This is a genomic window from Paracoccus methylarcula (genome assembly GCF_003007735.2).
GTDB classification, from domain to species: domain Bacteria; phylum Pseudomonadota; class Alphaproteobacteria; order Rhodobacterales; family Rhodobacteraceae; genus Paracoccus; species Paracoccus methylarcula.
Map to the genome: position 1 here is coordinate 396,755 of NZ_PXNQ02000002.1, position 57,671 is coordinate 454,425.

The 57,671-nt window shown below is 62.4% G+C and carries 47 protein-coding genes, 3 tRNA genes and 3 pseudogenes (2 of these 53 running past the window's edge); 25 read left to right on the forward strand and 28 right to left on the reverse strand.

The window, feature by feature from the left end; translation table 11 throughout:
* A protein-coding gene (locus tag A7A09_RS05065) for a hypothetical protein (protein ID WP_106690354.1) crosses the window boundary here: on the forward strand, positions 1-37 show its final stretch. 173 nt of this gene lie to the left of the window's left edge; only the last 37 of its 210 coding nucleotides appear in the window; the start codon falls outside the window, past its left edge; its stop codon occupies positions 35-37.
* On the opposite strand, the gene A7A09_RS05070 is transcribed toward A7A09_RS05065, so the two are convergent.
* The 6 genes and pseudogenes from A7A09_RS05070 to A7A09_RS05095 form a co-directional block, all read right to left on the reverse strand.
* Positions 3-584: a hypothetical protein gene (locus A7A09_RS05070; RefSeq protein ID WP_106690355.1), complete on the reverse strand. Its 582-nt coding sequence runs from the start codon at positions 582-584 to the stop codon at positions 3-5. The two genes, A7A09_RS05065 and A7A09_RS05070, sit on opposite strands and share 35 nt — an antisense overlap.
* Positions 585-587: 3 nt before the next feature.
* Positions 588-2,584 (reverse strand): annotated as a pseudogene (locus tag A7A09_RS05075) (acetyl-CoA carboxylase biotin carboxylase subunit).
* A gap of 105 nt (positions 2,585-2,689) precedes the next feature.
* Entirely contained in the window at positions 2,690-2,911 is a 222-nt protein-coding gene (locus A7A09_RS05080) for a hypothetical protein (RefSeq protein WP_106690356.1), read from the reverse strand.
* 75 nt (positions 2,912-2,986) lie between these two features.
* Positions 2,987-3,226: a YMGG-like glycine zipper-containing protein gene (locus A7A09_RS05085; RefSeq protein WP_106690357.1), complete on the reverse strand. Its 240-nt coding sequence runs from the start codon at positions 3,224-3,226 to the stop codon at positions 2,987-2,989.
* A 605-nt stretch (positions 3,227-3,831) separates the two neighbouring features.
* Positions 3,832-3,966: a hypothetical protein gene (locus tag A7A09_RS21795; RefSeq protein WP_281277398.1), complete on the reverse strand. Its 135-nt coding sequence runs from the start codon at positions 3,964-3,966 to the stop codon at positions 3,832-3,834.
* A 205-nt stretch (positions 3,967-4,171) separates the two neighbouring features.
* Positions 4,172-5,704, reverse strand: coding sequence for an acyl-CoA carboxylase subunit beta (locus A7A09_RS05095; RefSeq protein WP_106690358.1), 1,533 nt, complete (start codon positions 5,702-5,704; stop codon positions 4,172-4,174).
* A 780-nt stretch (positions 5,705-6,484) separates the two neighbouring features.
* On the opposite strand from A7A09_RS05095, the gene A7A09_RS05100 reads away from it, so the two are divergent.
* The 7 genes from A7A09_RS05100 to A7A09_RS05130 all read left to right on the forward strand — a co-directional run bounded on the left by A7A09_RS05100 (position 6,485) and on the right by A7A09_RS05130 (position 13,740).
* Positions 6,485-7,513 carry a substrate-binding domain-containing protein gene (locus tag A7A09_RS05100; RefSeq protein ID WP_106690359.1) on the forward strand — a complete coding sequence of 343 codons (1,029 nt, stop codon included), beginning with the start codon at positions 6,485-6,487 and terminating at the stop codon, positions 7,511-7,513.
* A 158-nt stretch (positions 7,514-7,671) separates the two neighbouring features.
* Complete coding sequence (locus tag A7A09_RS05105; RefSeq protein WP_106690360.1) at positions 7,672-8,940, forward strand: ABC transporter substrate-binding protein; 1,269 nt, start codon at positions 7,672-7,674, stop codon at positions 8,938-8,940.
* 90 nt (positions 8,941-9,030) lie between these two features.
* On the forward strand, positions 9,031-9,993 hold the full coding sequence (locus A7A09_RS05110) for a carbohydrate ABC transporter permease (protein WP_106690361.1): 963 nt from the start codon (positions 9,031-9,033) through the stop codon (positions 9,991-9,993).
* Positions 9,990-10,820, forward strand: coding sequence for a carbohydrate ABC transporter permease (locus A7A09_RS05115; RefSeq protein WP_106690362.1), 831 nt, complete (start codon positions 9,990-9,992; stop codon positions 10,818-10,820). Before A7A09_RS05110 ends, A7A09_RS05115 begins: the two co-directional genes overlap by 4 nt.
* A 4-nt stretch (positions 10,821-10,824) precedes the next feature.
* On the forward strand, positions 10,825-11,832 hold the full coding sequence (locus A7A09_RS05120; RefSeq protein WP_106690363.1) for an ABC transporter ATP-binding protein: 1,008 nt from the start codon (positions 10,825-10,827) through the stop codon (positions 11,830-11,832).
* Between the two features lie 67 nt (positions 11,833-11,899).
* Positions 11,900-12,685 (forward strand): ThuA domain-containing protein, encoded by a 786-nt coding sequence (locus A7A09_RS05125; protein ID WP_106690364.1) that lies wholly within the window; start codon positions 11,900-11,902, stop codon positions 12,683-12,685.
* Positions 12,685-13,740, forward strand: a complete 1,056-nt coding sequence (locus A7A09_RS05130; RefSeq protein ID WP_211341042.1) for a Gfo/Idh/MocA family protein — start codon at positions 12,685-12,687, stop codon at positions 13,738-13,740. The genes A7A09_RS05125 and A7A09_RS05130 overlap by 1 nt, the downstream gene beginning before the upstream one ends.
* Positions 13,741-14,239: 499 nt before the next feature.
* Here A7A09_RS05130 and A7A09_RS05135 read toward each other — a convergent pair.
* Together A7A09_RS05135 and A7A09_RS05140 are read right to left on the reverse strand one after the other, a co-directional pair.
* Positions 14,240-14,315, reverse strand: a tRNA-Val gene (locus tag A7A09_RS05135).
* A gap of 29 nt (positions 14,316-14,344) precedes the next feature.
* Positions 14,345-14,896 (reverse strand): histidine phosphatase family protein, encoded by a 552-nt coding sequence (locus A7A09_RS05140; protein ID WP_106690365.1) that lies wholly within the window; start codon positions 14,894-14,896, stop codon positions 14,345-14,347.
* A gap of 455 nt (positions 14,897-15,351) precedes the next feature.
* Here A7A09_RS05140 and A7A09_RS05145 point away from each other — a divergent pair, with 455 nt between their 5' ends.
* Complete coding sequence (locus A7A09_RS05145; protein WP_148043612.1) at positions 15,352-16,257, forward strand: hypothetical protein; 906 nt, start codon at positions 15,352-15,354, stop codon at positions 16,255-16,257.
* Positions 16,258-16,917: 660 nt separating this feature from the next.
* Here the strand turns inward: A7A09_RS05145 and A7A09_RS22000 are convergent.
* The 4 genes from A7A09_RS22000 to A7A09_RS05160 all read right to left on the reverse strand — a co-directional run bounded on the left by A7A09_RS22000 (position 16,918) and on the right by A7A09_RS05160 (position 21,677).
* Positions 16,918-17,397, reverse strand: coding sequence for a SpoVR family protein (locus tag A7A09_RS22000; RefSeq protein WP_366465474.1), 480 nt, complete (start codon positions 17,395-17,397; stop codon positions 16,918-16,920).
* 136 nt (positions 17,398-17,533) lie between these two features.
* On the reverse strand, positions 17,534-18,421 hold the full coding sequence (locus A7A09_RS22005; protein WP_366465476.1) for a SpoVR family protein: 888 nt from the start codon (positions 18,419-18,421) through the stop codon (positions 17,534-17,536).
* Positions 18,414-19,730, reverse strand: a complete 1,317-nt coding sequence (locus tag A7A09_RS05155) for a YeaH/YhbH family protein (RefSeq protein WP_106690367.1) — start codon at positions 19,728-19,730, stop codon at positions 18,414-18,416. Before A7A09_RS05155 ends, A7A09_RS22005 begins: the two co-directional genes overlap by 8 nt.
* A gap of 12 nt (positions 19,731-19,742) precedes the next feature.
* Positions 19,743-21,677: a PrkA family serine protein kinase gene (locus A7A09_RS05160; RefSeq protein WP_106690368.1), complete on the reverse strand. Its 1,935-nt coding sequence runs from the start codon at positions 21,675-21,677 to the stop codon at positions 19,743-19,745.
* 597 nt (positions 21,678-22,274) lie between these two features.
* Between A7A09_RS05160 and A7A09_RS05165 the strand changes: the two genes are divergently transcribed.
* Positions 22,275-22,574 carry a hypothetical protein gene (locus tag A7A09_RS05165; protein WP_106690369.1) on the forward strand — a complete coding sequence of 100 codons (300 nt, stop codon included), beginning with the start codon at positions 22,275-22,277 and terminating at the stop codon, positions 22,572-22,574.
* A gap of 218 nt (positions 22,575-22,792) precedes the next feature.
* Here the strand turns inward: A7A09_RS05165 and A7A09_RS05170 are convergent, their stop codons facing one another.
* Positions 22,793-24,169, reverse strand: coding sequence for a hypothetical protein (locus tag A7A09_RS05170; protein ID WP_245999141.1), 1,377 nt, complete (start codon positions 24,167-24,169; stop codon positions 22,793-22,795).
* A 416-nt stretch (positions 24,170-24,585) separates the two neighbouring features.
* Here A7A09_RS05170 and A7A09_RS05175 point away from each other — a divergent pair, with 416 nt between their 5' ends.
* Positions 24,586-25,389, forward strand: a complete 804-nt coding sequence (locus A7A09_RS05175; RefSeq protein WP_170167019.1) for a tetratricopeptide repeat protein — start codon at positions 24,586-24,588, stop codon at positions 25,387-25,389.
* 125 nt (positions 25,390-25,514) lie between these two features.
* Positions 25,515-25,934, forward strand: coding sequence for a hypothetical protein (locus tag A7A09_RS05180; RefSeq protein ID WP_106690371.1), 420 nt, complete (start codon positions 25,515-25,517; stop codon positions 25,932-25,934).
* A gap of 45 nt (positions 25,935-25,979) precedes the next feature.
* Here the strand turns inward: A7A09_RS05180 and A7A09_RS05185 are convergent, their stop codons facing one another.
* Complete coding sequence (locus tag A7A09_RS05185; protein ID WP_211341043.1) at positions 25,980-28,013, reverse strand: DUF4139 domain-containing protein; 2,034 nt, start codon at positions 28,011-28,013, stop codon at positions 25,980-25,982.
* A 254-nt stretch (positions 28,014-28,267) separates the two neighbouring features.
* The gene (locus A7A09_RS05190; protein ID WP_106690372.1) at positions 28,268-28,783 is read right to left on the reverse strand and encodes a hypothetical protein; all 516 of its coding nucleotides are present in this window, start codon (positions 28,781-28,783) and stop codon (positions 28,268-28,270) included.
* Positions 28,784-28,951: 168 nt separating this feature from the next.
* Between A7A09_RS05190 and A7A09_RS05195 the strand changes: the two genes are divergently transcribed.
* From A7A09_RS05195 to A7A09_RS05215, 5 genes are all read left to right on the forward strand, one after another.
* Positions 28,952-29,800 (forward strand): hypothetical protein, encoded by an 849-nt coding sequence (locus tag A7A09_RS05195; protein ID WP_106690373.1) that lies wholly within the window; start codon positions 28,952-28,954, stop codon positions 29,798-29,800.
* A 96-nt stretch (positions 29,801-29,896) separates the two neighbouring features.
* Entirely contained in the window at positions 29,897-30,913 is a 1,017-nt protein-coding gene (gene alr / locus A7A09_RS05200; protein WP_106690459.1) for an alanine racemase, read from the forward strand.
* 125 nt (positions 30,914-31,038) lie between these two features.
* Positions 31,039-32,115 carry a PhoH family protein gene (locus tag A7A09_RS05205; protein ID WP_106690374.1) on the forward strand — a complete coding sequence of 359 codons (1,077 nt, stop codon included), beginning with the start codon at positions 31,039-31,041 and terminating at the stop codon, positions 32,113-32,115.
* Positions 32,108-32,605 (forward strand): rRNA maturation RNase YbeY, encoded by a 498-nt coding sequence (gene ybeY, locus A7A09_RS05210; protein ID WP_245999142.1) that lies wholly within the window; start codon positions 32,108-32,110, stop codon positions 32,603-32,605. The genes A7A09_RS05205 and ybeY overlap by 8 nt, the downstream gene beginning before the upstream one ends.
* On the forward strand, positions 32,602-33,549 hold the full coding sequence (locus A7A09_RS05215; protein WP_106690375.1) for a CBS domain-containing protein: 948 nt from the start codon (positions 32,602-32,604) through the stop codon (positions 33,547-33,549). The genes ybeY and A7A09_RS05215 overlap by 4 nt, the downstream gene beginning before the upstream one ends.
* A gap of 174 nt (positions 33,550-33,723) precedes the next feature.
* Here the strand turns inward: A7A09_RS05215 and A7A09_RS05220 are convergent, their stop codons facing one another.
* The 7 genes and pseudogenes from A7A09_RS05220 to A7A09_RS05245 all read right to left on the reverse strand — a co-directional run bounded on the left by A7A09_RS05220 (position 33,724) and on the right by A7A09_RS05245 (position 40,681).
* Positions 33,724-35,148 (reverse strand): M20 family metallopeptidase, encoded by a 1,425-nt coding sequence (locus A7A09_RS05220; RefSeq protein WP_106690376.1) that lies wholly within the window; start codon positions 35,146-35,148, stop codon positions 33,724-33,726.
* A gap of 19 nt (positions 35,149-35,167) precedes the next feature.
* The gene (locus A7A09_RS22010) at positions 35,168-35,455 is read right to left on the reverse strand and encodes an oligopeptide/dipeptide ABC transporter ATP-binding protein (RefSeq protein WP_366465496.1); all 288 of its coding nucleotides are present in this window, start codon (positions 35,453-35,455) and stop codon (positions 35,168-35,170) included.
* A 195-nt stretch (positions 35,456-35,650) separates the two neighbouring features.
* Positions 35,651-36,168: pseudogene (locus A7A09_RS22015) on the reverse strand (ATP-binding cassette domain-containing protein); the annotation flags it as partial.
* The gene (locus A7A09_RS05230) at positions 36,165-37,142 is read right to left on the reverse strand and encodes an ABC transporter ATP-binding protein (RefSeq protein WP_106690377.1); all 978 of its coding nucleotides are present in this window, start codon (positions 37,140-37,142) and stop codon (positions 36,165-36,167) included. The pseudogene A7A09_RS22015 and the gene A7A09_RS05230, both read right to left, overlap by 4 nt.
* On the reverse strand, positions 37,139-38,056 hold the full coding sequence (locus tag A7A09_RS05235) for an ABC transporter permease (RefSeq protein ID WP_245999145.1): 918 nt from the start codon (positions 38,054-38,056) through the stop codon (positions 37,139-37,141). Before A7A09_RS05235 ends, A7A09_RS05230 begins: the two co-directional genes overlap by 4 nt.
* Complete coding sequence (locus A7A09_RS05240; protein WP_106690379.1) at positions 38,053-39,030, reverse strand: ABC transporter permease; 978 nt, start codon at positions 39,028-39,030, stop codon at positions 38,053-38,055. Before A7A09_RS05240 ends, A7A09_RS05235 begins: the two co-directional genes overlap by 4 nt.
* A 52-nt stretch (positions 39,031-39,082) precedes the next feature.
* On the reverse strand, positions 39,083-40,681 hold the full coding sequence (locus A7A09_RS05245; RefSeq protein ID WP_106690380.1) for an ABC transporter substrate-binding protein: 1,599 nt from the start codon (positions 40,679-40,681) through the stop codon (positions 39,083-39,085).
* A 134-nt stretch (positions 40,682-40,815) separates the two neighbouring features.
* Here A7A09_RS05245 and A7A09_RS05250 point away from each other — a divergent pair, with 134 nt between their 5' ends.
* On the forward strand, positions 40,816-41,739 hold the full coding sequence (locus tag A7A09_RS05250; protein WP_170167020.1) for a LysR substrate-binding domain-containing protein: 924 nt from the start codon (positions 40,816-40,818) through the stop codon (positions 41,737-41,739).
* A gap of 165 nt (positions 41,740-41,904) precedes the next feature.
* Here A7A09_RS05250 and A7A09_RS05255 read toward each other — a convergent pair.
* The 3 genes from A7A09_RS05255 to A7A09_RS05265 all read right to left on the reverse strand — a co-directional run bounded on the left by A7A09_RS05255 (position 41,905) and on the right by A7A09_RS05265 (position 46,032).
* Positions 41,905-41,979 (reverse strand) — tRNA-Val (locus A7A09_RS05255).
* A 120-nt stretch (positions 41,980-42,099) separates the two neighbouring features.
* Positions 42,100-44,520, reverse strand: coding sequence for an endopeptidase La (gene lon / locus A7A09_RS05260; RefSeq protein ID WP_106690382.1), 2,421 nt, complete (start codon positions 44,518-44,520; stop codon positions 42,100-42,102).
* A gap of 159 nt (positions 44,521-44,679) precedes the next feature.
* Positions 44,680-46,032 carry an ATP-binding protein gene (locus A7A09_RS05265; protein WP_106690383.1) on the reverse strand — a complete coding sequence of 451 codons (1,353 nt, stop codon included), beginning with the start codon at positions 46,030-46,032 and terminating at the stop codon, positions 44,680-44,682.
* A gap of 34 nt (positions 46,033-46,066) precedes the next feature.
* On the opposite strand from A7A09_RS05265, the gene A7A09_RS05270 reads away from it, so the two are divergent.
* Both A7A09_RS05270 and A7A09_RS05275 read left to right on the forward strand, forming a co-directional pair.
* Positions 46,067-46,930, forward strand: coding sequence for an MBL fold metallo-hydrolase (locus tag A7A09_RS05270; protein WP_106690384.1), 864 nt, complete (start codon positions 46,067-46,069; stop codon positions 46,928-46,930).
* A gap of 59 nt (positions 46,931-46,989) precedes the next feature.
* Positions 46,990-47,064: transfer RNA gene (locus A7A09_RS05275), tRNA-Asn, on the forward strand.
* A 139-nt stretch (positions 47,065-47,203) separates the two neighbouring features.
* Here the strand turns inward: A7A09_RS05275 and A7A09_RS05280 are convergent.
* Together A7A09_RS05280 and A7A09_RS05285 are read right to left on the reverse strand one after the other, a co-directional pair.
* On the reverse strand, positions 47,204-47,980 hold the full coding sequence (locus A7A09_RS05280) for an alpha/beta hydrolase (RefSeq protein WP_106690385.1): 777 nt from the start codon (positions 47,978-47,980) through the stop codon (positions 47,204-47,206).
* Positions 47,977-48,576, reverse strand: coding sequence for a 2-hydroxychromene-2-carboxylate isomerase (locus tag A7A09_RS05285; protein ID WP_106690386.1), 600 nt, complete (start codon positions 48,574-48,576; stop codon positions 47,977-47,979). The genes A7A09_RS05280 and A7A09_RS05285 overlap by 4 nt, the downstream gene beginning before the upstream one ends.
* An 86-nt stretch (positions 48,577-48,662) precedes the next feature.
* On the opposite strand from A7A09_RS05285, the gene A7A09_RS05290 reads away from it, so the two are divergent.
* Positions 48,663-49,682 carry a ribose-phosphate pyrophosphokinase gene (locus A7A09_RS05290; protein WP_106690387.1) on the forward strand — a complete coding sequence of 340 codons (1,020 nt, stop codon included), beginning with the start codon at positions 48,663-48,665 and terminating at the stop codon, positions 49,680-49,682.
* A 79-nt stretch (positions 49,683-49,761) separates the two neighbouring features.
* Here A7A09_RS05290 and purD read toward each other — a convergent pair whose 3' ends face one another.
* Positions 49,762-51,030 (reverse strand): phosphoribosylamine--glycine ligase, encoded by a 1,269-nt coding sequence (gene purD, locus A7A09_RS05295; protein ID WP_106690388.1) that lies wholly within the window; start codon positions 51,028-51,030, stop codon positions 49,762-49,764.
* A gap of 62 nt (positions 51,031-51,092) precedes the next feature.
* Here purD and xseA point away from each other — a divergent pair.
* The 4 genes and pseudogenes from xseA to A7A09_RS05315 all read left to right on the forward strand — a co-directional run.
* Positions 51,093-52,651, forward strand: a pseudogene (gene xseA, locus A7A09_RS05300) (exodeoxyribonuclease VII large subunit).
* A gap of 205 nt (positions 52,652-52,856) precedes the next feature.
* Positions 52,857-54,149, forward strand: a complete 1,293-nt coding sequence (locus A7A09_RS05305; RefSeq protein ID WP_245999146.1) for an efflux RND transporter periplasmic adaptor subunit — start codon at positions 52,857-52,859, stop codon at positions 54,147-54,149.
* Positions 54,150-54,174: 25 nt separating this feature from the next.
* Positions 54,175-57,309, forward strand: coding sequence for an efflux RND transporter permease subunit (locus tag A7A09_RS05310; RefSeq protein ID WP_106690390.1), 3,135 nt, complete (start codon positions 54,175-54,177; stop codon positions 57,307-57,309).
* A gap of 63 nt (positions 57,310-57,372) precedes the next feature.
* Positions 57,373-57,671 carry the start of a LysR family transcriptional regulator gene (locus tag A7A09_RS05315; RefSeq protein ID WP_106690461.1) on the forward strand. The gene runs 604 nt beyond the window's last position, so 299 of the gene's 903 nt are visible here — the first part of the coding sequence; it begins with the start codon at positions 57,373-57,375; its stop codon lies off the right edge, out of view.

Here is a 57,671-nt window from a genome sequence, read left to right on the forward strand (position 1 = left end):
CATCACTGGTCGCTCCGGTCCGCGCTCGTTCTATTGACCGGCACCGCCTTGCCTTGCAGGCTTGCGGCAAGCGCGTTCACGGCCTCGCGGCCGGTTTCCAGCGTTTCGCTTTCAATCGCGACATAATCCAGGAACATGCTCGTGGCGCGGTCGGGATCACCCGTGATCAGGCGCAGCACGTCCTGGCCAAGCGCCGTCCGCACCGTCAGCAAGCGGTAATAGCGCACCACCGGGTCTATGGTCGCCTCGGGCAGCATATGCGCATCCCCGACCACGGCACGGAAAATCCTGTCATTCGCGTCATGCGGCAGAATTGGTGCATAGCCCTCGGACAGCATGCGCTGCATCGCGTGCTCATAGGGGGAATCCTTCATCTGCCGTTCCAGCACCACGACATGAGCCCGGATCTCGGCCAGAAGCGCGCGCTGCATGTCGTTGATCCGCTCGCGCCGCAACACCAGATCCCGGCGACGTGACAGGGCATGGGTCCAGAACCAGCCCATCGCCACGACGCCACCACCGACGATGGCAGTGACAAGGGCCGCAACGACCCGTTCGTTCCATATGAGCGGCTGCCAGTCCAAGGGCTATTCGAACTCCATGATGACGTCATCGACCTTGAGGCTTTGCCCGGCCTCGGCATCGACGGATTTGACCACGCCTTTCCTCTCGGCGCGAAGGATGTTTTCCATCTTCATCGCCTCGACGGTGGCCAGGGCCTGACCCTCCTGCACCTCGTCTCCGGCGGCCACGTTGATCTTCACCACCAGCCCCGGCATCGGGCAGAGCAGGAATTTCGACGTGTCCGGCGCGATCTTTTCGGGCATCAGCCGGGCCAGTTCGGCGGCGCGGGGACGGCGCACATGGACGCGCAGATCGGCGCCGCGCGTACGTAGCCGGAAACCCGCCGCGATCTTGTCCACCTTCATCACCAGGGGACGGCCATCGACCTGCATCCGGGCCAGGGACTGCCCCGGCCTCCAGTCGCTTTCCACCCGCAGGTCGCGCCTTCGGCATGGACCGTCGCGCCCTCGCGGTCGGCGCTGATCTTCACCGGCAGGTCGCGATCCCCGACAAAGACCACCCAGTTCTCGCCGACATGGCGTTCGTGATTGTTGAGCCGCCCGCTGATCCGGGCGCGGCGGATCTCACCCACGCGATGCATCGCGGCCGCCGCAGCCGCGATACGGATAATATCGCCATCCGATGGCTGAACGCCCTGGAAACCGTCGGGATATTCCTCGGCGATGAAGGCGGTGGTCATCTCGCCCGCGACGAATTTCGGGTGATCCATCACCGCCGACAGGAAGGGCAGGTTATGGCCGATCCCCTCGACCTCGAATTCGTCCAGCGCTACCCGCATCGCCTCGATGGCCTCTTGGCGAGAGGGCGCCCAGCTGCAGAGCTTGGCGATCATCGGGTCGTAGAACATGCTGATCTCGCCGCCCTCGAACACGCCGGTATCGTTGCGCACGACATGGGCCGCATCCGCGACCTCGGCAGGGGGCCGATAGCGGGTCAGGCGGCCGATGGAGGGCAGGAAACCGCGATAGGGATCCTCGGCATAAAGCCGCGACTCGAGCGCCCATCCGTTGATCTTCAGATCTGATTGCCCAAAGGGCAGCGCCTCGCCGGCGGCCACGCGGATCATCTGTTCGACTAGGTCGACGCCGGTGATCAGCTCGGTCACGGGATGCTCGACCTGCAAGCGGGTGTTCATTTCGAGGAAGTAGAAATTCCGCTCGCCATCGACGATGAATTCAACCGTTCCTGCACTGGTATAGTCAACCGCCTTGGCCAGCGCGCAGGCCTGTTCGCCCATCGCCTTGCGCGTCGCTTCGTCCAGGAAGGGAGAGGGGGCCTCTTCGATTACTTTCTGGTTGCGGCGCTGGATCGAGCATTCGCGCTCGTGCAGGTAGACGCAATTGCCCTGGCTGTCTGCCAGCACCTGGATCTCGATATGCCGGGGCTGGGTCACGAATTTCTCGATGAAGATGCGGTCGTCGCCGAAACTGTTGGCCGCCTCGTTCTTCGAGGACTGGAACCCCTCGCGCGCCTCGGCATCGTTCCAGGCGATGCGCATGCCCTTGCCGCCGCCACCCGCGCTGGCCTTGATCATCACCGGATAGCCGATCTCACCCGAGATCTTCACGGCCTCATCGGCATCCGCGATCAGCCCCATATAGCCGGGCACGGTGCTGACCCCGGCCTCGGCGGCCAGCTTCTTCGAGGTGATCTTGTCGCCCATCGCCTCGATGGCCTTGGCCGGGGGGCCGATGAAGGCCACGCCCTCGGCCTCCAGCGCCTCGGCGAATTTCATGTTCTCGGACAGGAAGCCATAACCGGGATGCACCGCCTCGGCGCCGGTCTGGCGGATGGCGTCCATGATCCGGTCGATCACGATATAGGACTGGTTCGCCGGGGCCGGGCCGATATGAATGGCCTCATCGGCCATCTTCACATGCAGCGCATCGCGGTCGGCATCGGAATAGACCGCAACCGTGGCGATCCCCATCTTGCGGGCCGTCTTGATGACGCGGCAGGCGATTTCGCCCCGATTGGCGATCAGGATCTTCTTGAACATTGCTTATCCTTGGCCGGAAGACATGAAAAAACCGCCCGCAGCCGAATGGCCACGGACGGTTTCAATGAGATCGTGCCGCGGGAATCCCGCAGCGCGGTCAGAACGTTATTCGCAAAGCCGCACGTCGTCGCAGAGCGCGCCACCGGCCGCGCCAATGGCTGCGGCCTTGTAGATGTCGCTTTCCTTGCGGCCACCGACCTTGGCGATGGTTGCGCCGGCGGCTGCACCCAATACGCCGCGGTCGATGTCGGTCGGCCTGATGTTCTGCGTGCACCCTGCCACGAAAGTCGCGCCAAGTGCGGCTGCCAGAGCGATTGTCTTGCCCATATCAGATATCCTGTCCTGTTATTGCTACGGTCATAACGCGGACCGAGCCGTTTTGGTTCACGGTATCTGTGGGACTTAGTAGCGGCGTTGGCAAACGCCCGCGTCGTCGCAAAGCGCACCGGCTGCACCACCGAGAGCGGCGCCGGTCGCGATATCTTCGTCGAGTGCCTTGGCGATGACGGCACCGGCAACCGCGCCACCGGCAGCACGCTGCGTATCGGGCGAAAGGCCGGTCTGGTAGTTGGGATCGCAGGCGGCCAGCCCCAGAAGAACGAGAGAGGCACCGGCGAGGCGGGTAAACAGTGAAGTCTGCATGGGTTCGTATTGCCTGTATTTGAGGCCTCGTTGAGAGGCGGTTGGTAGATCGGACGCGCAACTATCACATAGTACTCACGCCTGTCCAACGGGCTTATGGGTGGAAAAGTTCCGCTTGGCAGCAATTCGCGCATCAGCGGTCCTCCGCCGATCCATCGTCCCAATCGTCCTCGCCAAGCGCCGGCAGCGAAGATCTCGGGGAAGGAGGCCTCGGCACAGGACATGTCCACCCGCAGCAATTGTTCGTAATCGGTCGGGTCCAATTCGCCCTCGGGCAGAACCTCGCGCCCAAGCAGCCATGACAGGCGGCCGGCATCCAGGTTGCCGCGTTCGAAAGGCGCGTCGCCGAAATGTTCGATCAGTGCGGCGAGGAAGCCCGCATCGGCGCGTCGGTCCGCAGGCTTGCGGTCGCGATAACGTTCGCGGCGCGTCAGCGGGGTCGCGCCCTTCTTGTTCTCGCGCCGGATGGTGAACTGGTAATCCGTGCCGGGAAGGCGGCCCGGGAAACCGCGATGCTTCAGCATGTTGCGCCCTTTCGCGTGAAAATCGGGCGCGGAGGGCGCGGGCGACCGGGCCGCCCGCGCAGATTCATCGGATGATCGGCCTCAGCCGAATTTACCGTTGGGGAATTGCGGCTCGGTCGTGACCGGATCGACCTGCGGCACATAAACGGGCTCCTGACGCTGGCATGCGGCAAAGGCCGATACCAGGACAAGGCCGAGAATGATCTTCTTCGACATGGATTAACTCTCCTGTAATGCGGGCGGCATTGCGCCCGACTGCTCGGGTTTGTGCCGGCCTCGTTGCGGGCCGGACAGTTATCCATGATAGCCTGTCGATAGGCATGCAGACAGCCGGTCATATATGGCCTCGGCAGAACTCTGCTGGGCTGTGGCGCGGCTGCATCATTCACATGCTTGTGCATTGGCATTGGATCCCGGCGGGTTACAGGGGAATGTTGTCGTGTTTCTTCCACGGGTTCGACAGCTTCTTGCCGCGCAGCGAGGCGAAGGCACGGGCGACCCGGCGACGGGTGGAATGGGGCTGGATCACCTCGTCGATAAAGCCCTTCTCGGCGGCGACGAAGGGATTGGCGAAGCGGTCCTCGTAATCCTTGGTCCGCGTCGCGATCTTGTCGGCATCGCCCAATTCGCTGCGATAGAGGATCTCGACCGCGCCTTTTGCGCCCATCACCGCGATCTCGGCCGTGGGCCAGGCATAGTTGAAATCGCCGCGCAGATGTTTCGAGGCCATGACGTCATAGGCGCCGCCATAGGCCTTGCGGGTGATGACCGTGACCTTCGGCACCGTCGCCTCGCCATAGGCGAAGAGCAGCTTGGCCCCGTGCTTGATGACGCCGCCATATTCCTGGCCCGTCCCCGGCAGAAAGCCCGGCACATCGACGAAGGTCAGGATCGGGATCTCGAAAGCGTCGCAGAAGCGCACGAAACGCGCCGCCTTGCGGCTGCTGTCGATATCAAGGCAGCCTGCCAGCACCATCGGCTGGTTGGCGACCACGCCCACGGTCCGCCCCTCGATGCGGATGAAGCCGGTAATGATATTGCCCGCGAAATCCTTCTGGATCTCGTAGAAATCGCCCTCATCCGCGACCTTCGCAATCAGTTCCTTCATGTCATAGGGCTGGTTCGGGTTGTCGGGGATCAGCGTGTCGAGGCTTTCCTCGATCCGGGCGGGATCGTCGAAGAAGGGGCGCTCGGGCACGCCATCGCGGTTCGAGAGCGGCAGGAAATCGAAGAGGCGGCGGATTTCCGAGATCGCCTCGACATCATCCTCGAATGCGCCATCGGCGACCGAGCTTTTCCTGGTATGGGTCGAGGCGCCGCCAAGCTGTTCCGCCGTCACCACCTCGTTCGTCACCGTCTTGACCACGTCGGGGCCGGTCACGAACATGTAGGAGGTATCCTTCACCATGAAGATGAAATCGGTCATCGCCGGGCTGTAGACCGCGCCGCCCGCGCAGGGACCCATGATCACGCTGATCTGCGGGATCACGCCCGAGGCCATGATATTGCGCTGGAACACATCGGCATAACCGGCAAGGCTGGCCACGCCTTCCTGGATACGGGCACCGCCCGAATCGTTCAGCCCGATCACCGGCGCGCCGTTCTGCATGGCCATATCCATGATCTTGCAGATCTTCTGCGCATGGGTTTCCGACAGCGAGCCGCCGAATACGGTGAAATCCTGGCTGAACACATAGACCATGCGGCCATTGATCGTGCCCCATCCGGTCACCACCCCGTCGCCATAGGGCCGGTCGGTCTCCATCCCGAAATCGGTCGAGCGATGCGCGACGAACATGTCGAATTCCTCGAAGCTGCCCTCGTCGAGCAGCAGCTCGATCCGCTCGCGCGCCGTCAGCTTGCCGCGAGCATGCTGTGCATCGATACGGCGCTGGCCGCCGCCAAGACGGGCCTCGTTGCGGCGGCGCTCGAGCTCTTGCAGAATATCCTTCATGGGCCGGGCCTTTCGGTTGGGTTAAGGGAAAATAGCTTGCGCTGCGGGCGCAGGAAAGGAAAATACGGGAAATTTGCAAACTATGCGGTCGCTGGTCGCCGCAAACTGCAAAAGTGCTAAATCACGCAGATTGTTCCGCGCCCCGTCATCCGGGACGGAGGCATTTCAATCGGCGCCAATCGGCCCAATCGAGTTCCATTCTCGCGCCTTCGAGATGTGAGAACGGCGCCTGCCGACTCAACTCAATAATAATTGCTTGATTCCAGATAACTTATTCTCCACCGAACATGGTGTCGTCATTCTTGAAAGAGGCGGCGCATTTTGGAGGGAGCGGTCTGAACAAGACGCATCGATTGCGCGTTCAGCCGGGATACAGGCCTCCGATACGTCGCCTGCGCGTGTGTCAAGCGTAACAAGCGTCTTCCCGGCTTTCTTCGCGGTCTTGAGAGACTCACCCATCAATGCTTCGGCCCCTCTACACTGCACGCCCGGAAAAGTTCGCTTCACGTCACTTGACGGATATATCATGTTTGGGAGTATCCTCGAAATCCGCCTTTCAACAACTGGCCGCTCACCTGCGCAGATTGCGGGAGCAGTGTAACATGACGCTCGATACACTCGCCGGAAGAACAGGTTTGGGCGGCAGCCCCTTCCACTATTCCAGCCGCCTTGAGTTCCCTTATATGGATGCGGCAAGAGAATGATCGTTCAATTGGACATTCAGGCCGATCTTGGCGATAAGTTCGAAAACGTTTCGGATAGAGCGCGGGAGCAGCTGTCATGTCAACGCTGAAGGATGTCGCGAAGAAGGCCGGGCTTTCGGTGACCCAGGTCAGCCGCGCACTCAACAATCATTCCGATGTCAGCGCCCGGACGCGCGAGCATGTCCATGCCGTCGCGCGCGCGTTGGGGTATCAGCCCAATATTTCGGCGCGCAAGCTCGTGTCGGGGCGTTCCGGCATGGTGGGGCTGGTTGTGCCCTGGTCTCCCGACCTGTCTTCGGATGGGCTGTTCATGGAGGTGGTCGCCGGGCTGTCCACGCATTTTTCAGCGCGTGAGATGCAATTCGTCCTGCATATCGCGCAGAAAGGAGAGCCGATCCTGCCGGTTTATCGGCGGTTGATCGGGAATGGCGCATTGGATGGCTTCGTCCTGGTCGATCCCGAGGACGGTGACGAGAGGGCGGCGTTCCTGACCGAACTCGATGTGCCATTCGTGGTGCATGGCCGGATTGGCGAGAATCCGGAACATCCTTATTTCGACATTGATAATGAAGGTATTTTTTATGAACTGACCGATCATCTCCTGTCTCTTGGCCATCGGCGGATTGCCCTGCTGAACGGGGTCGAGGGGCGCACCTATGTCGGTGCGCGGCGGCGCGGTTATATGCGGGCCCTGGCCGGGGCGGGGGGCGGCGCCGACAAGGCAATCACCCGCAACAGCGAAATGACCGAGGCGTTCGGGCTGGTTTCGACGGTCGATCTGTTCTCGCCGGGGGGCGATACGCCGACGGCGATCATCTGTGGCAATGTGCGGATCGCCAAGGGGGTATATCAGGCGCTGCAGGCCCTGGGGTTGACGATCCCGGACGATGTGTCGGTCGTCGCACATGACGACCGCTTGGCAAATCTGCAGACCGCGGCCTTTTATCCGGCGCTGAGCGTGACCGATGCGCCCTTGCGTGACAGTTGGAAGCCCTTGGCCGGGTGCCTCGCCGACGCGATTGCCGGAGCGCCGCTGCCGAAGTTGCAGTTGATCGGCTCGCATCAGACCCTATTTCGTCAATCCACCGCCGTCCCGCGAAGCTGAAGATCCTCCTCTCATAACGAATCGTTGACAGCGTGAGAATGTTTTCGCTAACAAATCCGAAACGTTTCGGATCGCGATCAGAGGAAGAATCATCGCGGCGAAACGCAACAGGGAGTGAAGCGGGCCATATCGGCGCTGCAATCAGGGAGGAGAAGATCATGAAAATACGGATGGTGAAGTCCGGCTTGTCGATATGCGCGCTATGCGTGGCCGCGGGGATGTCGCCTGCCGGCGCCGAAGAGCTTTTCTATGTCAGCGGGGCGGTCGGGAATGCCCTCGAGAATTTCAGGGAGACGGTGAAGCCCTGGGAAGAGGCGACCGGGCATACCGTGACGCTGGTGCCCATGCCCGCTTCGAGTTCGGATCAGTTCGCGCAATATCGCCTGTGGCTGGCTGCCGGGACGACCGACGTGGATCTGTATCAGACCGATGTCATCTGGGCGCCGCAACTGGCCGATCATTTCGTCGATCTGTCCGATGCCGCCAAGGACCTGATCCCGCAGCATTTCCCCTCGGTTATCGAAAGCCAGACCGTTGATGGCAAACTGGTCGCGCTGCCACTCTTTACTGACGCGCCGGCGCTGTATTACCGCGCCGACCTGCTGGAGAAATACGGCAAGGAAGTTCCCGCGACATGGGAAGAGCTGACCCTGACCGCACAGGAAATCCAGGATGCCGAGCGGGCCGAGGGCGCGGCGGATCTGTGGGGATATGTCTGGCAGGGCAATGCCTATGAAGGTCTGACCTGCAATGCGCTGGAATGGATCAAATCCGCCGGTGGTGGGCAGATCGTCGAGGCGGACGGCACCATCTCGGTCAATAACGACGCGGCGGCACAGGCGCTGGAGATGGCGGCTGGCTGGATCGGCACGATCAGCCCCGAGGGCGTGCTGGCCTATCAGGAAGAAGAGGCGCGCGGCGTCTGGCAGACCGGCAACGCGGTTTTCATGCGCAACTGGCCCTATGCCTTCAACCTGTCGAATGGTGATGACAGCGCGGTGAAGGGAAAATTCGACGTGGCGCCGCTGCCTTCGGGCGGAGACGGCTCTGCCGCGACGCTCGGCGGCTGGAATGTCGCGGTTTCGAAATATTCGACCAAGCAGGAGGCGGCGATCAGCCTTGCGCTATATCTGTCTGGACCCGAAGGGCAGAAGAGCACGACGCTGAAAAACAGCAACCTGCCGACCATCACCGCGCTTTACGACGATCCCGACATCGCCGAGCAGGTGCCCTTTGTCCCACGCTGGAAAGAGGTGTTCGAACAGGCGGTCCCGCGCCCTTCGGCGGCAACCAAGGGAAAATACAACGAGGTTTCGGCAAAATTCTGGTCGGCGGTCCATGAAACCCTGTCCGGGACGGGCAGTGCCGCCGAGAATCTCGAATTGCTGGAACTGGATCTCAGCGACATCCAGGGTTCGGGCTGGTGATCTGACCGCCTGACGGCCCCACCGACTGGGCCGGGCGTTTACCACGCCCGTCCCCATCGGCCCGATGGGCCATGACGAGGAGATATTCCAATGACCGACCTTACCCTGGGCCGCGCCGCGGGCCCCAGTCTGAAGCAACGCAGGCAAAGGGCGGCCTTCTGGTTCCTGGCGCCCATGCTGATCGCGTTGTTCTGCGTCGCCGCATGGCCACTCTTGCGCACCATCTGGTTCTCGATGACCGATGCCAGCCTGTCGAGCATGTATGAAGCCGAATGGATCGGCTTCGACAACTACCTATCCGTCCGAACCCTGTCCTCGGGACGCGTGGTGTTTCGCGGGACGCTGGTCGATCCGCATTGGTGGAACGCCGTCTGGAACACCGTGCGCTTCGCGCTGATCTCGGTCGGGTTCGAGACCGCTTTCGGCCTGATCGTGGCGCTGGTGATGAATGCCGAGTTCAAGGGCAGGGGGCTGGTGCGCGCCGCGATCCTGATCCCCTGGGCAATCCCGACCATCGTTTCGGCCAAGATGTGGGGCTGGATGCTGAACGACCAGTTCGGGATCATCAACGATATCCTCCTGGGTGTCGGCCTGATCGACCAGAAGATCGCCTGGACCGCCAGCGTCGACACAGCCATGACCGCGGTGCTGATCGTGGATATCTGGAAGACCACGCCCTTCATGGCGCTGTTGATCCTGGCCGGGCTTCAGATGGTGCCCCGCGACATCTACGAGGCGGCGCGGCTGGACGGGGTTCATCCGGTCAAGGTGTTCTTCCGCATCACCCTGCCGCTGATCAAGCCCGCGCTGATGGTTGCCGTCATCTTCCGGATGCTGGACGCGCTGCGGATCTTTGATCTGGTCTATGTGCTGACGCCGAACTCGGCGGCGACCAAGACCATGTCGGTCATCAGCCGCGAGAACATGATCGATTTCGACAAATTCGCCTATGGGGCCGCGCAATCGACGCTGCTCTTTGCCATCATCGCCGTTTTCGTCAGCCTCTATATCTGGCTGGGGCGCGTCGATCTGTCGGGGGATAGCCAGAGATGACCCGCAACCTGCCTTCCCGCATCGCGTTCTATGCATTGGTCGCCGTGATCGTGCTGTTCGCGGTATTCCCGTTCTACTACGCCATCGTCACCAGCTTCTCGACCGGCACGGCGCTGTTCCAGGTGAGTTACTGGCCGAAAGTGTTCGATCTTGCCAATTACAAGGCCGTTCTGGGCAGCCGGAATTTTCCGCGCTCGATCCTGAACTCGGTCTTCATCGCCGGTTGCACGGTGGGTTTCGCGCTGTTCCTGGCGGTGACCGCCTCTTATGCGCTGGCCCGCGTGCGGTTCCGGGGCAGGGGCCTGCTGCTGATGACCATCCTTGCCGTGTCGATGTTTCCACAGATTGCCGTTCTGGCGGGGCTGTTCGAACTTGTCCGGTTCCTTGGCATCTTCAACACCCCCTGGGCGATGATCCTGTCCTATACCATCTTCACGCTGCCCTTCACGGTCTGGGTGCTGACAACCTTCATGCGGGATCTGCCGGTCGAGATCGAAGAGGCCGCCATCGTGGATGGCGCCAACCCTTGGGTCATCATCACCCGCGTCTTCCTGCCGCTGCTCTGGCCGGCGCTGGTCACGACCGGGCTTCTGGCCTTCATCGGGGCGTGGAACGAATTCCTGTTCGCACTGACCTTCACCAGCTCGGAATCCATGCGGACCGTTCCGGTGGCCATCGCGCTGCTTACGGGCGCGTCCCAGCAGGAAATCCCCTGGGGTCCGATCCTCGCGGCCTCGGTCATCGTGACCGTGCCGCTGATCGTCCTCGTCCTCATCTTCCAACGCAAGATCGTCGCGGGCCTGACCGCAGGCGGAGTGAAAGGCTGAAACCATGGCCAAGATCGAACTGAAGAACGTCACCAAATCCTATGGCGCCGTCGAGGTGATCAAGGGCATCGACCTGGAAATCCGCAAGGGCGAGTTCATGGTCTTTGTCGGCCCCTCCGGTTGCGGCAAATCGACCCTGCTGCGCCTTGTCTCGGGGCTGGAAGAAATCACCTCGGGTGACCTGCTTTTCGACGACCAGAAGGTGAACCATCTCGTCCCGTCCGACCGGGGCATCGCGATGGTGTTCCAAAGCTATGCGCTGTATCCGCATATGAAGGTCTATGACAACATGGCCTTCGGCATGAAGCTGGCACGGGCGGACAAGGCCGAAACCGACAGGCGCGTGCGCGAGGCCGCAGGGCTTTTGCAGATCGAGCATCTGCTCGACCGGCTGCCCAAGCAGCTTTCGGGCGGCCAGCGTCAGCGCGTTGCCATCGGTCGCGCCATCGTGCGCGATCCGAGGGTGTTCCTGTTCGACGAGCCGTTGTCGAACCTTGACGCCGCGCTGCGCGTGCAGACCCGACTGGAGATCGCCAAGCTGCATCACGCGATGCGGGACACGACGATGATCTATGTCACCCATGACCAGGTCGAGGCGATGACGTTGGCCGACCGTATCGCCGTGCTGCGCGATGGCAAGCTGGAACAGGTGGGCACCCCGGCCGAGCTTTACGAAAACCCGAACTCGACTTTCGTGGCGGGCTTTATCGGCAGCCCGAAGATGAACTTCCTGACCGGCAGCTTTGCGGATGCCAAGGGCTGCGCGACGCTTGGCGCGCGCCCCGAACATATCGAATTGACGCCGGATGGCAGCGGCGAGTGGCAGGGCGAAGTCGTTCACGCCGAGGATCTGGGTTCGGACAATTACCTGTTCGTCGAGATCGGCGCGGACGAGCCCTTGGTCGTCCGCCAGCCCGGCAAGCTGGCGATCCCCTATGGCAGCCAGGTGTCGCTGCAACCGCAGGCACAGCACCTGCATCGCTTCGGCGCGGACGGCCAGCCGCTCCGCTGACATTGCCGTCAACAATACCAGTCAAACCCCGCGCGCGCAGTCGGCGGAGCAATTCGAGGAGAGCAAGATGAATATCCGCGTTACCGTCTGGAACGAGAATGTCCATGAGCGGAAAAACCAGATCGTCGCATCGGTCTATCCCGAAGGGATACACGGTACGATCGCCGAAGGTTTGAACGCAGACCCCGCGATCACGGCGGCGACCGCCACGCTGCAAGAGCCCGAGCATGGGCTGACGGAAGAAAAGCTGGTGCAGACCGACGTGTTGTTCTGGTGGGCGCATTGCGCTCATGGAGAGGTCGCTGACGAAGTGGTCGAACGGATCTGCAATGCCGTCTGGTCGGGCATGGGGATGGTTTTCCTGCATTCGGCGCATTTCTCCAAGCCCTTCAAGCGGCTGATGGGCAGCCCCTGCAACCTGACCTGGCGCGAGGCGGGCGAGCGGGAACGGCTGTGGATCACCTCGCGGGGCCATCCGATCACCGCCGGGCTGCCGAACCATTTCGAACTGGAAAACGAGGAAATGTATGGCGAACCCTTCGGCGTGCCCGAGCCGCTGGAGACGGTCTTCCTCAGCTGGTTCTCGGGCGGCGAGGCGTTCCGTTCGGGTCTGACCTACAGGCGCGGGGCCGGGAATATCTTCTATTTCCGGCCGGGCCACGAAACCTACCCGACCTATCACGACGCCAATGTCCAGCGTGTGCTGATCAATGCGGCGAAATGGGCGCATAACCCGGCGCCGCGGCTTTCCGATCCCAATATCGCGCCGAATGTTCCCGTGACCGAGGCGCTCGAACCCATCGAGGAGCGCGGCCCCCGGCTGCATCAACATGGCGAGGAAGGGTTCCGCTGATGAGCAAGATCCGGCTCTTGATCCTTGGCACCGGCGGCATGGCGCGGAACCATGCCGAAGGTTTCGCCGAACTCCCGGATGTCGAGATCGTCGCGGGCGTGGATACCCGCGCCGATCAACTGGCCGCTTTCTGCGGGGAATACGGTATCCCGCAGGCTTTCGGCTCGCTTGACGAAGCGCTTTTGTGGGGCCAGTTCGACGCGGCGACGAATGTCACCCCCGATGCCGCGCATTACCCGACAACCATGCCGCTGTTGGCGGCGGGCAAGCATGTGCTCTGTGAAAAACCCCTGGCGACCGATGCCGCCCAGGCTCGGGAAATGGCCGAGGCTGCCGCAAGGGCGGGCGTGGTAAACATGGTCAACCTGTCTTACCGCAACGTGCCCGCCCTGCAGCAGGCTGCACGCATGGTCGGCGCGGGCGAAATCGGCACGGTGAGGCATTTCGAGGCATCCTATCTGCAAAGCTGGCTGACCCAGCCTGCCTGGGGCGATTGGCGCAGCGAAAGCCAATGGCTGTGGCGGTTGTCCACCGCGCATGGCTCCAAGGGGGTTCTGGGCGATGTCGGGATCCATATCCTTGATTTCGCGACCTTCATCGCCGCGCAGAATGCCCGCGAAGTGTCCTGCCGCCTGGCCACTTTCGACAAGGCATCGGGTGGGCGGATCGGGGATTATACCCTCGATGCGAACGACTCGGTGACGATGCAGCTTCTGCTGGAGAATGGTGGGCTGGGAACGGTGGCGGCGACACGCTTTGCCAGCGGCCATCTGAACGACCTGCGGCTGCGTATATATGGCGATACGGGCGGGCTGGAGGTCAGTTTCGAGCGCCAGCAAAGCCGCTTGCGCGCCTGCCTTGCCCCCGATCTGCAAAGCGCGGAATGGCACGAGATCGATTGCCCGCCGGTGGTGCCGATCTATCGGCGTTTCGTCGATGCGATCCGGGGGGAGGGGGCAGTTGATCCCGACTTCGCCCGGGGTGCCGCATTGCAGCGCCTGCTGGATCGGGCTGAGGAGTCGGCTTGTCAGGGCGGGCTCAGCCTCGCCGTCTGAAGGGCCGGTGGCGGCGCCCTTCCTCCCGGCGCCGCCACGCAAGCATAAAGGTTTTACCAGGAATGGTATCGAGGCAAGCGCGCCTCCTATCAGTCTTTCGGGCGGCCGGAGGGTAGGAGGGCGATCATTGCGGTGGATGTGGACACCGCGACTGCCATCACCCAGCTGACGGCAGATATGATTCGACGTCGAAGGTCTCGCCACGCCAGATCACCCGGATTTCGGCACATTGCTGGGCCGCCACGCCATTGTTGAAATCGAACCGGATGACGAGATGCGGCCTTTTCACGGCATTGTGACATAAGCGAGATGGACCGAAGCCGGAGAAAACGGGCAACGCATGTCATGCAACATGCGCTAGCGTGGCATGCGAATGCTTGGATCGTCACGTTTCTGGGCATGGTCGAAGCGCACTTCATCGCTGTAGGTCCAATGAACCCGCACATTCTGAAAATTGTAGCTTAAACTGTTCTATTTGGCTGAATTTATTAAAGTATTTTGGTGGGCGGTGAGGGATTCGAACCCCCGACATCTTCGGTGTAAACGAAGCGCTCTACCAACTGAGCTAACCGCCCCCGGCGGTGCTTTTAACCTGTTGCGGCGATCAGCGCCAGACCTCGTGAGCCGCTTTTCGAACGACATGGACTGCCCCCTGTTCAACAGGCAGATCTGCCAGCCTCGACCGTGGCAGGCCAAGCGCGAGAATACGCAGCATTCGAAGCGTGATCCCATGTGTCACGATCAGGGCCGGGCCGGTCAGATCGTCCAGAAAGCTTTGGCAACGGACCGACAATTGCGTGAAATTCTCTCCGCCGGGTGAGCGGTCGTACCAATCGAGAGGTGAGCCGGCGAAACATTCAGGATGGGCGGGCCGCAACTCCTCGACCCTATGCCCGGTGAATTCGCCGACATCGATCTCGCAGAGCCGGGAATCGACCCTGAATTCCTTGCCGGCAAACACGACATCCGCAGTCCGGAGGGCGCGGCCCTGCGGGCTGGAAATTCGCTCTGCCGTGACGTCACCGATCAGTTCGGATTGCCGCGCGGCCTGCGCCATGCCCAGTTCCGTCAAAGGAGAATCCGATCGACCCTGCATCCGTCCCGCAAGGTTCCATTCGGTTTGCCCATGGCGCATCAGGTAAAGGTCGGGATACATCCGGCTTCCTCCTTGAAACGGCGTGTCGCTGGACATCGGGGCAGGGTTCACCCCGGGCATGGGTGACGGCATATGGCCGCCAGACCGAAACTCCTGCGGATCTGCGTCTGCCGGCGAACAAGAGCGTGCCTTGATTTACCCATTTTCGCCATATCCGCAACCTGCTAAAGACGCTATCGAGGATCGACTATTTCAGCAACCTGCTAGAGGTTCGCGCCGTCGAAATCACCGGCAACCGTATCGGCGATGCCTCCATCCTGCCGGGGTTCCTCACTCGGATTGTGGCAAATTGGGGACGGTTCAGTGCCACCGCTGACGGCATCCACGATAGCTATGCAGACAGCAGGACAGTTGTTGCGATGCGTTATTAGTATTAATCCGACGTCCAGATGAATGACACACGTTGACCATTCGAATCTAAGCGGGCTATGAAGCTTGAGAAACAAGGGGTGATAATGGCTGGGATCAAGATCCATATCGGTCATGGAAAGACTGGATCAAGCTACCTGCAGGCCGCGCTGGCTGCTTCGGAAGCGGAGCTTTCCCTAGCAGGATATTGCTATCCCCTGCACGAACAGACCAAGCAAAAAGCCTTGAGAGGCGAAACTACTTCCGGGAATGTCAGAGATGACAAACTAGCAGAGTTTCTAACTAAAAACTCGTGCCCCCCCGATCATAAATTACTGGTCTCCAATGAGGGGCTGTTCCTCAGGTTTGCCTCTGGAGAGGGAATAAATACTGTATTAGAGAAATTCTCGCCACCGGATGTGTCCATCCTCTTGATGGTTAGAAACCCGCTGGAAAACGCGGCATCATCCTATCTGCAGGCGGTCCAGAAACGGACATTTAGTGGCCATTTCGAGTCGGCCCTCAGATCATTCAATCAGCCTGCGAATGTGGCTAGGGTAATCCGGAATTGCCGAAATGCAGGCATCGATCTGGAAGTTAAGAACTATTCTCGGCACCGGCATGAGATTCTGAAGGTGGTCAGCCATTGGTTAGGAGTCGATCTCAATCGTCCGAAGCAAGAAACCATCAATCGTTCCCTTACATCCACCGAGGCCGAAATCCAACGCCGACTTAACAAGATGGCGCGAGATCCAAAAGTTTTGGCCATGACGGACCGCATAATAGAAGAGCTTCCCGATATCATACCAGACAAGCCAAAAGTCGCACCGGAGGTTATCTCCGCCTTCTTTGATCGGATAAGAGAGCAAGTTGACGAAGTCCACAACCTTCTGGGGGTTGAGTTATACCAGCGTGAAAATTCGGAACCCTACACTTGCCTTGGTAAGCCCAAGTATTTCCTTGAATCGGAGCAGATCGAATTTATCACTAAGATAATGGCCAGCCATAGTTAATATCTGAATTATTGGCATATTCGCGGAAACCCGTATCCAGATCCTGGACTTATTGATTTCAGAGGCTTGTGGTGTTCGTTACCCGAAGTTGAACGATGAAATGGGTGACAGTACCGAAAAGCATGCCCTGGGTGCTGGATACATGACGGCAGGAACCGGTATGAGACATATCAACTGTCCGCGTCGATGCGTCATTGTCTCGTGGCCAACACCACAGACAATAGAAAATCGTTCACCAATAGGGCAGAAAACGGCACGCCTTGACGTCGCGCCAGCACCCTCGAACGCTTTTGATAGGTAGCTAGGTTCTGAAATTGCGCAGAAATATTGGTGATCACGGAAGAAACGGACGAATGGATGATGTGTCGACAACCGGGTTGTTGCGACCGCTGCGTGACGGATCACTGGAACTGATCGATGACACCGAGTGAACTACCCATTCGCCAGTATCTGGAGTTACACTCCAACAAGGGCGCTACATGCAAAACTGACCTGTCACGGGCCGCCAATTATTTCCTGACGTGGCGCCGCGCGTCCTCTCTGCGATTCATGGGTGCATAAATGGTTCATGACCGATCAAACCCGCAAACTGCCCCTGATGTCCTTCAAATTCCGAGCTGCTGTTGATGCGTGTCCGCAAGCGCTTGTCCACTGGCCTGTTTATCTCGCTGATGACACCGGGCTTTCGGTCAGTTCCACCTCGTAACCCCACAGGCGCTTGCAATGCTGCAACGTGGCCTTGGAGTCGGCTTCGTCAAGCGGCATGCCAGCCACCTTGCGGTGCTGAAGATGCAGCACCCGGTCCCCGAGAAGATCGACATCGACGACCTGGATGATCGGTTGCGACAGGGACAGATCTCCGATCCGTTCCAACGTGTCGCGGACGGTCTGATAGCCGGATTCGTCGTGAATGCCCGAGACCGTGTACCAGTTGTTCCTGTCATCCTCGGTCAGCGCGAACATGCGGAAATCGCGGATCACCTTGGGGCTGAGAAATTGCTGGACGAAGCTTTCATCGCGGTATCCCTCCCATGCCTGTTTGAGCACATTCCTCCAGTCGCGGCAGCCGGCGATGTCGGGAAACCAGCGGTGGTCCTCTTCGGTCGGTTCCAGGCAGATCCGCTGGATGTCCCGCATCATCGCGAAACCGATCGCATAGGGGTTGAGGCCGCCATAGCGCGGGTCGTCGAAGACGGTTGGGTCAACACATTCGTATGATTGTGCAGGATCTCCAGCATGGCGCCATCGGTGATACGGCCGGTTTCGTGCAGCTTGTTCAGGATATGGTAATGCACGAAACAGGCGCAGCCTCGTTCATGATCTTGGTCTGCTGCTGGGGATAGAAATACTGGCCGATATTGCGGACGATACGCAAGATCTCCCGTTCCCATGGTTTCAGGGCGGGGCTGTAGCTTTCGATGAAATACAGGATATTCTCTTCGGGCAGATGCATCCTGGACTTGTGTTCTTCCGCCTCTTCGGTCCTGTCCTTCGATTTGTCGCCCTGGTCCAGTGTTGACCACAGGTAATAGACGGCGCGCTCGGCCTCTTCGCTGCGCTTGCGTTCACGCTCCTTCTCGGCGCGCATCGATGGCGTGGGGGGGCGCCGGTGGCGAAAGATGCTCACGGGCATCAGCGCATGCGCGGCGTCGAGCAGTTCCTCGACCTCGGCCGGCCCGTGCCGTTCCTCGCAGCTTTGGATATAGCCGCGCGCATAGTCGAGGTAATCGAGGATTCCCTCGGCATCGGTCCACTGCCGGAACAGGTGGTTGTTCTTGAAGAAATGGTTATGCCCGCAAGCCGCATGTGCGATCACCAGCGCCTGCAGGGGCATGCTGTTATCTTCCATGCAATAGCTGACACAGGGGCTCGAATTGATGACGATCTCATAGGCGAGGCCCCGCATGCCCTTGCGATATTGACGCTCGTGGAAGATGAACTGCTTGCCGAAGGACCAATGGTGATACATCAGCGGCATGCCCACCGAGGAATAGGCGTCAAGCATCTGCTCGGAGGAGATGATCTCGATCTGGTTGGGATAGAGATCGAGGCCCAGATCGTTCCGCGCGATGTCCTCGATCACGTCATAGCTTCGCCAGAGCGTGTCGAAATCCCAATCGCTGCCGTCGAACAGCAAGCCGCCGCCTTTCGCCGCCTTAGCCATCCGATGTCTCCGTTTCACTCGAGAAGAGTTCCCGGAACACCGGGTAGATATCCGATCGCTCGGCGACGCGTTTCAATGCGAAATTCGGCCAGGTCGCGGCAACCTCGAGATAGGAGCGCCAGAGTTCCGTGCCATTGTCGTTATTGGTCAGGATCAGCGCCTCGTCCTTGCCGATGATCTCGACATAGGCGAAATACTGGCAGAGCTTCATCAGCCCGCCATTCAGGATCTGGATGCATTTGGCCGAGTCGCCGGAATAGTTCTCGCCATCCGAGGCCTGCGCGGCATAGATGTTCCATTCCGATGGCGCATATTTTTCGTCGATGATCCGTTTCATCTCGATCAGGGCGGTGCTGACCACGGTGCCGCCGCTTTCGCGGGAGTGGAAGAAGGTTTCTTCGTCCACCTCATGCGCCTGGTGGGTATGGCGGATGAAGACCAGTTCGACCTTGTCATAGCGCCGCTTCAGGAACAGGTGCAGAAGCGTGAAGAACCGTTTCGCCAGGTCCTTCTCGCGTTCGCCCATCGAGGCGGATACATCCATCAGGCAGAACATCACCGCCTTCGCCGTGGGTTCGGGCTGCATCTCGAAGAACCGGTAGCGGACATCCAGCGGGTCAAGGAAGGGAATGCGTTTCTGCCGGTGGACGAGCAGGTCGATCTGCGCCCGCAGCCGTTTCAGCCTTGCCCGCCCGGTCTTGTCATCGGGATCGAGCCGCGCCTCAAGGTCACGCATTTCCTCTCGCAGCTCGTCCACATGCTCGTTCTTCGGCCGTCTCAGGGCAATCCGGCGGCCGATGGAGTTGCGCATGGTGCGCTGGACGCTGAGATTGGCAGGAGACCCGGTCACGGACAGGCCCGAGCGCCGGGGCTTGCGCGCCTCGGTCTGCTTCATGCTGCGCTTGACTAGATCGGGAAGCTCCAGATCCTCGAAGAAGAGGTCCAGGAACTCGTCGCGCGACAGCACGAACAGGAAATTGTCCTCGCCATCGCCCTCCGGCGCGCCCCCGCGGCCCGTGCCGGCACCGCCCGGCGGCTTGTCGATACGGTCGCCTTTCCGGTAGGCCCGGTTGCCGGGCAGGACATGCTCGCGGTGGCCGCCTTCACGCGCGATGCGAAAGCTCGGCTCCTGGATGTCGCCGCCGGGGACGGTGACGCTTTCGCCGCGATCGACATCGGCGATGCCGCGTTTCTGCACCGAGGCATCCACCGCCTTCTTGACCGCCCCGCGGACGCGCCGGATAAATCGCCGCCTGTTGGCGAGGCTGCGGTCCTTGGGGTTGAGCCGCCTGTCGATGAACTGTGCCATGGCCCGCGCCGCCTATCCGGCTTTCCGGACCCGCATGTACCATTCCACCAGCCGCCGGACCTGGCCCTGGGTATAGCCGCGATCGGTCATGCGCTCGACGAATTCAGCGTGCTTGGCATCGGTTTCCCGGTCACGCTTGGCCCCGAAGCTGATGACCGGCAGCAGGTCCTCGACATTCGAGAACATCCGCTTCTCGATCACCCGGCGAAGCTTGGCATATTTGTGCCAGTCGGGATTCTTGCCCTCGTTCTCGGCCCGGGCGCGCAGCACGAACTTGACCACTTCGTTGCGGAAATCCTTGGGATTGGCGATGCCTGCCGGTTTCTCGATTTTCTCAAGCTCCTGTTCCAGCACTTCACGGTCATACATCTGGCCGGTATCGGGATCCTTGTAGTCCTGATCCTCGATCCAGGCATCGGCATAGGCGATATAGCGGTCGAACAGGTTCTGGCCGTAATCCGAATAGGATTCGAGATAGGCCTTCTGGATTTCCTCGCCGATGAACTCGGCATAGCGCGAGGTCAGCTCGGTCTTGATGAACTCAAGATAGCGGCCTTGCGTTTCCTCGGGGAACTGCTCGCGCAGGATGGTCTGTTCCAGCACATACATCAGATGCACCGGATCGGCAGCGATCTCGGTATTGTCGTGGTTGAAAGTTTCCGACAGCACCTTGAAGGCGAAACGGGTCGAGATCCCGGTCATGCCCTCGTCCACACCGGCCTTGTCGCGGTATTCCTGTATGGATTTGGCCTTGGGGTCGGTATCCTTGAGGTTCTCGCCGTCATAGACCCGAAGCTTGGAATAGAGCGTCGAGTTCTCGTGCTCGCGCAGGCGGGTCAGCACGCTGAACCGCGCCATGATCGGCAGGGTCTCGGGCGCGCAGGGGGCGTGTTTGAGGCTGCTGCTGGTGATCAGCTTGTCATAGATCTGCGCCTCTTCGGTGGCACGCAGGCAATAAGGCACCTTCACCACGGTGATGCGGTCCAGGAATGCCTCGTTATTGCGGTTGGCCTTGAATTGCTGCCACTCTGCCTCGTTGGAATGGGCCAGCACGATGCCCTGATAGGGGAAGGCGCCGATATTCTCGGTGCCCATGTAGCTGCCGTCCTGCGTCGCGGTCAACAGCGGGTGCAGCACCTTGATCGGCGCCTTGAACATCTCGACGAACTCCAAGAGTCCCTGCGTCGTGCGGTTCAGCCCGCCGGAATAATCATAGGCGTCCGGGTCGTTCTGGCTGAGATGCTCAAGCTGGCGAATATCCAGCTTGCCGGTCAGGGCGGAAACGTCCTGATTGTTCTCGTCCCCGGGTTCCGTCTTGGCGACGCAGATCTGCCGGAGCATCGAGGGACGCAGCTTGGCGACGGTGAATTTCGAGATATCCCCGTCCAGTTCCTCGAGGCGTTTCACAGCCCAGGGAGAGAGGGGATAGTTCAGCAGGGGTCTGGGAATATTGTACTTGTCCTCGAGCAGATCGCCGAAGCGTTCGGGATCGAACAGCCCGAGCGGAGATTCAAAGAGCGGGCTGAGCTGATCCCCTGCCTTGAGAACATAGATCGGCTCCTGCTCCATCAGGCGCTTGAGGATGTCCGCCATGGTGGATTTGCCGCCCCCGACCGGGCCGAGCAGGTAGAGGATCTGCTTGCGCTCCTCCAGGCCCTGGCTGGCATGCTGGAAGAAGCCGACGATCCGTTCGATCGTATCCTCGACACCGTGCATTTCCGAGAATGCGGGGTAGCGCTTGATGGTGCGGTTCAGAAAAATACGCCCCAAGCGCTGTTCCTGGCTGGTGTCGACAAGTTCGGGTTTGCCGATGGCCGAAATCATTCGTTCGGCTGCGGTGGCACGCAAGCCCGGATCTTCACGGCATCCGAGCAGATAGTCCTGCAGGGACATTTCCTCGACCTTCAGTCGGTCGTAAGCTTCTGAGAAACGGTTGAAAACCTCCATTTTCTTCACACCATTCGTTAAAGGACGGAATCAGCGGCTGTTCAGGCCTCATAATAGAAATGGTAACCCAAAACCTAAGATTCCACTCATATTTTAATACTTATGCGTCACGTTCCCGTGCCGCCCGGTCATTGCCGCCACACGCCAAGCGTTGCCGGATACCGGGGCAAGCGGCATTGGAATCGGACATTCTGGCCTTGCCCGCAGGCCTGCGGGAAACGATGCGGCAAAGCGGCGGACCGTCCGAACAAATTATAGGCCCATCTGGCAAAAGGCGCGGATGAAACTTATATGATAGACATGGAAGCATCATCGCTCGGGCCGTGGCGGAACCATCCGTATCGGCCGGGATGTCTATCCCCATCGGAGCGGAGGGCGTGGTCGAGATCGTGTCGCTGGTCGGCTATCTGACTACGCGGTGCCGGATTACTGCCGAATCTTTCCAGGTCAGGATCCGGACCATCTGAATTCGTCAGCAGCTTATCAGGCGGCCAGGAAGGCCGGCGCAATCGGCAGGGGCCCGGGCAAGGCGGGCACCCGGCAAGGATGCGTCATGTCATATCCGGTAGTGGAACCTCGTCAGAAAGGAGGTCACCGATGATTGATCTGATCCTTGCTGCTGGTTTGGCCTGTCTGCCGACCGCGCAGGTCTATGAGCAGCTTACCGAGACATATAGCGAAACCCGCGCCGTATCGGGGCTGAGCGACCGTGGCGCGATCCTTGAAATCTGGGCTTCGCCGGAAGGGACGTGGACGGCGTTGATCACCACGCCCGACGGACGGTCCTGCCTGTTGGATGCGGGGCAGGCATTTCGGTCCAACGCTCCGGAAGCCTCTGGCGAACTTGCCAGGGACAAGGTGAAAATGCCGGGGCCGCACCTGCACGTCTCCGAATGAAGCCCCGGCGGGTGCTTCCCTATTGGTGGAGACGGGTGAGGCAATGAGACCGGGCCGGAGATCGAGGTTTTCCGGTTCCGATCCGTCAATCGCCGCCGCTGGCGGCCGATAGGCCCGGCGCATGGGCAGGGGAAATTACCGCAGCACCTGGCCATCGATGTGGCATGCGCCCGCCCCCCCCTTTACGATCCAAGCGGGGCGGGCGCTGGCGGATAGGTTCAGGGCTGCTGAGGCGCGCCGCCCATGACCTGCCCGTTGACCGTGATCGCCCCGCCGGGCGTGGAGGCGTCGATCTCCCAGACCAGTGCGCCCCCTTCGCCGGGTTGTGCCAGTGCCCGGGCCATTCGCAGCATCATCAGGGCCTGACCGGCTTCCTCCGGCGGAGCGGCGTTCAGCGCCTCTTCGATCTTGTCCAGCCCGGTCGCCGAGATGCGCGCGGAGCCGCTCGGCATCTGCTCCGGCCCGAACCTGCCATCTCCTTCGAAGTTGATCGCGTAATCCGCGCCTTTCAGGTGACCGGGAGCGATCTGCGCCTGAATATTGCCATCGGGGAGGGTGGCGCTCATCACCTGATCGGGATTCAGCGAGGCAAACGGATCCTCGGCCGTCAGATCGAAGCCGTCGATGGCAAGCGATGCCAGCGCAGCGAGGTCATAGCCGGAAAAGGTGAAATCGAGCGCGGCCTCTTCGGGAAGCAATGGCCCTGCCCATGTGGGCATCAGGTGCTCGGGGACGCTGAGGCCCGCGATCCTGATCTTTTCCTGCAGATGTCCATCGGCAATCGCGCCGGAGGTTCCAAGCATGAATTCCATCTCGGCCAGTCCGAAATCCCCGATGGGCGAGGTGATCTTCAGGTCGCGCAGCGTGGTATCCATGGACAGGTCATCCCACAGGGGCATGGCTGCGCCGAGCTCGCCGCGCAGCTCATCCTGCGAGGCGGTGATCAGTTCTTGCGAGGGATGGGCGACGAACCAGGCGAGCAGCGAAAGAATCCCCTCGCTTCGAGCGCCCTCGATATCGAAGGTGCCGTCATAACCGGGGGTCGTCACGCCGAAATTCAGCGGCACCCCGTTCGCATCCATGATGTATTCCATGGATTGTTCGATTTCCTCCGCGCGGAAACTCATGGCCTGATCCACCCCGCTGGACTGCCCGGCCGTCCCGGTCATCTCGAATTCCAAGCGCCCGGTGCGCTGATGGTCGCGCGAAAAGACCCGGGTTTCCGGCTTTTCGTCCAGGGGCAGGGCTTCATCGCTGTCGCTGTCGACCGGCACGTAATTCACGTTATCGACGACATAGTCGGTCATCACGCCTTTCTGCTCGACAAATCCTTTCAGGTTCTCGTCCCATATGCCGCTCGACTGGCTTTTCGCGGAACCTGTCTGTTCGAACAGGCCCGGCACGGTGAACGACCATGCCAGTTCCTGGTCTTCGGTGACGCCCCAGGTGCCATCGCCATTATCCGTCAGTTGATAGGTCAGGCTGGGGATCTCGAACTGCACCTGCTTGTCGGCGAGGCCGGACAGGGCTGGCGTGGCGTCGATCGTCAGCCTGTAGCTTTCGCCCTCGGGCGCACCGAAACAACCCCCTCGCATTGCCGAAATAGGATTGAAAAACCTCCGTCAGATGCTCGGCGCCTTCATCCGTGGCCGGAACGGCCCAGGCTGTCGAAACGGAAAAAAATGCCATGAAGGCGGCCAAACCGGTTCGTAGATACATCGGATAGATCCTTTTCAAAATGGAGAGGTTTGGAAAATGGATTCTTGACCAAAAGGTCAGCCTCATGAATGAGGTAGCCGATGCATGATGCGGGATCAAGGCTTTCGCCGCGCGGGAAACACCGTATCCCGGGCTTGTCTGGCCGGGCGCAGGACCGCCCGATCTTGTTCTCGCCGGGAGGGCCGGATATGTGTCGTATTATATTGAAGAGACATGATTTATGCTTCGCGCCATATTCTCATTCGTTATTCCTGCCATTGCGGGCACGGCTCTTTTCGCGGCTGGATACCTGATGGGTGAAAGACAGGTCGAGCCGCCCTGGCGGCCGCCGTCGCTTGAAGACGCCCTGCAGAAATATGACCAAAAGGAATACCTGGCCGCCAAGCCCGTGCTGGAATATTGGGCCGATCTCGGGAATGTCCGCGCCCTCACGGAACTGGGTCATATGTATAATTTTGGATATGGCGTCGAAGAGGACATATCGACGGCAATAGAATATTACCAGCAGGCCGTCGCAAAAGGCGGATATGTCGCCGCCGCGAATCTTGGCTTCAAATATTTTCACAAGGATTATCCTGGTCCGGAAGCGCAACTTCCGGAAGTGCCGCCCGAAGAGATATTCAGGCTCCTGACACGGGCCAGGAACAACCAGGTCAGCCTTTATGTCCAGAACCGCCTTGCCATGATGTATTACGAGGGTCTGGGCGTGCCGCGCGACTTCGAAAAGGCACGCGCGCTTTTTGAAGAGCAGGTCAATATCGATCCGGGTTTCGGGCCGGCGCGGTATATATTGGCGCTCATGGTGCGCAACGGTATGGGTGGCCCCGCCGATCCGGCAAAGGCTGTGCGGCTGCTGTATGACCGGGCCCTGATGTCCGATTACGATCAGCTATTGGACAGATATGATACGGATCTGCTTCTGGCGTATGAAGACCACATTCTGGAATATGGCGCGTTCAGCATGGATCGCGATTATCTCGCGGACATGGCCGGAGCGCTGCAGAAAGGCGAGGGATACCCGGAAATGCCCCGGCTCGGTCGCGACATGATGGCCAATCTCGATCTGCTGCCGGATGAGGGGGCACAACGCAAATAGGCATCGAGGCCCGGCCGGAAACCTGAGCGGCGGCCATTCACAGGCAAAGATCCTCGCGAGCCTGGTGCGGCAGCTGTTCCGCAAGGGACTCCGAAACATCATCGAACTCAACACCAGAGGCTATCATGGCAAAATCACTCGTCATTCTGACAGGCGTAATCGGCGTCGCTCTTGTTGCGGGCGGCGGGTATTGGGTGAAGGATCGGCACGGCGAAGATCCATCCGTCGCCGCAGAGAACACCCTGGACGCCGACGCAGCCCAAACGATGGACGATGCGGAGGATGATTATTACCTGGAATGCCGCGAGAACCTGTTTCGCTGGTATGACTCGCCCTCCTTTCAATTGCAGATCGTCCAGGAGGGGCAGGAAGGCTATATCACCGCATGCAAGAGCATAATCGAAGCCAGGGATCTGGGGACCGACGCTGAAATCGAAGACTGCGAACATTTGCTGAGCACCTGGAACCCATCCGCCAATCGTGGAACGAAGACGCAGGTAACGACAGAGCGGCTGCAATATTGCGAGAATCTGCTGTCCCGATAATGCGGGTCTATCCGCCCGTCCATAGGGTCGGTGTGATCGCCGCGATTACAGGTTGCGGATGAAATCGGCAACTTTCCGGCGGTGCTCCTTGAGTGTTGTCTCGGCGGCATTCAGACCTTCGTCGAGTTCGGCAATCGCGTTCTCTTCCTCTTCGAGCATTCCCAGATACCGCTGCCCCAGGGTGCTGTCGGGCGGCACCGAGCCAAGGTTCTGCCTGATCCGGCTCTGGTTTTCGGATGCACGTTCGATATCGCGCCGGATCTCTTCCACCGTTTCGCGGCTTTCGGTTTCCTTCCGCTTGAGTTCGGCCAGTTCGTCAAGCCTTGCGGCGATCTCGGGATCGGTTGTCATGCCGGACCAATGGATGACCGTGTCCGCATCGGTCTCGACGAGGGCATAAACCTCTCCATCGCTTCGCTCCGAAATCGCCGTCACCCTGGCGGATCCGCCCGCGGGGATCTGGGCCCGCAGCCGGTGATGGGTCGGCGTATCGCTGTCCAGGGCTTCGGACGAGAAACTCCAGCCGTCCTCGCGCGGGTGTTCGATCAGGACGGTACGTGCGGCATCCGGTGCCCCCTCGATCGAATAGGTGGTGACCCGGCGCAAGAACCGGGTTGCGCGAAGGTTGCCATCGACAATGGTAACCTGCCCGACCGAGTCCCGGGATTGGGTTTCGGTCGTGATCTCGACCTTCCGATCAGTGGCGAAACTTGCCATGCGGCTTTCACCCGCCGGAAGCCCCGTCAGCTGGGCATCCCCGACATAGCCATCCGCCTCGTCATAGACGGTCATCAGCCCGGGCGGCAGGCTGGCCCCGGTGTCGTTCTCAAGGAACAGTGCCGCGATGGGGTATGTTTCGCCACGCTCGGGCTGGAAAAGCGAGACCCGCTCGGCGGGGATCTCATTGTCGATGAATGCCATGGATACGGTCTGGCCCGCCGGCAGATCGACGGGTGATGGAATGCGATATGTCGCCGTGGTCAGCCCCTCCTGCGCGATTGCGGGATTGTCCGGTTCCGCGGGTTCGAAATAAGCCATGTCGGCCGCTTCCTTGGCCATTTCCGCCATGGGAGCAGGCGCCATCGCACGTTCGAGCTGCTGCGATTGCCCGTCGCCGCCGCCTGCCGCCATGGCCTTGGATGTGTCCGGGCGCGGCGGTGCGGTCGTGCCGACCGTCACCGGGATCTCGGGCCGGTCATGCCAGTATCTCTGGTGCAGGCGCTGCGCCAGGGTGACGGGCGCGCCCGAGGAAAGCGTCAGCGAAACACCGTCCCAGTCCTCGCCCGTCGCATTCTCGATCACGGCCCAGGCCTGAAGCCGCGCGGTTCCTTCCGGTCCGGTCACCATGCGATAGGCCGTCTTCCAGACCGGGGCAGGGGCGAGATAGGTCAGCCCGATGTCCCGGCTGCCGTCACCCGCAAGCTCGATCGCGATGGTCCGGATGTCGTCCATGCGGCCCCGCCCGCTGACTTCGGCTGCCTCGCGCAGCTTTTCGCGCATCTCCTCGTCGAGAATGGAGAGGGTGGCATCCGTTCCGAGGGGCAGGGCCTCGATCTCGCCATTATCGGCGATCACGGACAGGACATGCTCCTGTCGCGGAATGTCGTCATGCGTGAGGTCGTGGCGACCCACCCCCAGCACCGCGCCCTCTATCGCCCGGCCACCTGAAGAGGCGCGAACACGGATTCCCTGCAGGGAGGCCGCGAGATCCGGCAGCGAGCCCATTTGATCCGGGCCGAATGGCAGGCGGCGAAAGGTCTCTTCGACAGGTGAAAGACCGTCCAGCGTTACCGCGCCGATCCGTCCGGACGGATCGCGGATGACGAGCGTCTTCAGGAAATCATCCACCTGTTCAAGGGGGATGTCGATGCTCAGGCTGGTAGAGCCGTCGATGGCGGCGCTGCGGTGAATTTCGGCCAGCCCGCTGGAGGACAGGGTAACGGCATCGATCCGGCTGGAGCTGGTGCTCTCCTGTGCGAGTGTGGAGGTGGAACAGGCCAGCAGGACGGCAAGCGCTATGCTGCCCCTGACCGTTGCCGTCTTTCTGTCCCGTCCGGAATGCGGCATGTATTTGCTCATGACATCTTCTCGCTGTTGCGCGATGGATTGAAGCATGGCGGGAGGATTTGCTCAACCGTGATGCCGCGCGGAGATATACTGTGATTCAACGCGCTTTGGGTTCGGGGAAAGATGCGGGAGGCTGCCGGGTCTCGTGGAATAGGGCGGTTGCGTGGCTGCCCGACCTGTCATGCTCCGGCTTGGGGGGAATGTTGCCTGTTCCGGTGGATCGGGCGCCCATGACCTTCGACCATCACCCCGAGCCGGTTCCGGTTTCAGCCGCAATCGCCACGCCTCCATTCATGCAGGTCGGGATCGCGGCAAAATCCTGCCTCCGCCATCGCGTCCCCGATGGTGAACAGAGGCGCGATCACGGTCCCGGGACCCGGCTGGCAGGATAAGGAAACCAACAGCTCTTCACCGCGAAGGACATTCACCCCGCCCTCCAGTGAGGCAACCTGCTCCAGCCGGTCGAAACTGTGCCAGACTTCATAGACATGGCCCTCGTGGCGGAAAGCGACACTTTCCCAGATTGCCCGTCCGACACCGCTCCAGGGCGTGGCGGTTCCGGCCGCCAGTTCCTCGCGCAGCGTCAGTTTCGGCTTGTCCCGGGGACCGAAAGCATAGGTAAATCTCGCCCCGTCCGGAGAAACTCCGGCTTCGATACAGGCTTCGAGATGGTTCCCATTGCCGGTATCGCAGGAGATGAGTGTCTGTTCCGTGCAATCGGCCAGCGCGGCACTGGACAGAAAGATCAGCGGAAGGGCGGCCAGACAAGGCGATTGGCGCATCGGGGGCTCCGGTCAGGGTGTTTCATTCTAGACAGGCGTTGTCCCTGTGCAAGCTCTCGTGCCTGATGCGGTTCAGACTCGGCCTGATCGGACATGGTGAGGGTCCGCCATTGACAGCGGGAACCCGATTCCTGAAGGTTGTCCCGCATTTTGAGGAAGGGATTCAGCATGGAAGCCAGGAAGGGTGAAAAGCGCCGCCTGACAGAGGGCGAGATCAGCATGGCGAACCGGGTTTTCAACGGTGCCGTCAACCTGCGAAAGGTGCGGGTCTACAGCTCTCCCAGTAGAACCAGGGGATCATTGGTTCATAAACACACCGTCGATAGCGGCATTTATTGCCCGACAGCGCAACATTATTCCGAAGATTTCAGTCAGACCGCGCTGGTCGATCAGGCCGCCTTCATTCACGAAATGGCCCATGTCTGGCAGAACCAGACCCGGCAGCGCCACACGCTGTCGCACAAGAAATATCATGACTATATCAATCAGGTGAAAGGCTCGATGAAGGCTTACCTGAAGCATCGCGGCCTGTGGCGCAACTACCGGAAGCGCCCGGTGGTCTTCGACGAGGTCGGCGGTCCCCTGAGCTCGACCCGCAAGACATCACCGGTCCAGATGCCGACCCGGATCAGCGCCACGCAGATCGATGGCAGCGTCGCGGTCAGGGAACTGCCCGGCGCGGCTGCGGAAGATGTGGTCGAAAGCTATATGCGCGACTACAACATGCCGAACCAGAAACTGTCAGGCGGTTCGGACAGCAAGACAGAACTGCACCGCATGTGGACCAACGAATATCATTACAATTACCTGCTCGCTGGCAGCGAAAAGATCGTATTCGCAGGGCTGACCCGAGAGGGGCAGGCCGAGATGATCATGGATTACTTCATCCTGCTCAATGGCGGTAACCCGATGAATCCGGTGCTGCGCAACGTGCTGCCCGATCATGTCCCCAAGGGCTGGCAGGAACGGCCGCCGTTGGGTTTCTACAAGAAGCTGATCCCGTTCGTTACCGCCTGAGGCATTTTCCGGCAAAGGTGGAATCCCGGCTTTCGCCCGGGCATGCGCGTCATCGCGCCTCTTGACGGCTCCCTCCGCTTGGGAGAAAGCAAATCCATGGGATTGCAGATCGATATCGCGGCCATCCAGGCCAATTGGAAGGCATTGGCGGGCAGGGCCCCCACTGCGCGGGCGGCGGCGGTGGTCAAGGCCGATGGCTATGGCCTGGGCGCGGCAAGGATCGTGCCGGCGCTTTACGAGGCCGGGGCACGCGATTTCTTCGTGGCGCTGGCCGGGGAAGGACGGGCGATCCGCCCGCTTCTGCCGGATGACGCGACCGTCAACATATTGTCGGGACATATGGAAGGCGCGGATCTGGCCGGGCTCGTTCCGGTCATCAACAGCCCCGGACAATTCTTCCGCGACAGGGCCATGCGCCCCGGGCAGCCCTTCGCGATCCAGCTTGACAGCGGCATGAACCGGCTTGGCATGGAGGCGGCGGAATGGGCCGCCATCCGCGATGAGGCCCTGTCTGCCGGACCCGCCTTTGTCATGTCGCATCTGGCCTGCGCGGACGAGCCGGGACACCCGGCCAATGCCATGCAGTGCAGGACCTTCCGGGAAATGACCCAAGGAGCAGGGGTGCCATTGTCGCTGGCGGCGACGGGGGGAATCCTGCTGGGGCCGGATTATCATTTCGACATGGTGCGCCCCGGTGTCGGCCTGTATGGCGGGCTACCCTTTGCCGATGCAAAGCCGGTCCTGCGCCTGTCCCTGCCGGTGATCCAGACCCGCGATCTGCGGCCGGGCGAATTCGTGGGATATGGTGCGACCTGGACCGCCGAAGCCCCGCGCCGCATTGCCACGGTCGCGGCGGGCTATGCCGACGGGATCCTGCGGATGCTGTCGTCAAGCGGGGTCAGCCTTTACGCTGATGGCGCGGCCTGTCCCATCGTCGGCCGGGTCTCGATGGATCTCGTGACCGCCGATGTCACCGATCTGGACGAGGTGCCGCCCGAACTGGAACTGATCTGCCCGGAACAGCCCATAGACGCGCTGGCGGATCATGCCGGAACGATCGGCTATGAAATCCTGACATCCCTGGGACATCGATACCAGCGGGACTATCTCTGATCCCGGTTTCCGGTCGCATTTGTCACAATGTCTACACAGAATTGCCGCAGAAAATGCCGGGATGACCTTGTGCGAATCCGATTGGATCGCCACCATAAGGACATAGTCTCAAGCAGGAGAGAAATTTGGGCCTGACCCCAACGCCCCCCGTCGCCACTTCACCAAGCGAAACTCTGCTGGAATTCCCCGATAACCGGCTGCTGATCGACCTGTGCGGCGTCAATGACCGGCATCTTGCCCGTATCGAAGAGGCGCTGTCCGTCCATATCCTCCGCCGCGGCAACCAGCTTGCCGTCGTGGGCGAGGGTGCGGCGCAGGAAGAGGCCGCGCAATTGTTGCAGGGTCTCTATGCCCGGCTGGAGCAGGGGCGCCCGGTCGAACTGGCCGAGATCGACGCCGCCTTGCGCATGGGCGCGGACAGCACGACCGAGACCACGGCCTCCGAGCAGCTCGAGATGTTCGCCGCCGGGAATTACGAGCTGCGCACCCGCAAGAAATCCGTCGAGCCGCGCACCGAGGCACAGAAGGCCTATGTCCGTTCGCTGTTCGAGAACGAACTGGCCTTCGGCATCGGACCGGCAGGCACCGGCAAGACCTATCTGGCCGTGGCCGTGGGGGTCACGATGCTGATCGGCGGGCAGGTGGATCGTATCATCCTGTCGCGCCCGGCGGTCGAGGCGGGCGAGCGCCTTGGCTTTCTGCCCGGCGACATGAAGGAGAAGGTCGATCCCTACATGCAGCCGCTCTATGATGCGCTGAACGATTTCCTGCCGGGCAAGCAGATGCAGAAGCTGATGGAGGAGAAGCGGATCGAGATCGCGCCGCTGGCCTTCATGCGCGGGCGCACCCTGTCCAGTGCATTCGTGGTTCTGGACGAGGCGCAGAACGCCTCGACCATGCAGATGAAGATGTTCCTGACCCGCTTGGGCGAGGGCTCGCGCATGGTCATCACCGGCGACCGCACGCAGATCGACCTGCCGCGCGGGGTGCAGTCCGGCCTGATGGATGCCGAGCGTATCCTGGACGGGGTGAAGGGGATCAGCTTCAGCTATTTCACCGCCAAGGATGTGGTCCGCCACCCGCTGGTTGCCCGCATCATCGAGGCTTATGACGCCGAGGATCAGGCGGCATTGGCCCGTGGCGAAACCGTGGAGGTTCGGGGCGGCTACATTCCGCGCCGGGCAAGACGAGACGATGCCTGACGAGATATCCGCCGACAGCGTCATCGAGGACGACCGATGGCAGGAGGCCGGGCTGGAAAGCCTGGCCGAACGCGCCGTCATTGCCGCGCTGGAATGGCACGGGACCAGTGGCGAGGTGGTGGTGCTTGGCTGCGACGATGCCCGGATCGCGGCGCTGAACGCCGATTTCCGGGGCAAGCCGCGCGCGACCAATGTCCTGTCATGGCCCTCGGTCGAACATGCCCCGCGCGATCCGGGCGCCCGCCCGCTTCTTCCCGAGATTGACGAACTGGGTGACATCGCCATCGCCTTCGATACCTGCGAAGCCGAGGCCGCCGCGCAAGGCAAGCCCTTTGCCGATCACGTCACCCATCTGCTGGTCCATGCGGTCCTGCATCTGCTGGGCTATGATCACGAAAACGATCTCGATGCCGAAACCATGGAGGCGGCCGAGCGTTCGATCCTGCAAGACCTCCAGATCCCCGACCCATATCAAGAGAAAGTGTCATGAATTCCGAGTCTCGATTATCCACCCCCCATCTCGGCGACCAACCCGCCACGGCGGCTGATGGCGTCGGAGGAGAGGGGCGTGACCTGCCGGCCTCTCGCGGCTTTTTCGGCCGCGTTTTCGAGGCGCTCACCGGACATGACGACGAGCATGATGTGATCGCGGAGGAAGAGCATCCCAAGGCCCATCCCGCACCGGGCATGGTCAATCTGCGCCGGATGCGGGTCGATGACGTGGCCATCCCCAAGGTCGAGATCGTCGCCGTGCCGCTGACGGTATCCCTGGACGATCTGGTCGAGATGTTCCGCGAACACGGCTTTTCGCGCATCCCGGTCTTTCGCGGCACGCTGGACAGCCCGCTCGGACTGATCCATCTCAAGGACCTGGCGCTCAAGCACGGCTTCGGCAAGGGGGGCAAGTTCACCCTGCGCCCGATGCTGCGCCCACTGCTTTACGTGCCGCCCTCGATGCCCATCGGCGTGCTGCTGCAGCAGATGCGGCAGAAACGTATCCATATGGCGCTGGTCATCGACGAATATGGCGGCGTGGACGGGCTGGTCACGATCGAGGACCTGATCGAACAGGTGATCGGCCAGATCGAGGACGAGCATGACGAGGAGGAGGGCGATCTCTGGAGCCTGGAAAAGCCCGGCCAATGGCTGATGCAGGCGCGCGCGCCCCTGGACGAGGTCGAGGCCGAGATCGGGCTGCGCCTGCTGGCCGAGGACGAGGACGAGGATATCGACACGCTAGGCGGGCTGATCTTCATGCTGGCAGGCCGCGTGCCCCTGCGCGGCGAGGTGATCGCCCATGAAACCGGCGCCGAATTCGAGATCGTCGAGGCCGATCCTCGCCGCATCAAGCGGATCCGGCTGCGCCTGCCGGGGGTTGTCTCGTCATCGCCGCCGGCCAAGACGGATGAAAGCCGCGCGGGCGCGGCAGAGTAGAACCTGCGAGCTTCATCCCGGAACCTCATCGAAGCCGTGATCATGTCGGTCCGGGAGTCCGAAGCCGTGGGTTGCGCTGTCCGAAAACCCGTTGTCCGGGATGTTCCGGGTGATCATCGGCGGGGCGCAATATGCGCCCCTGATCCTCCTTTGCTCCGATAGTTGCCGCGCGCCTCATTCAGCCGCGATCGGCGGGGTCACCTCGGGTGGGATCGGGCAGGAATAGGGGAATTCGGCCAGATGCGCCTGATGCGCCCTGATTGCGGCGGCGCGCAGGGTGTCGTTGCGCAAGACGGCGCAAGCGGTGGCGGCCATCACCTTGGCCGCGTGGATCATGCCCTTATGGGCCGCCGGGGATTTGCCCTGCGCCGTTTGCTGCCAGCTATGCAGCGGCGTGCCAAGGGCGCAGGTGGCGACGCGGGCCTGCACCAGCGGAACCGCCCAACTGACATCGCCCAGGTCGGTCGAGCCCATTGCGGCGGCCTGGGGCCGGTCCAGCGGAGCGACGAAATCGCAAAGCGGCAGATCGTAATCCGGTTTGCGGGAAATCTGGGCGAAGGCGGCGGCGATATCTGCCCGGGTAAGGGTCTTGCGGATTTCCATGGCGTATTCGATATCCCCGGCGTCGAAGGGCACCGGGCCGAGCCGGTCGAACTCGGCCTGCATGGCTTCTTCGAGCGGGCGGTTGCCGATCAGGTTGGAGACGGCGGAAAAGACCCTGGATTCGACCTCGGTGCCGCTCATCAGCGCTGCACCCTGGGCGATATTGTTCACGCGCTCGACCAGTTCCCCCAGCCCTTCCAGGTCGGGGCTGCGGATCAGCTGCCTGACGGTGGCCCTGGATTGCACCACATTGGGGGCGATCCCGCCAGCGTCGAGATAGGCGTAATGGACCCGGGCGGCATCGGGCATATGCTCGCGCATGTAGTTGACGCCGATATTCATCAGTTCCACCGCATCCAGCGCCGAGCGGCCCAGATGGGGGGCGCCAGCGGCATGGGCGGCCTTGCCGGTGAAGCTGTAATCGATCCTTGTATTGGCAAGGGAGCGGGCATCATCGACGCAGTTATAGCTGGCCGGGTGCCAACTGATGGCGATATCGACATCGTCGAACAGCCCGTCGCGCACCATATAGGTCTTGGCGGCTCCGCCTTCCTCGGCCGGGCAGCCGTAATAGCGTACGCGGCCCTTGATGCCTTCGGCTTCCAGCCAGTCCTTGACGGCGGTGGCGGCCTGCATGGCGGCCGAGCCGAGCAGGTTATGGCCGCAGCCATGCCCGAAACCGCTTTCGTCGATCATCCTGGGCTCGGCAATGCCGGGTTCCTGGCTCAGGCCGGGCAGGGCGTCATATTCGCCCAGGATCGCGATCACCGGCCCTTCGCTGCCCGCCTCGCCGATCACGGCTGTCGGGATTCCGGCGACGTTTTCGCGGATGCGGAAACCCTGCTGGCGCAGCATGTCCTTATGCGCCGCGCAGGAGCGGGTTTCGGTATAGGCGATCTCGGGCGTGTCGAAGACGGCATCGGCAAGGCCGATGAAGGCTTCGCGCCTGGCATCGACATGGGACCAGATCGGATTTTCATTGGTCAGGCTTGGCATGGGCTTTCTTTCCTTCGTATCAGGCCGCGTCGTTGAGGTGACAGGCCGAGAGGCGGCCGGGGGCGACCTCCTTGAGTGCCGGGGCCTCTTCGCGGCACCGGGCATGGGCATGGGGGCAGCGCGGGTGGAAATGACAGCCGCGCGGCGGGTTGAGGGGCGAGGGGATCTCTCCCTTGATGGCCGAATAGATCTTCTTGCCGGTCTCGAATGTCGGGATCTCCGACACCAGCGCCTGTGTATAGGGGTGGTTGGGGCGCGCGATCAGATCCTGCGCCGTGCCCAGTTCGATCAGCCGCCCCAGATACATTACCGCGATCCGGTCCGAGATATGTTCGACCACGCCCAGGTCATGGCTGATGAAGAGATAGGTGAGATCGAATTCCGAGCGCAACTGAACGAAAAGGTTCAGCACCTGCGCCTGGATCGACACGTCGAGCGCGGCGACCGATTCGTCGCAGACAAGGAAATCCGGCTTTACCGCCAATGCGCGGGCGATGCCGACACGGGCGCGCTGGCCGCCGGAAAACTGGTGCGGGTAACGCTTGCCCATCGCAGGATCGAGCCCGACCTGACCGAGAATATCCTCGACATAGGCGGCCATGTCGCGGCGCTTGACGATGCCATGGACGCGCGGCGCCTCGCCGATGATGTCGCGCACCCGCAGGCGCGGGTTGAGCGAGGACATCGGGTCCTGAAACACCATCTGGATGTTCAGCGCCGCCGCACGGGCCTCTGCGCCCGACATTTCCGCGACATCCTTGCCGTGAAACAGGATCCGGCCTCGGAAGGGGTCAGCAGACCGGCGACCATCCGGCCGAGGGTCGATTTTCCGCAGCCGGATTCGCCGACCAGCCCCATCACCTCGCCGGTATTGATCCGGAAACTGACATTATCCACCGCATGAACGGTTTGTGGCGCCACCGACGAGCCGAGCAGCCGGGCGGTTTTCTCGGCCATGTCCAGCTCCTTGGTAAAGCGCTTGGACAGTCCGTCAAGTTCGATGATCGGTGTTTGCGTCATGCGCCGGCCTCTGCGTGGGGATGGATACAGCGCACATGCCTGTCGGTGCCGATGACCGGATCAAGGTCCGGTTCGGTCTGGCAGGCGGCATCGGCGCGGGGGCAGCGCGGGTTGAACTTGCAGCCAGAGGGCAGTTTCAGCAGGGAGGGCGTCATGCCCTTGATCTGCGTCAGCAAGGCGCCGTGCTGCTTGCCCTTGGGCACGCTTTCGATCAGGCCCTTGGTATAGGGATGCATCGGGGCCGAGATCAGGTCGGCGGTCGGGCCTTCCTCGATGATGCGCCCTGCATACATCACCGCCAGACGGTCGGCGAGGCCCGAGACCACCGCGAGGTCATGGGTGATCCAGATCAGGGCGGTGCCGGAATTGGCGCAAAGCTGCTGCACCTCGGAAAGTATCTGCGCCTGGATGGTGACATCGAGCGCGGTCGTGGGTTCATCGGCGATGATGAGATCGGGCTTGTGCAACAGCGCGATGGCGATGGCGACACGCTGGCGCATCCCGCCCGAGAACTGGTGCGGGTAGCTTTGCAGCCGTTCGTCGGGGGCCGAGATGCCGACGGCGACCAGTGCTTCGCGAGACCGCTCCAGCGCTTTGCTGCGCGAGACCTTCTCATGCGCGAGGACGGTCTCGACCATCTGGGTGTCGATGCGCAGCACCGGGTTGAGGGTCATCATCGGATCCTGGAAGATCATGGCGATGCGCCTGCCTCGCAGGCTGCGCATCAGGCGCTCGCCGCCCTTGACCAGATCCTGTCCGTCGAACAGGATCTGCCCCGAGACGACGCGGCCGGGCGGATCGACGAGGCCAAGGATGGAAAAGCCGGTCACGGATTTTCCCGAGCCGGATTCCCCCACCAGGCCAAGGATTTCACCGCGATCCACCGACAGGCTGACATTGTCGATGGCCCGGGCCACCCCGTCGCGGGTGAAGAAATGCGTGCTGAGATCGGTGATTTCCAGAAGTTTGCTCATTTCTGCAACCTCGGGTTAAGCACATCGCGCAGCCGGTCTCCGACCAGGTTGAGACCGATGATGGTGAGAACCAGCGCGATACCGGGGAAGAGGCTGATCCAGTAGCGGCCCGACAGCAGGTAATCATAGCCATTGGCGATCAACAGGCCGAGCGACGGCTCGGTGATGGGCACGCCGACGCCGAGAAAGGACAGCGTCGCCTCCAGCGCGATGGCCTGGGCGATTTGCACCGTGGCGACCACGATCAGCGGCGGCACGCAATTCGGCAGCAGATGGCGAAACATGATGCGGCGATGCGAAAGCGCAAGGCAGCGGGCGGCATCGATATAGTCCTTGCGCCGTTCGACAATGGCGGAACTGCGCACGGTGCGGGCGTAATAGGCCCATTGCACGATCACCAGCGCCAGGATCACCTTGTCCACGCCGCGCCCGAATAACGCCAGCAGGATCAGCGCGATCAGGATCGCCGGAAAGGAAAGTTGCAGATCGACGATGCGCATGACGAAGGCGTCGAAACGTCCGCCGAAATAGGCCGCGGCGACGCCGACGATCACGCCGATACTGATGGCGATGCCAAGCGAGACAAAGGCCACGACCAGGCTGATCCGCAGCCCGTACATGATCGCGGACAGCATGTCGCGCCCTTGCGTGTCGGTACCAAGCCAATAGGTCTGGCCGGTGCCGAAGCTCTGTTCGCCCGGGGGCAGGCCGCCATCCATGATGTCAAGCTGCGCCAGGGCATAGGGATCTTGCGGGGCCAGCCACGGGGCGGCGATGGCGATGACCGCCACGATGACGAACAGGGCGAGGCCGAGCACGGCAACCCTGTCCTCGACGAATTCCTTGAACACCCGTTTCACCGGATGGTCGATCCTGGCCGGGATGGCGGCGGGCTGATCGGAGGACATGCTCATCCTTTCATCTCCGACAGGCGCACGCGGGGATCGAGGATCGAATAGAGGATATCGACGAAGAGGTTGATCGAGACGATGATCAGCACCGTAAGCATCAGATAGGCCACGATCACCGGCCGGTCGAGCAGGTTGATCGAATCGATCAGCAGCTTGCCCATGCCGGGCCAGGCAAAGACGGTTTCGGTGACGATCGCGAAAGCCACCATGGAGCCAAGCTCCAGCCCGATGATGGTGATCACCGGGATCATGATGTTCTTCAGGATATGCACCATGACCACCCGGCGCGACGAGATACCCTTGGCACGGGCGAACTTGACATAATCCTGAAGCACCACCTCGCGGGTATTGGCCCGGGTGAGGCGGATGATCAGCGACATCTTGAAAAGCGCCAGGTTGATGGCGGGCAGGATCATATGCGACAGCCCATCAAGGGTCAGGAAGCTGACCTGCATGCCGAGGAACTCGGTGGTGGTGCCGCGTCCGCCTGCGGGAAGCCAGCCGAGCAGCACGGCGAAAACCAGGATGAGCAGCATGCCTTGCCAGAAATTGGGCAGGGAAAAGCCCAGGATCGAGCCGCCCATGATGGTGCGCCCGGCGATGCTGTCGGGGCGCAGACCGGCCCAGACACCAAGCGGCACACCGATCCCGACCGAGAGGATCAGCGCGACCATCGCCAGTTCCATCGTGGCCGGAAGCCGGTCGAGGATCACATCCATCGCCGGGCGGCCAAAGACGAACGAAGTGCCCAGATCGCCCTGGAACATGTTGACCACGAAGATACCGAATTGCTCGTAAAGCGGCTTGTCGAGGCCGAGACGCTCGGTGGTGGCTGCAATCTCGGCCTGCGTGGCCTCGGGATTGATCAGCACATCCACCGGGTTGCCGATGGCATAGACGCCCAGGAACACCAGCACCGCCATCGCCGCGATGGCAAGCAGGCTCTGGCCGAAACGGCGTATGAGATAGACGATCATCGGGTGCTCCGCAGAAGAGTGGATCGGAGGGGCCGGGGGCCCCTCCACCGGGTCATTCAGCCGGTTTGACCTCGCTGGCGAGCGTGTACTGGTCCACGCGCGGCTCATAGCTCAGGTCGGATTTCATCGCCCAGACCGTTTGCTCGTAATGCAGCGGGATCAGCCCGTGATCGTCCAGAGCCAGCGTCTCGGCCTCTTGCAGCAGCTTCTCGCGTTCGGCATCGTCGATGGTGGACATCGCCTGTTTCAGCAGCTCGTCCATTTCCGGGTTGGAATAGCGCCCGGCATTGGTGCCGCCGAGACCGGCCCCTTCGTCATAGGTCGCCAGCAGCGCCTTGAGCGGGTTGGACATCTCGCCCGAGGACGCGCCCCAACCGGCCATGTAGAGCGGGAATTCCAGGTTGTTGCGGCGCGAGAAGAACTGGCTCGCCGTGACCGCATCGACCTTGGTGGTGATGCCGATGCGTTCCAGCATCTGGGCCACGGCCTGCGCGACCTGTTCATCGTTGATATACCGGTCGTTGGGCGTGCCGAGGGTCAACCCGAACCCGTCGGGATAGCCTGCCTCGGCCAGCAGTTCCTTGGCCTTTTCCGGGTCATAGGGATCCACCGGACGTTCGGTGGTGCCGAACATCGGCGGCGGCAGCAGTTCACCGGCGGCGACGGCATAGCCGCCCATGATCCGGTCGACAATCGCCTCGCGGTTGATCGCCAGCGAGATGGCCTCGCGCACCTTGGCATCCATCAGGGGGTTCTTGCCATCGGTGCCGGTGATGTCGGGGGCATCCTCGAGCTGTTGCATATGCAGGTAGATGATGCGGTTGGAGAGTGCATCGACGATCTTGAAACCGGCATCCTCGACCCGCGGCACATCCTGGATCGGCGGCGATTCGATCATGTCCACGTCACCCGCCAGCAGCGCCGCGACACGCGGGCCGTCGCTGGTGATCGGGCGCAGGGTGACCCTTTCCCAATCCGGGGCGCCGCCCCAGTATTCGTCGTTGCGTGCCAGAACCACCTCGGCGCCGCGGGTGTAGCTTTCCAGCTTGTAGGGGCCGGTGCCGACCGCGATATCGGGTGAGTTGAAGGCCGGGGATTGCGGGACTTCGCCCAGCCCTTCGCAGCCCCCGTTCGGCGCGTATGTCACCTCGGCCTCGGCGCCAAGGGCATCCGCCGACAGGATCGGCAGGCTGGACATTTCCGTGGGCAGGAGCGGGTTGGCCTTTTCCGTTTCTATGATCAGCGTGTGATCGCCCTCGGCGGTCATGTTGACGATACCGCCGGTATAGATCGTGTAGGGAGAAGGCGAGTTCTCCACCAGGGGAATGCGGCAGAAACTGTAGATCACATCGCGGGCGGTGAACGGGCTGCCATTGTGGAACGTCACCCCGTCTCGCAGGGTAAAGCGCCATGTCGTGTCATCCGTCGCCTCCCATTCGCTGGCAAGTCCCGGGCCGACTTTCTGCACCGCGTCCTGCTTTGTCAGGGCTTCGAATATATTCAGGGCGACCTGGATATTCGTCGTCAACTGGTGAAATTGCGGATCCATCGAAGTGGCCTCGGACTTGAGGCCGATGGACAGATCCTGCGCCTGAAGCGCGGTTCCGCTCGCCAATAGAACTGCGAGCAGGGGAATTGATCTCAGTTTCATGGATGATCCTTCCTGTTGGTGATCCCTGAACTTCCGGCGAAGACATGATCCAGGGTTGGAGCACAGGCTATTATGCGTTAATGAAATGTCAATTGTTACTATCTATGCATTTTGATCATAGACGGGTTCGCGGCATGGGAGACGGGGAACAGGGCCGGCGCAGGGTGAGCCTGCGCGAGTTGGAGGTGCTGCAGGCGCTGGTCCAGACCGGCACCTCGATCAATGCCGCGCGGGAACTCGGGATCACCCAATCGGCGGTAAGCCGGCGGCTCGCGCAGCTCGAGGCGCGCCTTGGCTATCCGCTTTTCGGGCGCGAGGGAGGGCGGCTCGTGCCGCTGGTCGAGGCGCTGACCATCAGTGAGCAACTGGCACCGGTCTTCGCGGTATTGGAACGAATCACCATGCCCCGAAGCACGGCGCAGAATTACCGGGGCCATCTTCGGATTGCCGCGCCGCCGACCATCGCCCATCGGTTTCTGCCCGCGCGGATCGCGGATTTCTGCAAGCGCTATCCGCAGGTCGAGGTTAATTTCGAAGTGCTCGCCAGCGACAGCCTGATCACCAGCATCGCCGAAGGCCGCAACGATGTGGGGCTGACCGATACGATTCCCGCGCATGACGGCATTCGCTGCGAGACCCTGCTGAGAACCCGCACGGCCTGCATCATGCCGGGCGATCACCGGCTGGCGGCGCAGCGGGTGATCCGGCCCGAGGATTTGGAAGGCGAGGCCTTCATCGGCATCGCCCGCCGCCATTCCAACCGGGTCGCCGTCGACCGGGTGTTCGAGCGGGCGGGCGTTCACCCATTGGTGCGGGTGGAGGCGGCGACATCGGTCTCGATCGTCGAACTGGTGCGTGCCGGGCTCGGGCTGTCCCTGGTCAATCCGTTCCCGATCGTGCATCAACTGGGACCCGGCGTGGTCGCCCGCACCTTCGAGCCCGAAATCGCCAATACCACGCAGTTTCTGCTGCCGTCCAGCCGGGCGCCCTCGGCTGTGACACGGGCCTTTATCGAAGCAATGAAGGCAGAGATCGAAACCGCAGCTTATCAGCTTTGAGGGGCTGGCATCGGTAAGTTGATGGGCGACAATACCGGCAGGTGACCCATGCAGGGGCGCTTCCCGACGGATCATCACGGATCGAGGGATTCCCGCGCTCATGGCCACGCCTCGGGCTCACGGACCCGGGGCGTTTCGTCGTTAGCAGTCAAGCTATTGAAAGAATGGTGGGTGATAACGGATTTGAACCGCTGACATCTTCGATGTGAACGAAGCGCTCTACCGCTGAGCTAATCACCCGTGGGAGCGGCATTTAGCAGCAACCGGGAAAGGCCGCAAGACCGGAGATGCGGTTGATTTCGGGTTTGATGTGAATGAGCCGGGCTCTTTTGGCCCGGCTCATTCTCGATCATGCGGCGATCAATGCGCGACAGCGCCGCCGCCGGGCATCTTGTCGCCCTTGTTGGTCACGCGCGCGGCCTCGGCGGCGGCTTCTTCCGCCGCCTCGTCCCATTCGATCGCATCGGGCTTGCGGACCAGCGCGTGGTGCAGCACTTCACGGACATTGCCGACCGGGATGATCGTCAGCCCGGTTTTCACATTGTCCGGGATCTCGGCCAGATCCTTTTCGTTATCGGCCGGGATCAGCACCGTCTTGATGCCCCCGCGCAATGCCGCCAGCAGTTTTTCCTTGAGCCCGCCGATGGCCAGCACATTGCCGCGCAGCGTGACCTCGCCAGTCATGGCGACATCCTTGCGCACGGGGATGCCGGTCATCACCGACACGACCGAGGTCACCATGGCGACGCCCGCTGACGGCCCGTCCTTGGGTGTGGCGCCCTCGGGGACATGGACATGGATGTCGCGCTTGTCGAATTCGGGCGGTTTCACCCCGATCTCGGGCGAGATCGAGCGCACGAAGCTGGAGGCCGCGTCGATCGATTCCTTCATCACGTCGCCCAGCTTGCCGGTCGTCTTCATCCGGCCCTTGCCGGGCAGGCGCAATGCCTCGATCTGCAGCAGGTCGCCGCCGACCGATGTCCATGCCAGCCCCGTGACCACGCCGACCTGGTCCTCTTTCTCGGCCAAGCCATAGCGGTGGCGCCGCACGCCCAGGAATTCCTCGGCCTTCTCGGGCGTCACATCCACCGTTTTGGCATTGCCCTTGAGGATCTCGGTCACGGATTTGCGGGCCAGCTTGGCGATCTCGCGCTCAAGCGAGCGGACCCCGGCCTCGCGGGTGTAATAGCGGATGACATGGGTCAGCGCCTCGTCCGAGACCGAGAACTCGCCCTTGCGCAGCCCGTTGGCCTTGATCTGCTTGGGCAGCAGGTGCTGGCGGGCGATCTCGCGTTTTTCGTCTTCGGTATAGCCGGCCAGCGGGATGATCTCCATCCGGTCGAGCAGGGGGCCCGGCATGTTGTAGCTGTTGGCCGTGGTCAGGAACATCACGTTCGACAGGTCGTATTCCACCTCGAGATAATGGTCCACGAAGGTCGAATTCTGTTCCGGATCCAGCACCTCGAGCATGGCCGAAGCCGGATCGCCGCGGAAATCCTGCCCCATCTTGTCGATCTCATCGAGCAGGATCAGCGGGTTGGTAGTCTTGGCCTTTTTCAGCGCCTGGATGATCTTGCCGGGCATCGAGCCGATATAGGTCCGCCGGTGGCCGCGAATCTCGGATTCGTCGCGCACGCCGCCAAGGCTGATGCGGATGAACTCGCGTCCCGTGGCACGCGCGACCGACCGGCCGAGTGAGGTCTTGCCCACGCCCGGAGGGCCGACAAGGCACAGGATCGGGCCTTTCAGCTTCTGGCTGCGGGCTTGCACGGCGAGATATTCGACGATCCGTTCCTTGACCTTTTCCAGCCCGTAATGATCTTCGTCCAGGACCGTTTCGGCCCGGCCCAGATCCTTGCGGGTGCGCGATTTCACACCCCAGGGCAGGGCCAGCAGCCAATCCAGGTAATTGCGGCTGACCGTCGCCTCGGCTGACATCGGGGACATGGATTTCAGCTTTTTCAGCTCGGCCTCGGCCTTTTCTCGGGCCTCCTTGCTGAACTTGGTCGCGGCGATCTTCTCTTCCAGTTCGGTGATCTCGTTCTGGCCGTCCTCGCCATCGCCGAGTTCCTTCTGAATGGCCTTCATCTGCTCATTCAGATAGTATTCGCGCTGCGTCTTCTCCATCTGGGTCTTGACGCGCGACTTGATCTTTTTCTCGACCTGAAGGACCGACATCTCCCCCTGCATGGAGGAATAGATCTTCTCCAGCCGGGCCGCCACTTCGAGCGTGTCCAGAAGCTCCTGCTTCTTGTCCAGATCCACGCCCATGTGCCCCGCGACCAGATCGGCCAGCTTGCCGGGTTCGTGGGCGTCGGCGACAGCGGTGACAACCTCTTCTGGGATGTTCTTGCGCACCTTGACGTAACGCTCGAATTCCTCGGTCACGGTACGCATCAGGGCGGTGACCGTCGCCTCGTCGCCCAGGGTTTCGGGCAGAACGATGGCGGCCGCTTCGAAATGATCGTCATTCGGCACGAAATCGGTGATCTGCACGCGTTCGCGGCCTTCAACCAGCACTTTCACCGTGCCGTCGGGAAGTTTCAGCAATTGCAGCACATTGGCCAGGACGCCGGTGCGGTAGATGCCGTCTTCCTCCGGCTCATCGACCGAAGCGTCCATTTGCGCCGACAGCAGGATCGGGCTGTCGGTTTCCATGACCGCTTCCAGCGCGCGCACGGATTTCTCGCGGCCCACGAACAGGGGCACGATCATATGTGGAAAGACGACGATGTCCCGCAAAGGCAACACCGGGTAGGTCTGAGATGCGAAATCGTTCATGTTATACGTTCCTTTCCTGCCCGAAGCCGCGGCCCCGTGATTAGCAACGCGCGGCCCCTGCGTCGCGACAACTTATGTGCCCGGGCATTGCCGTTCAATAGAACATCGAAACAGGTTGATTTTAGCACGAAAGCGCAACCGCGTCAGTCGCGGGCGATTTCAACGCGGTATGACGATCTCGGCACGCAACCCGCCAAGCCTCGATCCGCGCCCCAAGCGCAACTGCCCGCCATGGCCGCGCGCGACATCGGCGGCGATGGCCAGCCCCAGCCCGGCGCCTTGCCCGCTGTTGCGATTGCGCGAGCTGTCGAGCTGCGTGAACGGGCGCATTGCCGTCTCGATCGCATCGTCGGGAATGCCCGGCCCGTCATCCTCGACACCGATTCGCAGGCTGCGCGGACCCAATGCCGCATCGACCTCGGCGCGTGTCCCATAGCGGACCGCGTTGCCGATCAGGTTGTCCAGCGCGCGGCGCAGCATGTCGGGTCGGCAGGTCACGAGACTGGCATCGCCTTGCGTGCCGGACAGCGACACATCCTGTCCGGCGCGCTGCGCGTCCGCGACGACGCCGCGAAGGAATTCGAACGGTTCGATTTCCTCGGCCGGGCTTTCCCGCGCGCTGTCGCGGGAATAGTCCAGAAAGGCATCGACCATGCGGGTCATCTCGCTGATATCCGCCTCCATCGCCGAGATGTCGGCCTCGTCAGGCGGAAGGTCCGGGGACAACACCGACAGGCCGAGTCGCAGCCGTGTCAGTGGTGTGCGCAGGTCATGGCTGATCCCCGACAGCATCACCTTGCGCTGTTCGTTCTGCCGCTCCAGACGGTTGCGCATGTCCAGAAACGCGGTGCCGGCACTGCGGATCTCGACCGCGCCACCGGGGTGATAAGGCTCCACCCGGCCCTTGCCATAGGCTTCGGCCGCCCGGGCAAGCCGGCGGATCGGCCGCAGCTGGTTGCGCAGGAAGATCGTCGCGATGCCCGACATCAGAAACGAGGTGAACACCATCAGCACCAGCAATTGGTGCGGGTTCGAGGCGCTGACCCGTTTCCGGTCGAATGACAGCGAATAGGGGCCGAATTTTCCATTCATGGTCACATCGACGCGCTTGTCATCCGTCGCGAGGTCGATGCCGGTCACCTCGGGCAGGCTGGTACGCAGTTCCTCGATCACGACGCGGCCCGAAAAATCATAGAACAGGCGCCTGTCGTCCCGGGCCGGCTGCACGGGCATCCGCAAAGTCAGGCCAAGCGGTGCCGCGATGGTCTGGCCCGCCAGAAGCGCCACGGCGGAATTTTCGCCCCGGTCGATACGCCTTGCGACGAAGCCCAGCTCCCGTGCCATGCTGTCGGTCATCTGACGCGTCACGTCCTCGAAATGGCGTTGCAGGAACATGACGCTGACGACAAGCATCACGACCACGACCGGCAGAAACAGGATCAGTGCCGCGCGGCCGTAAAGCCCGCGCGGGAACATCCGCTTCAACCAGCCGAATTCGAGTTCGTTCGCCATGGTAAACCTGCCTGCCTCGATCTAGGCTACCCGTATGAGTCGCATGAAGAAAGAGCCACGCTGCATTCTTGCACCCAATCCTTCGCCCCTGACCGGGCCGGGAACCAACAGTTTCCTGATCGGCCATGATCACGTGGCGGTCATCGATCCCGGCCCGGACGATCCCGGCCATCTGGAAAGGATCGTGGAGGCCGGGGCAGGGCGGATCAGTCATATCTTCGTGACCCATGCCCATCGGGACCACAGCGCGGGCGCCGCCACCCTGGCAGGGATGACCGGCGCTCCCGTCCTGGCTTTCGGCACTGCGGAAACGGGCCGTTCCCCGATCATGCAGCGCCTCGCCGCCAGCGGCCTGGTCGGCGGAGGCGAGGGGCTGGATATGGGCTTTCGGCCCGATATCCTGCTGGCGGATGGCCAGCAGATCGAGACCGCCGACTGGAGGCTCCGCGCTCTCCACACGCCCGGACATTGCGGGAATCATCTTTGTTTCCAGTGGGACGATGTCATGTTCTGCGGCGATATCGTGCTGGGCTGGTCCTCGACCCTGATCTCGCCGCCTGACGGGGACCTGGCGGATTTCTTCCGCTCGCTCGACAGGATCGGGATGGCTGCACCGCACCGTTTGCTGCCCGCGCATGGCGATCCGGTCGAGACACCGTCGGCAAGGCTGGCCGAACTGGCTGCGCATCGTCGCGAACGCAGCGCCCAGATCCTCGCATCGCTGCGGCAGGAGCCGGCAGAGGCCGCCATGCTGGCGCGGCGCATCTATGATGTGCCTCCCGAACTTCTTCCAGCCGCGACGCGCAATGTCCTTGCGCATCTGGTCGCATTGGCGGGTCTTGGCGCGGTGAATTGCGACGGGGAACTGACGGCGGAATCGATTTTCCGGTCCGTTTAAAAAATTGTCGCAAAGCCTCTGGACGGCTCTGAAACACATTGCTATATCCCGCCTCGTGTTCCGGCGTAGCTCAGCGGTAGAGCAGTTGACTGTTAATCAATTGGTCGTAGGTTCGATCCCTACCGCCGGAGCCAAATCATCCCAAGCGATTGCTTATGCATGAAAATCCGATCCCCTTATCGGAAGTTTCATGATCGGCAAGAATGTCTCCGATGACGGCCAGGCCCGGTCCCAACCCATGGCGGGACCGGGCGGCGGGCCTGAAGATGCATTTCAGGCCCGGTCCAGATTGACACCGATCAATCCCGCGACCTCATCGGGATGAGTGATCGGCAGCATGTGACCCGCATCCGGCACGGTCGCCCGGCCAACATCGGGCAGACGCGCGGCGAGGGCATCGGCGATTTCGTGGATCACCCGCGGTGAGTCGCCCCCCGAGATCAGCAGCACCGGGGCATCGATCGATTCGAGCCCGTCTTCGCGGAGGATTCGCGGACGGTCTCCGGCAAGTGTCGGCGTGCATTCCGCGACCAGCCGGATCCGCGCCCGCATCTGCACCTGCATCCGCTCTGACAGGTCGTCATAGCCCTGCGATCCCCATGCCGCCAGGAATCCCCGCGTGGCATCCTCTTCGCGGCCCTCGGCCAGCAATTGCTCGATCTGCATCTCGGGCTGCGCCTGCGCGGCTCCGGGAACGGCCGCGAAGAGGACGGGCTCGATCAGGGTCAGGCTGCGCACGGCCTCGGGGGCCGCGATAGCGATCCGCAGGGCGACGGTGGCGCCCATGCTGTGCCCGATCAGGTCCAGCGGTCGGTTGATGAAACTGGCCGCGAGCCGGGTGACGGCGCTGTGGTAATCCGGGTCGTCCGGCCCGGGGTTCCAGGGATCGCTGCGCCCATGGCCGGGCATGTCGAATCCCTGCAGGTCGATCCGCCCCTCCAGGCGTTCCGAGATCGGACCCCAGTAGCTGCCCGAGGCCAGCATGCAATGCAATGCCAGCGCCGGGCGCCCGGCGTCGCCCGGCCAATGCCGGCGATAAACCCCGCTCACAGCGACGCGAGATGCCGGTCGAGGAAATCCAGCCGGTCCTGTCCCCAGAACCGCTGCCCGGTTTCGCGCACGACATAGAATGGCGCCCCGAAAGCCCCGGCCGTGACCGCTTCTTCCAGGTTGCGGCCATAGGTCTCGGCCCCCGCCAGCAGCCCCTTGTCGGCCAGTGCCGGATCGAAGCCATGCGCCTCCAGCAACTCCCGGATCACCGAATCGTCGCTGATATCGCGCTCCTCGGCCCAGACCGCGCGGGTGAAGCCATGGACCAGCCCGCCCAGATCGCCGCCGCCTTCCTGTTGCGCGGCGATGACGGCATAGGAGGAAGGAGCCATGTTCACCGGCCAATGGGCGGGTTTGATATTGAACGGGACCCGAAGATGATCCGCCCAACGCAAGAGTTCCTGCGTCCGGTATTCCATCCGGCTCACATGGCGGTCTGCGGGACGAATCCCCCCGGTCCGGTCGAAAAGCTGCAGCAGGTCCACCGGCTTGTAGGTGATCTTCGCGTCATGCCTGTCCGCGATTTCCTCCAGTTTCTTGCCGGCGAGATAGCAATAGGGGCTGATCGTGCCCAGATAATAATCGATACAGGCCATGACGTGTCCTTCTTGGTTTGCCCACAGGTTATCCGGGTGCTAAGGGCTGTGCAATCTCACGAATCCCGCCAGAGGCCCCGCTTTCCATGCCCGTCATGACCGAACCCAAGCTTATTTCCGGCAATGCCAATACTCCGCTTGCCGCCGCCATCGCGCGCCGCATGTCGATGCATCGCGGCATGAATGTAGGGCTGTGCGACGCCCGGATCGAACGGTTCAACGACCAGGAGATCTTCGTCGAGGTCTTCGAGAATGTCCGGGGCGAGGACATGTATATCATCCAGCCCACCTCGAACCCGGCCAATGACAACCTGATGGAACTGCTGATCATGACCGATGCGCTGCGGCGGTCCTCGGCGGCGCGGATCACGGCTGTCATTCCCTATTTCGGCTACGCGCGGCAGGACCGCCGGGCCAAGGCCCGCACGCCGATCTCGGCCAAGCTGGTCGCTAACCTGCTGACCGAGGCCGGGGTGGACCGGGTGCTGACGATGGATCTGCATGCCACGCAGATCCAGGGTTTCTTCGACATTCCGGTGGACAATCTCTATGCCGCGCCGATCTTTGCGCTGGATGTGCAGCATCATTTCAAGGGCCGGATGGATGACCTGATGGTGGTCTCGCCCGATGTCGGCGGCGTGGCGCGCGCGCGTGAACTGGCGCAGCGGATCGGCGCGCCCCTGTCGATCGTGGACAAGCGGCGCGAGAAGGCCGGCGAAGTGGCCGAGATGACGGTGATCGGCGATGTCGAGGGCAAGGCCTGCATCATCGTTGACGATATCTGCGACACGGCGGGAACGCTGGTCAAGGCGGCGCAGGTGCTGACCGATCAGGGCGCGACCGAGGTGCATGCCTATATCACCCATGGCGTGCTGTCGGGCCCGGCGGTCGAGCGGGTGTCGAAATCGGTGATGAAATCGCTGGTGATCACCGACTCGATCCAGCCGACCGAAGCGGTGAAGGCAGCGCCGAATATCCGTATCGTGCCGACCGCGCCGATGTTCACGCAGGCGATCCTGAATATCTGGAACGGCACCTCGGTCAGTTCGCTGTTCGAAACCGATACGCTGCTGCCGATCTACGAAGGTCTGTATACGACCGATTGAGGTTTCGCCGGATTGTCCCCGCCGGTGCCTCCGGCGGGGATATTTCCGTGAAGAAGAAACGACAGCCTGCGAAAATCAATCACTCACGGCTCGTGAGGGCTCGCCAGCCGATGTCGCGGCGGTAGAAACCTTCGGGCCAGTCGATGGCATCGACAAGGCGGTAGGCCCGCGCATGGGCCTCTGCCAAGGTTGCGCCCCGACCGGTGCAGGCGAGCACCCGGCCTCCAGATGCGGTGACCTGTCCGTTTTCCTCGCTGGTTCCGGCATGGAAGATCATCTCGAAACTGGATTCGGTTACCCGGGAAAGACCATTGATAATACTGCCTTTCTTGTATGGTCCGGGATAGCCATTTACGGCCATGACGACGGTCAACGCGTGATCGTCGGCCCAGTTGACCGAGGTTTCGGCCAACCGGCCCGCAGCACAGGCGAGCAGCAGGTCGAGCGCCTGAGCCCCAAGCCGGATCATCAGCGCCTGGCATTCCGGGTCGCCGAAGCGGACATTGTATTCGACCAATCGGGCGCGATCTCCCTCGATCATGAGGCCGGCATAAAGAATTCCCTGGAATGGGCTGTTTCTACGCGACATTTCTGCGATCGTGGGGCGGATGATCTGGTCCATCACCTGTGCTTGCAGGGCTTCGTTCAGCACGGGTGCCGGGCTGTAGGCGCCCATGCCGCCGGTATTGGGGCCGGTATCGCCTTCTCCGGCGCGCTTGTGATCCTGCGCGGTGCCGATCGGCAGGCAGTCCCTGCCGTCGCAGAGCACGAAGAAACTGGCTTCCTCGCCGGTCATGAATTCCTCGATGACGACCGAGGTATCGCCGAATTCTCCATCGAAAATCAGGTCGATGGCTTCATGAGCCTGGGCTACGGTCTCGGCGACGGTCACGCCTTTGCCGGCGGCCAGCCCGTCGGCCTTGATCACGATCGGTGCGCCCTGGGCGGTGACATGATCGCGGGCCGAAGCGGCGTCGGTAAAGCGCGCCCATGCGGCGGTAGGGGCGCCACAGGCGTCGCAGATCTCCTTGGTGAAGGTTTTCGAGGCTTCCAGCTCGGCAGCCGCCTGGCTGGGGCCGAAGACCAGGAAGCCCGCGCCGCGCAGCGCGTCGGATACGCCAGCGGCCAGCGGTGCCTCGGGGCCGATCACCACGAAGTCGATGGCGTTGTCCTGCGCGAATTCAAGGACATCTGCCCGGGAATTGATGTTGAGTTCGGCACAATCCGCCACCCCCGCGATGCCCGCGTTTCCGGGCGCGACGATGAGCCGGTCGCATTTCGGGTTCTGCCGGATCGCCCAGGCCAGGGCATGTTCGCGCCCGCCGCCGCCAAGGATCAGGATATTCATCTGCCGCCCTTTCGCTTGTTGTCGCGGCGTTCTAATCTGGCCGGCGAAGGGGAACAAGCCGCATGGATCTGATCGACGACACTCCGGGCAATAATGCCCATGAATTTACCGTCTCGGAACTGTCGGGTGCGGTAAAGCGCAATATCGAGGACCAGTTCGGCCGGGTCCGGGTGCGCGGCGAGATCGGCCGGGTGTCGCGGCCTTCCTCGGGGCATCTCTATTTCGATCTCAAGGATGACCGTTCGGTCCTGGCGGCGGTAAGCTGGAAAGGGCAGGCGGCCCGGCTGGCACAGCGCCCGGAAGAGGGGATGGAGGTCGTGGCCACAGGGCGGATGACCACATTTCCGGGCCAGTCCAAATACCAGTTGATCGTCGACGAGATCGAGCCCGCCGGGATGGGCGCGCTGATGGCGATGCTGGAAAAGCGCCGCAAGGCGCTGGCCGCCGAAGGCCTGTTCGACGAGGCACGCAAGCGCCCGCTGCCGTTCCTTCCACGGGTCATCGGTGTGGTCACATCGCCTTCGGGGGCAGTCATCCGCGACATCCTGCACCGGCTGCGCGACCGGTTTCCGACCCGCGTGCTGATCTGGCCCGTCGCCGTGCAGGGAGAGGGCTGCGCGCCCCAGGTGGCGGCGGCCATTCACGGCTTCAACGCCTTGCCCGAGGGCGGAGCGGTCCCGCGACCCGACCTGATCATCGTCGCGCGGGGCGGCGGCAGTCTCGAGGATCTCTGGGGGTTCAACGAGGAAGAGGTCGTGCGCGCCGCCGCCGGCAGCGCCATCCCGCTGATCTCGCAGTAGGCCATGAAACCGATACCACGCTGATCGATTTCGCCTCGGACAGGCGGGCGCCGACACCGACGGCGGCGGCCGAGCTTGCCGTTCCGGTTCGCGCCGATCTCGCGGCGCGGCTTGCCGAGGCGGGGGCGCGCATGTCCCGGGCCAGCGGCCAGAGGATCGAGCGTCCCCGGCAAAGGTTGCGCGACCTGTCGCGGGCGATGGGGCGGCCCGCCGCGCTGACCGAGGGGGCTCGGCAGCGACTGGATCTGTGGGCTGCACGGCTGGAACCCGCGCTTCACGGACTGGTGCGGACGAGGCGGCAGCAACTGGCGTCGCGCCCGATGCCAGCAGCGACCCTGCGCCAGTTCACCTCGGCCAAGCGGCACTTGCTGGATCGCACCGTCACCCGGCTCGAAGGGAGCCGCGAACGGCAGCTGGAACGCCGCAAGGACCGCCTGGCGCAATTACAGGAACGGCTGGACAATTCGCTGCGCCGGGTTGCGGCTGTCACTCGCCGGGCGATCGAGACGCAGTCCGAACGCCTCTCCGGGTTGGGCGCGCGGCTGGAGAATGGCGGGCGGCGCGTTATCGGCCAGCGGCGCGAGGCGCTGATACGGCTCGACCGGATGCGGCACACATTGGGCTATGAACAGACATTGAAGCGCGGCTTCGCCGTGGTGCATGGCGGCGGTGGCGTGGTGACATCGGCGACAGAGGCGGGCAAGCTCGCGCATTTCGAGATCGAATTCGCCGATGGGCGGATCGCGGCAGCACCGGGAAAGACCCGCCCGGATACAGGGCGCAAGCCACGGCCCGGCCCGGCCCAGGGCTCGCTTTTCTGAAACGGTTAACCTTGTTAACTGGGGATTGAAGGCGGCAATTCAAGAGGTTGTGTCCGGCCTGTGATCGCCCTAGGTTGTGCGCTGGTGCATTGGTTGTAAAGTTTTCATTTTCCATTGTGCCAATCAAATGAATTTTCTTTGAATACAGGCCTCTGGCATGATCACACATACTCGAATTCTCGTTGCTGCGTCTGCAGTTGGCGCGATGCTGTGGGCTGGGGCCGGACTGGCTCAGCAGGGTGGCGAAAAGCCTCCGCCCGCCGTCACGGTCGTGACGCTGAAGGCGCAGGACGTGACCCTGACCGCGACATTGCCCGGGCGCGTGCTGGCTTCGGCCCAAGCGGAACTGCGGCCGCAGGTCAATGGTCTCATTACCGAACGGCTGTTCGACGAGGGCAGCGTCGTCGAGGAAGGCGATCAGCTCTACCGGATCGATCCGCGCAGTTACCAGGCCGCCGTCGCGCAGGCCGAGGCGGCGCTGGCGCAGGCAAGGGCACAGGCGGAATCCGCGCGGCGCGAGGCCGACCGGGTGGCGGCGCTGCGCGATCGCCGCGTGGCCAGCGAACAGACCCAGGACAGCGCCATCGCCGTCCGCGACGCCGCCGAGGCGGCGGTGAAGGCCGCCGAGGCGCAATTGCAGGCGGCGCAGATCGATCTTGACCGCACGGTGATCACGGCGCCGATCGACGGGGTGATCGGTTTGGCGCAGGCATCGCAGGGGGCGCTGGTGACGGCGTCGCAAGCTGCGCCGCTGGCGGTGATCCGGCGGATCGATCCGGTTCATGTGGACGTAACCCAATCGGCGGCCGAGATCATTCGCTGGCAGCGCCAGGGCGCTCAGGCGGCACTGCCCGAGGGGGCCGACCGCACCGTGACCCTGCATCTGGCCGATGGCACCGAATTCGAGAATACCGGCTCGCTGACCGCGGCAGAGCCGCATGTGGACGAGACCACCGGCGTCGTCACGCTGCGGATGGAATTCGCCAATTCCGACAATCTGCTCTTGCCCGGAATGTATGTCCTGGCCGAAATCCCGCAGGCGCAGTTGCAGGACGTGATCCTCGCTCCGCAGGAGGGGGTGACGCGGGATCGCCGGGGCCGTCCCGTCGCCATGATCGTGAATGACGAGAACATCGTCGAGATGCGGCAACTGGATATCGTCCAGGATCGCGGCAATTCATGGGTGGTGCGCGACGGTCTGGAAGATGGCGACCGGCTGATCGTGGCCGGATTCCAGCGCATCGGCGAGGGCATGCCGGTGACCCCCGAGGAACGCGGCGCGGAAGCCCCGGCGGATGGGGCCAAGGCTATGCAGGAGGAAGGAGCCGCTCCGGAGGCTTCGGAAGATGCCACCGGCGAAGAGCAATCCGCGGAAGGTGAGACCCCGCCCGCGGAACCTGCGGGCGAGGACGAGGAAGCCGCCGCCGGGCAGGGCGAGGCCGCCCCGACCGAACAGGCTGCCGAGGCGGCCGCCCAGGATGACGACACCGGCAACTGACGGCCGGATCAGCGCGAGAGATATCATGGCCCGTTTCTTCATCGACCGACCGGTATTTGCCTGGGTGATCTCGATCATCATCATGGGGATCGGCATCCTGTCGATCATGACGCTGCCGATCGCGCAATACCCGCAGATCGCACCGCCTTCGGTAACGATCCGCGCGACCTATCCCGGCGCCTCGGCCGACACCGTTGCCAATACGGTCACGCAGGTCATCGAACAGCAGATGACCGGGCTGGACGGAATGCGCTACATGTCGTCCAACTCGACCTCGGACGGCTCCTCCTCGACCACGCTGACCTTCGAGACCGGCACCGATGTCGATATCGCGCAGGTGCAGGTTCAGAACAAGCTGTCGCAGGCCACGCCGCTCTTGCCCGAGCCGGTGCAGAGGCAAGGCGTCAGGGTCGAGAAGGCCGCATCCGGCTTTCTGATGGTGGTCGGCCTGATCGGCGACGACAATTTCAACGCGACCGATCTGAGCGACTACATGGTCACCAACCTCGTCGACGATCTCAGCCGGGTCGAGGGGATCGGCAGCGTGCAGGTCTTCGGCGCGCAATACGCCATGCGCATCTGGCTCGATCCCGCCAAGCTCGCCGCCTATGAACTCGCGCCATCCGATGTCGTCGCGGCGGTCTCGGCGCAGAATACCCAGATTTCCGCGGGGGCGTTCGGGGGGCTGCCCACGGTCGACGGCCAGATGCTGAACGCCACCGTCACGGCGCAATCGCTGCTGTCCACGCCCGAGGATTTCCGCCAGATCGTGCTGCGGGCCGAGGAAAACGGCGGGCTGGTCCTGTTGCAGGATGTCGCCCGGGTCGAGATCGGGGCCGAGACCTATGGCGGCGATCCGACCTATAACGGCCGTCCGGCCTCGGGCATGGCGCTCAGCCTCGCGCCGGGGGCCAATGCGCTGGACACCGCCGAGCGGGTGAAGGAGCGGATGAAGGAATTCGCGGAATTCTTCCCCGAAGGCGTCGATTACGTGATCCCCTTCGATACCGCGCCCTTCGTCGAGATCTCGATCGAAGAGGTGGTGCATACGCTGATCGAGGCCATCGTGCTGGTCTTCATCGTGATGTATATCTTCCTGCAAAGCTGGCGGGCGACACTGATCCCGACGCTTGCGGTTCCCATCGTGCTGCTGGGGACCTTCGGGATCATGGCGGCCTTCGGCTTTACCATCAACACGCTGACCATGCTGGCCATGGTGCTGGCCATCGGTCTTCTGGTCGATGACGCCATCGTCGTGGTGGAGAATGTCGAGCGGATCATGGAAGAGGAGGGGCTGTCCCCGCGAGAGGCCACGCGCAAATCCATGGGGCAGATCACCGGCGCCCTGGTCGGGATCGCGCTGGTCCTGTCGGCGGTGTTCGTGCCGATGGCCTTTTTCGGCGGCTCGACCGGGGTGATCTATCAGCAATTCGCGATCACCATCGTGTCCGCCATGGGGCTTTCCGTGGTCGTCGCGCTGACATTGACCCCGGCGCTTTGCGCTTCGATCCTGCGGCCGACCGGGCATGGCGAGAAACGCGGCTTCTTCGGCCTGTTCAATCGCGGCTTCGACCGCACCTCGCGGGGATATACCGGCCTCGTCGGTTGGATCGTGCGCCGCCCGCTGCGGATGCTGCTGATCTATGCCGGGCTGGGCACGGTGATGGCGCTCCTGTTCCTGCGCACCCCGGAAGGCTTCCTGCCCGACGAGGACCAGGGCATCATGTTCGTGCTGATCCAGGGCCCGACCGGCGCCACCGTCGAGCGGACCGAGGCCGTGATCGACCAGGTCGAGGATTATTTCCTGAACCAGGAATCGGATTCCGTCGATTCGATGTTCGGCGTGGCGGGCTTCAGCTTTGCCGGATCGGGGCAAAATGTCGGCATGGCCTTCGTGCGGCTCAAGGACTGGGACGAGCGGCCGTCTCCGGAACAATCCGTGCAGGCCATAGCGGGCCGCGCCTTTGGGGCGCTGAGCCAGATCCGCGACGCCATGGTCTTCCCGGTCGTGCCGCCCGCGGTGATCGAACTGGGCAATGTCTCGGGCTTCGATTTCTACCTGCAGGCGCGGGGCGGGCAATCGCATGAGCAATTGCTCGAGGCACGCAACCAGTTGCTTGGCATGGCCACCGAAAGCCCGATCATCGCACAGGTCCGGCCCTCGGGGCTGGAGGATGCGGCCCAGTACCGGTTGAATGTCGATTGGCGCAAGGCCGGCGCGATGGGGGTCACGGCCACCGATGTCGCCAACCTGATGCAGATCGCCTGGACCGGGAATTACGTGAACGATTTCATCGACCGGGGACGGATCAAGAAAGTCTATGTCCAGGGCGAGGCAGAGTCCCGCTCGGTGCCGAGCGATTTCGACAAGTGGCGGGTCCGCAATGCGAATGGCGACCTGGTACCCTTCTCGAATTTCGCCAAGGGTGAATGGACCTTCGGGCCGCAGGGGCTGAGCCGCTATAACGGCGTCCCGTCGATGCAGATCCAGGGCGGTCCGATCCCCGGCGTCAGCTCCGGCGACGCGATGGCCGAGATGGAGCGGCTGGCCGGGCAGCTTCCGGCGGGTTTCAATATCTCCTGGACCGGCCTGTCGCTGGAGGAACGCGAATCCGGCGACCAGACGACGCTGCTTTACGCGCTCTCCCTGGCGGCGGTGTTCCTGTGCCTGGCTGCGCTTTACGAAAGCTGGGCGATCCCGCTGGCGGTGATCCTGGTCATGCCCATCGGGGTCCTGGGTGCGCTGGTCGGCGCTTATCTGGGCAAGTTTGACAATGGCGTGTTCTTCCAGGTCGGGCTGCTGACCGTGATCGGCCTGACCGGCAAGAACGCCATCCTGATCGTCGAATTCGCGCGCGAGCAGTCGCAGGCAGGGGTGCCGCTTTACAACGCCGTGGTCGAAGCCGCCCGCCAGCGCTTCCGCCCGATCATCATGACCTCGATCGCCTTTTCGCTTGGGGTTCTGCCGCTGGTGCTTTCGACCGGCGCGGGCGCGAATGGCCGCAATGCCATCGGCGCGACGGTGATGGGCGGAACCCTGGCGGCGACGGCCTTGGGTATCCTGTTTGCTCCGCTCTTCTTCGTGCTGATGCGCAGGCTGCTGGGCCGCAAGGACAAATGGGAAGACGACGCATCGGCGCAGGGCGAAGCCGCGCGGTGACCCGGCATCGGCTTGACCCGGCCTTGCCTTTCCCGCTTGATGGCATGCGTGAAGGGAGGCAAGGTGATCGACAAGCTCGAGATGTTCCTGGCGGTGACCAAGGAAGGCCATTTCGGGCGCGCCGCCGCCAGCCTGGGGATCACGCAGCCGACGCTCTCGGCCGGGATCAAGCAGCTCGAGGAACAGCTTGGCGTGCTGCTGATCTTTCGCGGCTCGCGCTATGGCGGCCTGACCCCCGAGGGGCAGAGCGCGCTGATCTGGGCGCGCCGGATCGTCGGCGACACCCGGCAGTTGCGCGAGGAGATGCGGGCGACACGGCACGGGCTGACCGGGCGGTTGCGGATCGCGGCGATTCCCACCGC

Coding starts and splice junctions, on each gene's coding strand:
- A7A09_RS05080 (WP_106690356.1), bottom strand. CDS start 2,911: ATGGGCAAGACAATCGCTCTGGCAGCCGCACTTGGCGCGACTTTCGTG.
- A7A09_RS05085 (WP_106690357.1), bottom strand. CDS start 3,226: ATGCAGACTTCACTGTTTACCCGCCTCGCCGGTGCCTCTCTCGTTCTT.
- A7A09_RS21795 (WP_281277398.1), bottom strand. CDS start 3,966: ATGTCGAAGAAGATCATTCTCGGCCTTGTCCTGGTATCGGCCTTTGCC.
- A7A09_RS05095 (WP_106690358.1), bottom strand. CDS start 5,704: ATGAAGGATATTCTGCAAGAGCTCGAGCGCCGCCGCAACGAGGCCCGT.
- A7A09_RS05100 (WP_106690359.1), top strand. CDS start 6,485: ATGTCAACGCTGAAGGATGTCGCGAAGAAGGCCGGGCTTTCGGTGACC.
- A7A09_RS05105 (WP_106690360.1), top strand. CDS start 7,672: ATGAAAATACGGATGGTGAAGTCCGGCTTGTCGATATGCGCGCTATGC.
- A7A09_RS05110 (WP_106690361.1), top strand. CDS start 9,031: ATGACCGACCTTACCCTGGGCCGCGCCGCGGGCCCCAGTCTGAAGCAA.
- A7A09_RS05115 (WP_106690362.1), top strand. CDS start 9,990: ATGACCCGCAACCTGCCTTCCCGCATCGCGTTCTATGCATTGGTCGCC.
- A7A09_RS05120 (WP_106690363.1), top strand. CDS start 10,825: ATGGCCAAGATCGAACTGAAGAACGTCACCAAATCCTATGGCGCCGTC.
- A7A09_RS05125 (WP_106690364.1), top strand. CDS start 11,900: ATGAATATCCGCGTTACCGTCTGGAACGAGAATGTCCATGAGCGGAAA.
- A7A09_RS05130 (WP_211341042.1), top strand. CDS start 12,685: ATGAGCAAGATCCGGCTCTTGATCCTTGGCACCGGCGGCATGGCGCGG.
- A7A09_RS05140 (WP_106690365.1), bottom strand. CDS start 14,896: ATGTATCCCGACCTTTACCTGATGCGCCATGGGCAAACCGAATGGAAC.
- A7A09_RS05145 (WP_148043612.1), top strand. CDS start 15,352: ATGGCTGGGATCAAGATCCATATCGGTCATGGAAAGACTGGATCAAGC.
- A7A09_RS22000 (WP_366465474.1), bottom strand. CDS start 17,397: ATGATGCGGGACATCCAGCGGATCTGCCTGGAACCGACCGAAGAGGAC.
- A7A09_RS22005 (WP_366465476.1), bottom strand. CDS start 18,421: ATGGCTAAGGCGGCGAAAGGCGGCGGCTTGCTGTTCGACGGCAGCGAT.
- A7A09_RS05155 (WP_106690367.1), bottom strand. CDS start 19,730: ATGGCACAGTTCATCGACAGGCGGCTCAACCCCAAGGACCGCAGCCTC.
- A7A09_RS05160 (WP_106690368.1), bottom strand. CDS start 21,677: ATGGAGGTTTTCAACCGTTTCTCAGAAGCTTACGACCGACTGAAGGTC.
- A7A09_RS05165 (WP_106690369.1), top strand. CDS start 22,275: ATGATTGATCTGATCCTTGCTGCTGGTTTGGCCTGTCTGCCGACCGCG.
- A7A09_RS05170 (WP_245999141.1), bottom strand. CDS start 24,169: ATGCGAGGGGGTTGTTTCGGTGCGCCCGAGGGCGAAAGCTACAGGCTG.
- A7A09_RS05175 (WP_170167019.1), top strand. CDS start 24,586: ATGGGTGAAAGACAGGTCGAGCCGCCCTGGCGGCCGCCGTCGCTTGAA.
- A7A09_RS05180 (WP_106690371.1), top strand. CDS start 25,515: ATGGCAAAATCACTCGTCATTCTGACAGGCGTAATCGGCGTCGCTCTT.
- A7A09_RS05185 (WP_211341043.1), bottom strand. CDS start 28,013: ATGAGCAAATACATGCCGCATTCCGGACGGGACAGAAAGACGGCAACG.
- A7A09_RS05190 (WP_106690372.1), bottom strand. CDS start 28,783: ATGCGCCAATCGCCTTGTCTGGCCGCCCTTCCGCTGATCTTTCTGTCC.
- A7A09_RS05195 (WP_106690373.1), top strand. CDS start 28,952: ATGGAAGCCAGGAAGGGTGAAAAGCGCCGCCTGACAGAGGGCGAGATC.
- alr (WP_106690459.1), top strand. CDS start 29,897: ATGGGATTGCAGATCGATATCGCGGCCATCCAGGCCAATTGGAAGGCA.
- ybeY (WP_245999142.1), top strand. CDS start 32,108: ATGCCTGACGAGATATCCGCCGACAGCGTCATCGAGGACGACCGATGG.
- A7A09_RS05215 (WP_106690375.1), top strand. CDS start 32,602: ATGAATTCCGAGTCTCGATTATCCACCCCCCATCTCGGCGACCAACCC.
- A7A09_RS05220 (WP_106690376.1), bottom strand. CDS start 35,148: ATGCCAAGCCTGACCAATGAAAATCCGATCTGGTCCCATGTCGATGCC.
- A7A09_RS22010 (WP_366465496.1), bottom strand. CDS start 35,455: ATGTATCTGGGGCGGCTGATCGAACTGGGCACGGCGCAGGATCTGATC.
- A7A09_RS05230 (WP_106690377.1), bottom strand. CDS start 37,142: ATGAGCAAACTTCTGGAAATCACCGATCTCAGCACGCATTTCTTCACC.
- A7A09_RS05235 (WP_245999145.1), bottom strand. CDS start 38,056: ATGAGCATGTCCTCCGATCAGCCCGCCGCCATCCCGGCCAGGATCGAC.
- A7A09_RS05240 (WP_106690379.1), bottom strand. CDS start 39,030: ATGATCGTCTATCTCATACGCCGTTTCGGCCAGAGCCTGCTTGCCATC.
- A7A09_RS05245 (WP_106690380.1), bottom strand. CDS start 40,681: ATGAAACTGAGATCAATTCCCCTGCTCGCAGTTCTATTGGCGAGCGGA.
- A7A09_RS05250 (WP_170167020.1), top strand. CDS start 40,816: ATGGGAGACGGGGAACAGGGCCGGCGCAGGGTGAGCCTGCGCGAGTTG.
- lon (WP_106690382.1), bottom strand. CDS start 44,520: ATGAACGATTTCGCATCTCAGACCTACCCGGTGTTGCCTTTGCGGGAC.
- A7A09_RS05265 (WP_106690383.1), bottom strand. CDS start 46,032: ATGGCGAACGAACTCGAATTCGGCTGGTTGAAGCGGATGTTCCCGCGC.
- A7A09_RS05270 (WP_106690384.1), top strand. CDS start 46,067: ATGAGTCGCATGAAGAAAGAGCCACGCTGCATTCTTGCACCCAATCCT.
- A7A09_RS05285 (WP_106690386.1), bottom strand. CDS start 48,576: ATGGCCTGTATCGATTATTATCTGGGCACGATCAGCCCCTATTGCTAT.
- A7A09_RS05290 (WP_106690387.1), top strand. CDS start 48,663: ATGCCCGTCATGACCGAACCCAAGCTTATTTCCGGCAATGCCAATACT.
- purD (WP_106690388.1), bottom strand. CDS start 51,030: ATGAATATCCTGATCCTTGGCGGCGGCGGGCGCGAACATGCCCTGGCC.
- A7A09_RS05305 (WP_245999146.1), top strand. CDS start 52,857: ATGCTGTGGGCTGGGGCCGGACTGGCTCAGCAGGGTGGCGAAAAGCCT.
- A7A09_RS05310 (WP_106690390.1), top strand. CDS start 54,175: ATGGCCCGTTTCTTCATCGACCGACCGGTATTTGCCTGGGTGATCTCG.